Source organism: Kitasatospora sp. NPDC127121 (assembly GCF_042677305.1).
In the GTDB taxonomy this organism is placed as follows: Bacteria; Actinomycetota; Actinomycetes; order Streptomycetales; family Streptomycetaceae; genus Kitasatospora.
Genome location: NZ_JBHXTQ010000050.1, coordinates 1 through 55,296, shown reverse-complemented (window position 1 = coordinate 55,296; position 55,296 = coordinate 1). Strand labels below are relative to the sequence as shown.

55 protein-coding genes, 3 pseudogenes and 1 riboswitch (1 of these 59 only partly in view) are annotated in these 55,296 nt (G+C 73.3%); of the genes and pseudogenes, 14 read left to right on the top strand and 44 right to left on the bottom strand.

The features are described from left to right. Together ACFVHI_RS23780 and ACFVHI_RS23775 are read right to left on the bottom strand one after the other, a co-directional pair. Positions 1-476: the 5' portion of an alpha/beta fold hydrolase gene (locus ACFVHI_RS23780; RefSeq protein ID WP_063346740.1), read on the bottom strand. It extends 334 nt beyond the left edge of the window; the window shows 476 of its 810 coding nt (coding positions 1-476); its start codon is at positions 474-476; its stop codon lies off the left edge, out of view. Positions 477-645: 169 nt separating this feature from the next. Continuing rightward, positions 646-2,160: a PQQ-binding-like beta-propeller repeat protein gene (locus ACFVHI_RS23775; RefSeq protein ID WP_380342426.1), complete on the bottom strand. Its 1,515-nt coding sequence runs from the start codon at positions 2,158-2,160 to the stop codon at positions 646-648. Between the two features lie 171 nt (positions 2,161-2,331). Here ACFVHI_RS23775 and ACFVHI_RS23770 point away from each other — a divergent pair, with 171 nt between their 5' ends. The 4 genes from ACFVHI_RS23770 (at position 2,332) to ACFVHI_RS23755 (ending at position 5,793) form a co-directional block, all read left to right on the top strand. Continuing rightward, positions 2,332-3,789: a protein kinase gene (locus ACFVHI_RS23770; RefSeq protein WP_380342423.1), complete on the top strand. Its 1,458-nt coding sequence runs from the start codon at positions 2,332-2,334 to the stop codon at positions 3,787-3,789. Positions 3,790-3,980: 191 nt separating this feature from the next. After that, positions 3,981-4,682, top strand: coding sequence for an alpha/beta hydrolase (locus ACFVHI_RS23765; protein ID WP_380342419.1), 702 nt, complete (start codon positions 3,981-3,983; stop codon positions 4,680-4,682). A gap of 109 nt (positions 4,683-4,791) precedes the next feature. Beyond that, positions 4,792-5,145, top strand: coding sequence for a DUF6204 family protein (locus ACFVHI_RS23760; protein WP_380342416.1), 354 nt, complete (start codon positions 4,792-4,794; stop codon positions 5,143-5,145). A 72-nt stretch (positions 5,146-5,217) separates the two neighbouring features. Next, positions 5,218-5,793, top strand: a complete 576-nt coding sequence (locus ACFVHI_RS23755; protein ID WP_380342413.1) for a MarR family transcriptional regulator — start codon at positions 5,218-5,220, stop codon at positions 5,791-5,793. Between the two features lie 39 nt (positions 5,794-5,832). On the opposite strand, the pseudogene ACFVHI_RS23750 reads toward ACFVHI_RS23755, so the two are convergent. After that, a pseudogene (locus ACFVHI_RS23750) lies at positions 5,833-5,919 on the bottom strand (GNAT family N-acetyltransferase); the annotation flags it as partial. A gap of 71 nt (positions 5,920-5,990) precedes the next feature. Between ACFVHI_RS23750 and ACFVHI_RS23745 the strand changes: the two are divergent. Genes ACFVHI_RS23745 through ACFVHI_RS23735 form a run of 3 tightly spaced genes read left to right on the top strand, consistent with a single transcriptional unit; the run spans position 5,991 to position 7,787 of the window. Then, positions 5,991-6,323: a sulfurtransferase TusA family protein gene (locus tag ACFVHI_RS23745; protein ID WP_380342410.1), complete on the top strand. Its 333-nt coding sequence runs from the start codon at positions 5,991-5,993 to the stop codon at positions 6,321-6,323. Between the two features lie 58 nt (positions 6,324-6,381). Next, on the top strand, positions 6,382-7,311 hold the full coding sequence (locus ACFVHI_RS23740) for a polysaccharide deacetylase family protein (RefSeq protein ID WP_380342407.1): 930 nt from the start codon (positions 6,382-6,384) through the stop codon (positions 7,309-7,311). A 5-nt stretch (positions 7,312-7,316) separates the two neighbouring features. Further along, the gene (locus tag ACFVHI_RS23735; protein ID WP_063346747.1) at positions 7,317-7,787 is read left to right on the top strand and encodes a hypothetical protein; all 471 of its coding nucleotides are present in this window, start codon (positions 7,317-7,319) and stop codon (positions 7,785-7,787) included. 55 nt (positions 7,788-7,842) lie between these two features. On the opposite strand, the gene ACFVHI_RS23730 is transcribed toward ACFVHI_RS23735, so the two are convergent. The 3 genes from ACFVHI_RS23730 to def form a co-directional block, all read right to left on the bottom strand. Continuing rightward, a complete protein-coding gene (locus tag ACFVHI_RS23730; protein ID WP_363372709.1) occupies positions 7,843-9,276 on the bottom strand; it encodes a transcription antitermination factor NusB in 1,434 nt (477 codons plus the stop codon). A gap of 89 nt (positions 9,277-9,365) precedes the next feature. Beyond that, positions 9,366-10,310: a methionyl-tRNA formyltransferase gene (gene fmt, locus ACFVHI_RS23725; RefSeq protein WP_063346749.1), complete on the bottom strand. Its 945-nt coding sequence runs from the start codon at positions 10,308-10,310 to the stop codon at positions 9,366-9,368. Positions 10,311-10,380: 70 nt separating this feature from the next. Further along, a complete protein-coding gene (gene def / locus ACFVHI_RS23720; protein WP_380342403.1) occupies positions 10,381-10,926 on the bottom strand; it encodes a peptide deformylase in 546 nt (181 codons plus the stop codon). Positions 10,927-11,249: 323 nt separating this feature from the next. Between def and ACFVHI_RS23715 the strand changes: the two are divergent. Beyond that, positions 11,250-11,714: pseudogene (locus tag ACFVHI_RS23715) on the top strand (hypothetical protein); the annotation flags it as partial. Between the two features lie 253 nt (positions 11,715-11,967). On the opposite strand, the gene ACFVHI_RS23710 reads toward ACFVHI_RS23715, so the two are convergent. The 14 genes from ACFVHI_RS23710 to pyrR form a co-directional block, all read right to left on the bottom strand. After that, complete coding sequence (locus ACFVHI_RS23710; protein ID WP_380342400.1) at positions 11,968-14,064, bottom strand: primosomal protein N'; 2,097 nt, start codon at positions 14,062-14,064, stop codon at positions 11,968-11,970. Positions 14,065-14,158: 94 nt separating this feature from the next. Continuing rightward, positions 14,159-15,367, bottom strand: coding sequence for a methionine adenosyltransferase (gene metK / locus ACFVHI_RS23705; RefSeq protein WP_063346752.1), 1,209 nt, complete (start codon positions 15,365-15,367; stop codon positions 14,159-14,161). 150 nt (positions 15,368-15,517) lie between these two features. Further along, positions 15,518-16,765, bottom strand: coding sequence for a bifunctional phosphopantothenoylcysteine decarboxylase/phosphopantothenate--cysteine ligase CoaBC (gene coaBC, locus ACFVHI_RS23700; protein WP_380342397.1), 1,248 nt, complete (start codon positions 16,763-16,765; stop codon positions 15,518-15,520). Positions 16,766-16,919: 154 nt separating this feature from the next. Beyond that, on the bottom strand, positions 16,920-17,186 hold the full coding sequence (gene rpoZ, locus ACFVHI_RS23695) for a DNA-directed RNA polymerase subunit omega (protein ID WP_030240625.1): 267 nt from the start codon (positions 17,184-17,186) through the stop codon (positions 16,920-16,922). A gap of 37 nt (positions 17,187-17,223) precedes the next feature. Beyond that, positions 17,224-17,781: a guanylate kinase gene (gene gmk / locus ACFVHI_RS23690; protein ID WP_063346754.1), complete on the bottom strand. Its 558-nt coding sequence runs from the start codon at positions 17,779-17,781 to the stop codon at positions 17,224-17,226. A gap of 48 nt (positions 17,782-17,829) precedes the next feature. After that, entirely contained in the window at positions 17,830-18,156 is a 327-nt protein-coding gene (mihF, locus tag ACFVHI_RS23685) for an integration host factor, actinobacterial type (protein ID WP_063346755.1), read from the bottom strand. A 417-nt stretch (positions 18,157-18,573) separates the two neighbouring features. Then, positions 18,574-19,407, bottom strand: coding sequence for an orotidine-5'-phosphate decarboxylase (pyrF, locus tag ACFVHI_RS23680; protein WP_350877835.1), 834 nt, complete (start codon positions 19,405-19,407; stop codon positions 18,574-18,576). Between the two features lie 100 nt (positions 19,408-19,507). Further along, the gene (locus ACFVHI_RS23675) at positions 19,508-20,623 is read right to left on the bottom strand and encodes a quinone-dependent dihydroorotate dehydrogenase (RefSeq protein WP_380342392.1); all 1,116 of its coding nucleotides are present in this window, start codon (positions 20,621-20,623) and stop codon (positions 19,508-19,510) included. Between the two features lie 106 nt (positions 20,624-20,729). Beyond that, positions 20,730-24,038, bottom strand: coding sequence for a carbamoyl-phosphate synthase large subunit (gene carB, locus ACFVHI_RS23670; RefSeq protein WP_380342389.1), 3,309 nt, complete (start codon positions 24,036-24,038; stop codon positions 20,730-20,732). Then, positions 24,031-25,221 carry a glutamine-hydrolyzing carbamoyl-phosphate synthase small subunit gene (carA, locus tag ACFVHI_RS23665; RefSeq protein ID WP_063346759.1) on the bottom strand — a complete coding sequence of 397 codons (1,191 nt, stop codon included), beginning with the start codon at positions 25,219-25,221 and terminating at the stop codon, positions 24,031-24,033. The genes carB and carA overlap by 8 nt, the downstream gene beginning before the upstream one ends. Continuing rightward, positions 25,218-25,784 (bottom strand): hypothetical protein, encoded by a 567-nt coding sequence (locus ACFVHI_RS23660; protein ID WP_363372725.1) that lies wholly within the window; start codon positions 25,782-25,784, stop codon positions 25,218-25,220. Before ACFVHI_RS23660 ends, carA begins: the two co-directional genes overlap by 4 nt. Next, on the bottom strand, positions 25,781-27,085 hold the full coding sequence (locus ACFVHI_RS23655; RefSeq protein WP_380342385.1) for a dihydroorotase: 1,305 nt from the start codon (positions 27,083-27,085) through the stop codon (positions 25,781-25,783). The genes ACFVHI_RS23660 and ACFVHI_RS23655 overlap by 4 nt, the downstream gene beginning before the upstream one ends. Further along, the gene (locus ACFVHI_RS23650; RefSeq protein ID WP_063346762.1) at positions 27,082-28,056 is read right to left on the bottom strand and encodes an aspartate carbamoyltransferase catalytic subunit; all 975 of its coding nucleotides are present in this window, start codon (positions 28,054-28,056) and stop codon (positions 27,082-27,084) included. Before ACFVHI_RS23650 ends, ACFVHI_RS23655 begins: the two co-directional genes overlap by 4 nt. A 5-nt stretch (positions 28,057-28,061) precedes the next feature. Then, complete coding sequence (gene pyrR / locus ACFVHI_RS23645) at positions 28,062-28,709, bottom strand: bifunctional pyr operon transcriptional regulator/uracil phosphoribosyltransferase PyrR (RefSeq protein ID WP_063346763.1); 648 nt, start codon at positions 28,707-28,709, stop codon at positions 28,062-28,064. A 330-nt stretch (positions 28,710-29,039) separates the two neighbouring features. On the opposite strand from pyrR, the gene ACFVHI_RS23640 reads away from it, so the two are divergent. Then, on the top strand, positions 29,040-29,543 hold the full coding sequence (locus ACFVHI_RS23640; protein ID WP_031072501.1) for a transcriptional regulator: 504 nt from the start codon (positions 29,040-29,042) through the stop codon (positions 29,541-29,543). Positions 29,544-29,667: 124 nt separating this feature from the next. On the opposite strand, the gene ACFVHI_RS23635 is transcribed toward ACFVHI_RS23640, so the two are convergent. The 10 genes from ACFVHI_RS23635 to rpmB form a co-directional block, all read right to left on the bottom strand. Continuing rightward, positions 29,668-30,609 carry a hypothetical protein gene (locus ACFVHI_RS23635; RefSeq protein ID WP_380342382.1) on the bottom strand — a complete coding sequence of 314 codons (942 nt, stop codon included), beginning with the start codon at positions 30,607-30,609 and terminating at the stop codon, positions 29,668-29,670. Positions 30,610-30,738: 129 nt separating this feature from the next. After that, on the bottom strand, positions 30,739-31,566 hold the full coding sequence (locus ACFVHI_RS23630; RefSeq protein ID WP_063346765.1) for a thioesterase family protein: 828 nt from the start codon (positions 31,564-31,566) through the stop codon (positions 30,739-30,741). 173 nt (positions 31,567-31,739) lie between these two features. After that, positions 31,740-32,177, bottom strand: coding sequence for a transcription antitermination factor NusB (nusB, locus tag ACFVHI_RS23625; RefSeq protein ID WP_063346766.1), 438 nt, complete (start codon positions 32,175-32,177; stop codon positions 31,740-31,742). Between the two features lie 4 nt (positions 32,178-32,181). Further along, entirely contained in the window at positions 32,182-32,745 is a 564-nt protein-coding gene (efp, locus tag ACFVHI_RS23620) for an elongation factor P (RefSeq protein ID WP_063346767.1), read from the bottom strand. A 79-nt stretch (positions 32,746-32,824) separates the two neighbouring features. Beyond that, a complete protein-coding gene (locus ACFVHI_RS23615; RefSeq protein ID WP_063346768.1) occupies positions 32,825-33,931 on the bottom strand; it encodes a Xaa-Pro peptidase family protein in 1,107 nt (368 codons plus the stop codon). A 90-nt stretch (positions 33,932-34,021) separates the two neighbouring features. Further along, positions 34,022-34,195 carry a 50S ribosomal protein L32 gene (gene rpmF / locus ACFVHI_RS23610; RefSeq protein ID WP_063346769.1) on the bottom strand — a complete coding sequence of 58 codons (174 nt, stop codon included), beginning with the start codon at positions 34,193-34,195 and terminating at the stop codon, positions 34,022-34,024. A 48-nt stretch (positions 34,196-34,243) separates the two neighbouring features. Further along, positions 34,244-34,480: a 30S ribosomal protein S18 gene (rpsR, locus tag ACFVHI_RS23605; RefSeq protein WP_063346770.1), complete on the bottom strand. Its 237-nt coding sequence runs from the start codon at positions 34,478-34,480 to the stop codon at positions 34,244-34,246. A 12-nt stretch (positions 34,481-34,492) separates the two neighbouring features. After that, entirely contained in the window at positions 34,493-35,659 is a 1,167-nt protein-coding gene (locus tag ACFVHI_RS23600; RefSeq protein ID WP_380342376.1) for a CobW family GTP-binding protein, read from the bottom strand. A 5-nt stretch (positions 35,660-35,664) separates the two neighbouring features. Beyond that, the gene (rpsN, locus tag ACFVHI_RS23595) at positions 35,665-35,970 is read right to left on the bottom strand and encodes a 30S ribosomal protein S14 (protein WP_380342373.1); all 306 of its coding nucleotides are present in this window, start codon (positions 35,968-35,970) and stop codon (positions 35,665-35,667) included. Next, positions 35,970-36,206, bottom strand: coding sequence for a 50S ribosomal protein L28 (gene rpmB / locus ACFVHI_RS23590; RefSeq protein ID WP_380342370.1), 237 nt, complete (start codon positions 36,204-36,206; stop codon positions 35,970-35,972). The genes rpsN and rpmB overlap by 1 nt, the downstream gene beginning before the upstream one ends. Positions 36,207-36,363: 157 nt before the next feature. On the opposite strand from rpmB, the gene rpmG reads away from it, so the two are divergent. Continuing rightward, complete coding sequence (gene rpmG, locus ACFVHI_RS23585) at positions 36,364-36,528, top strand: 50S ribosomal protein L33 (protein ID WP_380342442.1); 165 nt, start codon at positions 36,364-36,366, stop codon at positions 36,526-36,528. Positions 36,529-36,684: 156 nt separating this feature from the next. On the opposite strand, the pseudogene ACFVHI_RS23580 reads toward rpmG, so the two are convergent. Beyond that, positions 36,685-37,788, bottom strand: a pseudogene (locus tag ACFVHI_RS23580) (HoxN/HupN/NixA family nickel/cobalt transporter); the annotation flags it as partial. A gap of 29 nt (positions 37,789-37,817) precedes the next feature. After that, a riboswitch (cobalamin riboswitch) is annotated at positions 37,818-38,032 on the bottom strand. Between the two features lie 81 nt (positions 38,033-38,113). On the opposite strand from ACFVHI_RS23580, the gene ACFVHI_RS23575 reads away from it, so the two are divergent. Continuing rightward, complete coding sequence (locus tag ACFVHI_RS23575; RefSeq protein ID WP_063346776.1) at positions 38,114-38,497, top strand: metalloregulator ArsR/SmtB family transcription factor; 384 nt, start codon at positions 38,114-38,116, stop codon at positions 38,495-38,497. A gap of 53 nt (positions 38,498-38,550) precedes the next feature. Here ACFVHI_RS23575 and ACFVHI_RS23570 read toward each other — a convergent pair whose 3' ends face one another. From ACFVHI_RS23570 to mltG (ACFVHI_RS23535), 8 genes are all read right to left on the bottom strand, one after another. Continuing rightward, entirely contained in the window at positions 38,551-39,360 is an 810-nt protein-coding gene (locus ACFVHI_RS23570) for an Fpg/Nei family DNA glycosylase (protein ID WP_063346777.1), read from the bottom strand. An 80-nt stretch (positions 39,361-39,440) separates the two neighbouring features. Continuing rightward, a complete protein-coding gene (locus tag ACFVHI_RS23565) occupies positions 39,441-40,337 on the bottom strand; it encodes an AAA family ATPase (RefSeq protein WP_380342366.1) in 897 nt (298 codons plus the stop codon). A gap of 79 nt (positions 40,338-40,416) precedes the next feature. Further along, positions 40,417-40,845 carry a type II 3-dehydroquinate dehydratase gene (aroQ, locus tag ACFVHI_RS23560; protein ID WP_063350970.1) on the bottom strand — a complete coding sequence of 143 codons (429 nt, stop codon included), beginning with the start codon at positions 40,843-40,845 and terminating at the stop codon, positions 40,417-40,419. Between the two features lie 8 nt (positions 40,846-40,853). Then, positions 40,854-41,945, bottom strand: coding sequence for a 3-dehydroquinate synthase (gene aroB / locus ACFVHI_RS23555; protein WP_063346779.1), 1,092 nt, complete (start codon positions 41,943-41,945; stop codon positions 40,854-40,856). Beyond that, the gene (locus tag ACFVHI_RS23550; RefSeq protein ID WP_063346780.1) at positions 41,938-42,459 is read right to left on the bottom strand and encodes a shikimate kinase; all 522 of its coding nucleotides are present in this window, start codon (positions 42,457-42,459) and stop codon (positions 41,938-41,940) included. The genes aroB and ACFVHI_RS23550 overlap by 8 nt, the downstream gene beginning before the upstream one ends. Next, positions 42,456-43,640 carry a chorismate synthase gene (gene aroC, locus ACFVHI_RS23545; protein ID WP_107452826.1) on the bottom strand — a complete coding sequence of 395 codons (1,185 nt, stop codon included), beginning with the start codon at positions 43,638-43,640 and terminating at the stop codon, positions 42,456-42,458. The genes ACFVHI_RS23550 and aroC overlap by 4 nt, the downstream gene beginning before the upstream one ends. A gap of 209 nt (positions 43,641-43,849) precedes the next feature. Next, positions 43,850-44,680, bottom strand: coding sequence for a shikimate dehydrogenase (locus tag ACFVHI_RS23540; RefSeq protein ID WP_363372750.1), 831 nt, complete (start codon positions 44,678-44,680; stop codon positions 43,850-43,852). Between the two features lie 34 nt (positions 44,681-44,714). Further along, positions 44,715-46,421, bottom strand: coding sequence for an endolytic transglycosylase MltG (mltG, locus tag ACFVHI_RS23535; protein ID WP_380342360.1), 1,707 nt, complete (start codon positions 46,419-46,421; stop codon positions 44,715-44,717). Between mltG (ACFVHI_RS23535) and ACFVHI_RS23530 the strand changes: the two genes are divergently transcribed. Then, the gene (locus tag ACFVHI_RS23530) at positions 46,365-46,748 is read left to right on the top strand and encodes a hypothetical protein (RefSeq protein WP_380342357.1); all 384 of its coding nucleotides are present in this window, start codon (positions 46,365-46,367) and stop codon (positions 46,746-46,748) included. The two genes, mltG (ACFVHI_RS23535) and ACFVHI_RS23530, sit on opposite strands and share 57 nt — an antisense overlap. A 160-nt stretch (positions 46,749-46,908) precedes the next feature. Here ACFVHI_RS23530 and mltG (ACFVHI_RS23525) read toward each other — a convergent pair whose 3' ends face one another. The 5 genes from mltG (ACFVHI_RS23525) to ACFVHI_RS23505 form a co-directional block, all read right to left on the bottom strand. After that, entirely contained in the window at positions 46,909-48,171 is a 1,263-nt protein-coding gene (gene mltG / locus ACFVHI_RS23525) for an endolytic transglycosylase MltG (RefSeq protein ID WP_063346785.1), read from the bottom strand. 94 nt (positions 48,172-48,265) lie between these two features. Further along, positions 48,266-48,754 carry a Holliday junction resolvase RuvX gene (gene ruvX, locus ACFVHI_RS23520; RefSeq protein WP_063346786.1) on the bottom strand — a complete coding sequence of 163 codons (489 nt, stop codon included), beginning with the start codon at positions 48,752-48,754 and terminating at the stop codon, positions 48,266-48,268. Next, positions 48,754-51,423, bottom strand: coding sequence for an alanine--tRNA ligase (alaS, locus tag ACFVHI_RS23515; RefSeq protein ID WP_363372758.1), 2,670 nt, complete (start codon positions 51,421-51,423; stop codon positions 48,754-48,756). Before alaS ends, ruvX begins: the two co-directional genes overlap by 1 nt. Further along, positions 51,423-51,866: a DUF6167 family protein gene (locus ACFVHI_RS23510; protein WP_063346788.1), complete on the bottom strand. Its 444-nt coding sequence runs from the start codon at positions 51,864-51,866 to the stop codon at positions 51,423-51,425. The genes alaS and ACFVHI_RS23510 overlap by 1 nt, the downstream gene beginning before the upstream one ends. Positions 51,867-51,870: 4 nt before the next feature. Beyond that, a complete protein-coding gene (locus tag ACFVHI_RS23505; RefSeq protein ID WP_380342351.1) occupies positions 51,871-52,350 on the bottom strand; it encodes a DUF948 domain-containing protein in 480 nt (159 codons plus the stop codon). A gap of 252 nt (positions 52,351-52,602) precedes the next feature. Here ACFVHI_RS23505 and ACFVHI_RS23500 point away from each other — a divergent pair, with 252 nt between their 5' ends. Both ACFVHI_RS23500 and ACFVHI_RS23495 read left to right on the top strand, forming a co-directional pair. Beyond that, entirely contained in the window at positions 52,603-54,831 is a 2,229-nt protein-coding gene (locus ACFVHI_RS23500; protein ID WP_380342348.1) for an ATP-binding protein, read from the top strand. A 56-nt stretch (positions 54,832-54,887) separates the two neighbouring features. Continuing rightward, complete coding sequence (locus ACFVHI_RS23495) at positions 54,888-55,208, top strand: tetratricopeptide repeat protein (RefSeq protein ID WP_380342439.1); 321 nt, start codon at positions 54,888-54,890, stop codon at positions 55,206-55,208. Positions 55,209-55,296: the final 88 nt, after the last annotated feature.

Here is a 55,296-nt window from a genome sequence, read left to right as displayed (position 1 = left end):
AGCTCCGCCGCCGCGGCCGACTCGGCCTGCTCCAGCAGCTCCCGGACGGCGGTGATCCGGTCGGCGAGCGCGGTGGCGACCGGCCGCAGCTCGGGGTCGGCGAGCAGGATGCCGGCGCCGGGCGGCTCGTGCACGGCGATCCCCCGCAGCAGGTCGGGCCGGGCGGCGGCGAGCCGCAGCGTGATCAGCGAACCGTACGAGTTCCCGCAGACGAACGCCGGCGCGAGTCCGAGCCCGTCGATCAGCCCGGCCAGGTCGGCCGCGTCCTCGTAGACCGAACCCTGGGTGAGCGGGTCCTCACTGCGGCTGTGGCCCCGCCGGTCGTAGGCGACGACGGTGGTCGACTCGGCCAGGCCCGGCATCACGCGCGCCCAGCTGTCGGCGTCGCTCCACGAGCCGTGCACCAGGACGACGCCGGGCCCCTCACCACGGGCCTCGTAGTGCAGCGACACCCCGTTCACCCTGATCTCGGCCATCATGAGCCTCCCGATCTCGGCGGTGCTCCCCCACCAGCCTGACACAGCCGCTCGGGGCGGCACCCCCGGGCCGAGTCCGTCACCGAGCGTGACGAACAGCGGGCGGCCAAGGGCTCCGAACGGGCTCGGCTCAGGCCCCCGGCGGACTCGGCTCAGACCCCGGACCGGCTCAGCCCATGCCCCGGGCCGGCGGCTCGTCCCGCGTGCCGTCCTCCGCCACCACCGTGAACCGGCCGGGCCCGGAGACCGACAGGTCCACCGGGTGGACGGACTTCGAGTCGTTGACGTCCAGTTCACTGCTCTTCCGCCCGGTCGCGGCGTCGACCCGGGTCAGCTTGTCCCGGGTCAGCGCCCACACCGACGCGCCGTCCACCAGCAGCCCCGTCACCTGGTCGTCCAGCCCGGACGTCCAGCGCTTCCCGCCGTCGGCGAGCGAGTAGGCGACCAGGCGCCCGGTGGCGATGCGGCTGGGGTTCTTCCCCCCGCTGATCCGGACGTCGTCCGGCTTCTCGCCGGGGACGATCAGCTGGTCGCCGACGACCACCCCGCCGAACAGCGGACGGGCGGCGAACGCGTCGTACGCGTGGGCACCGCCCAGCATGACGTCGAGGTCGTACTCGTCCCCCGCGACCGGGATCGACGCCCGCTGCCGCCCCGCCCCGTCGAAGCTGAGGACGGCGTGCGTCCCGCGCTCGCCCTGCGCGTCGACCCAGACCGCGAGGGGCTCGGTGGAGACCACCGCGACGTCCTTCAGCCCGCCCGTGACCGGCAGGGCGACCCGGGTCCGCTCCTGCCCGTCCGCCGGGGCCAGCGACCGCAGCACCGGCGCGGCGTCGCCGCACTGCGCGACCGTCACCACCTCCGCCGCCCCGCCCGCCACCTGCAACGGCGCGCAGCCGGCGTCCGCGTCGCCGCGCCAGGAAGCGCGCCCGTCGGCCAGGTGCACCGCGCGCCAGCCGGTCCGCTCCTGGAGGACGGCCTCGTCCCCGGCGACGGCGAGCAGATCGGGCGCCGCCGTGTCCCCGACGCGGCCGGGCGCGTCCGCCGCGGCGGTCCAGGCGGCCGTGCCGTTGGCGAGGTTGAGCGCCGTCACCGCCGCGCACGGCCGGTCGTGCGGGGAGTGGCCGAGCAGTCCGAGGCCGTGGCCCGTCCCGCGGCTCATGGCGCAGACGGAGTCCTCGCCCGGCGGCGTCCACCGCCACGCGACCTGCCCGGTGGCGCCGCGGTAGGCCACCACCTGGTCGGGCCGGACCCGCACCACCACGTCCCCGCTGGTCCAGCTGCCGACGGCGCGGATCGACGACGGCCGGTCCAGCGGCGCCTCCCAGGCGTCGTTGAGGCCGGTCCCGGCGAAGGAGACGAACACGGCGAGCCCGAACAGGATCCCGACGGCGACCGCGGGGAAGCCGCGCCGGGGGTGGAGCAGCGCCCACAGCAGGCCGGCCCCGCAGGGCATCAGGCCGAGGATGCTGACGATGCCCATGAAGTCGAGGCTCTCGCCGCCGTACCCCTGGGACGGCCCGATCAGCACGGCCAGGCCCATGCTCGCGAACATGGCCCCCAGCACCCCGCCGGAGACCACCATCCAGGCCTCCTTGTCCATCGCGAACCCGCCCCTGGCGAGGCGGACGGACCTGCGGGCCCACCCGGCCCCGGCGGCACTGTCCACGGGCCCCTCGGCCATGTCGGTCACTCCCCCGTCAAGCGCCGCCCACCGCATGAGCGACGATCATCGGATGATCGCAGAGCCTCGCTGGATCCTGAACAAAGACAACGGAAAACTCCCGGCCCCACCGACGGACGGTAGGTTGGCCCGGGGGCCGGGGCGCGGCACCGGGGCGCGAAAGGGGCGGGGATGCAGCCGGGCGACGTACTCGACGGGCGGTACGAGCTGGTCGAGCAGATCGGCGAGGGCGCCTTCGGCGCGGTCTGGAAGGCCCGCGACGCGCGGATCCAACGGCTCGTCGCCGTCAAGGTGATGCTCCCCGGCAGCAACAACACCCCCAAGGACGCGGCCCGGTTCGTCCGCGAGGTGGCCACCGCCGGCGCGCTCAACCACCCGTCCATCGTCACCGTGCACGACTTCGGCCAACACGACGAGGCCGGCCGGCCGTTCTACTTCCTGGTCATGGAACTGCTCGACGGCGCCCCGCTCAGCCGCCACCTCGGCGACGGGCCGCTGCCCCTGCGCCAGGCCCTCACCTGGGCCGTCCAGATCTCCCAGGCCCTCGCCACCGCCCACCGGGCCGGCGTCGTCCACCGGGACGTCAAACCGGCCAACGTGATGATCCAGTCCTCCGGCGAGGTCAAGGTCGTCGACTTCGGCATCGCCCGGGTCGGCACCGCCAACGACGGCATCACCAGCACCAACGTCATCGTCGGCACCCCCGCCTACATGGCCCCCGAACGCTTCGACAGCCGCGGCCTCGACGCCCGCTCCGACCTCTACGCCTTCGGCTGCCTCCTGTACGAACTCCTCACCGGCCGCACGCCGTTCCGCGGCACCCTCTACGAACTCATCCGCCAGCACGGCGAGGTCCACCCCGCCGCCCCCGGCACCCTGCGGCCCGGCCTGCCCGCCGACGTCGACAACCTCGTCCTCGAACTGCTCGCCAAGGACCCCGACCGGCGGCCGCCGCACGCCGACCAGGTCGCCCAACGCCTGCTCCACCTCGCCGAGCAGGCCGAACAGCCCCCGGCCGGCTACCACGCCACCGTCCGGGACGTCCCCGCCGCCGAGGAGGACCCGTACGTCCTCGCCCGCCGACGGGAGGCGGACGCGCTGTTCCAGCACACCCGCGACCAGGCCGCCCAGGTCGCGCTGCAGTTCGAGACCAGCATCGCCCAGCGGCGCCGCCGGCTCGACCAGGACCTCGCCGACCAGCGGGCCCACGCCGAGGCCCGGGCGCAACAGATCGTCACCGACGCCCAGCAACGCGGCGAGGAGCTCGAACGGGAGGCCGCCGCCCGGGCGGCCGCCAGCCTCAAGCAGCTCACCGAGGCCGAACAGCGCACCGACCTGCTGCGCCGGCAGACCGACAAACTGCGCAACGACGCCGAGAGCCTGCGCCGCACGGTCGACAACGCCCGCCGCCAGGCCTCCGACTTCCTCGCCGACGCGGCCGCCAAGGCCGGCCTCGGCCCGGCCACCGAACCCCGCCGCTCGATCGCCCCGCCGGCCGGCACGCAAACCGGCTCCCAGAGCGGCGCGCAAACCGGCTCGCAGCGCCGGAAGCTCCCGAGCATGCAGGACCTGCTCTCCGGCCGGAGCCGCTCCACCGGCGGCGGAGACCAGCCGGGCCGCCCCTCCTGACCTCACCCCGACGCCCCGCCCCGACGCCCCGCCCCAACGCCTCGTACCCGGAGGCGAGTCGGCCCGCCAGGCCAAGTCCACGCGGGCCCCGCCCCCGCGCCACCGGCTGGGCCCTGCGGCCCCTGCTCACGCACCGCGACCCGACCGCGGAACCGTAGAATCCGCAGGTAGACACCAGGGAAGGATTTCGCGTGTTCCAGGCGCAGCGGCCGCGCACCGCACAACTGACCCCACGACTCGGCGACGACGGGACGGGGCGGGTCGAAGCCGTCGCCCTGCTGCTGCCCGGCGGGTTCCTGCGCAGCCGGCGTGGACCGCTGAAGGTCGCCGAACTGGGCCTGCGCCGCCTCACCGCCGAACTCGCCGACCGCGGCCGCCCGCACGGCCTCGCCGTCCACCTGCTGCGCTACCGCTACAGCGGCTGGAACGGCGCCGACGCCGACACCGCCGTCGACACCCGCTGGGCCCTCGACGAACTCGCCCGCCGCTACGGCGACGTACCCGTCGTCCTCATCGGCAACTCCCTCGGCGGGCGCGCCGCCTTCTGGTGCGCCGGGCACCCGAACGTCGTCGGCGTCGCCGGCATCGCGCCCTGGCTGCCCAGCGGCGACCCCGTCGACCACCTCGCCGGCTGGCGCGTCCTGATCGTCCACGGCACCGGCGACCACAGCGCCGCCAACGCCAACCAGTCCCTCGAATACGCCCTGCGGGCCCGCCCGGTCGTCCCCGACCTCGCCCGCTACGAAGCCCCCGGCGCCAACCACTACCTCATCCGGCAGACCGCCGACATCAGCGCCCTCACCACGGACTTCACCCTCGACACCCTCAAGGCCGAACCGGCCCCCCTCGCCTCCGGCACCGTCTGCACCCGCCTGCCCACCCGGCGCGCCTAGGCGAAACCCCGGAACCCGCGGTCGACCAGCGGGACCCGGCCACCGGGATCCGACCAGCGGCACGAAATCGGGTTGGCGGTCGACCGCCCGCCTTGCCTATGGTCGGGGGATGACCACTCGAACCTTCCGCATCATGGTGCGCGGCGTCTTCGACGGCCTGAGCGCCGAGCAGCACGCCGAACTCCTCGCCCGCGCGCCCGAACACGACGTGCTGCGCGCGGCCTTCACCCGCGAGGGACACCTCAGCTACGACCTCGGCGCGCGGGCCGCCTTCACCTTCCGCTTCCTCGACTCGGGCGAGGCGGAGGAGGACATCCTGGCGGCCGCCGAGCGGGCCGAGCGGGCGGCGCGGGCCTGGCTGGCCGAGCGCGGCTACGGCTACAAGAACCTGCGCTCCCAGGCCGAGGACCTCTCTCAGGCACCGCTCGGCAAGCGGCAGCGCCGCGCCGCCAACGCCGGCTAGCCCCCTCCCCCCTCCCGCTACCTCCTTGACGGCTCGCCGCACCGGTATGCTTGAGTAGTCAAGGAGGTAGCAATGACAGACTCGCACGCCAACCCGCACACGAACCCACCGGCCAACCCGCACACGAACCCACCGGCCGACCCGCAGGCCAACCCTCAGGCCGACCCACACCCGGGCACCCGGCCCGACCCGCTGGACACCGCCCTGCGGCTGGTCCGCGCCCAGGCCGCCGTGGCCAAGCGCTTCGACGCGGGCCTCAGCCGCCTGCACGGCGTGAGCCTGTCCGACTTCACCCTGCTGCTCCACCTCGGCCACGCCCCCGGCGGCCGGATGCGCCGGGTCGACCTCGCCGAGGCCCTCGGCGTCACCGCCTCGGGCGTCACCCGCGGACTGGCACCGCTGGAGCGGATCGGCCTGGTGAGCCGGGAGGCGGCGGCCCGCGACGCCCGGGTCGCCTACGCGGCCCTGACGCCGACCGGCCGCGAACGGCTCGCCGAGATGCTGTACACGGCCCGGAAGGTCGCGGCCGAGCTCTTCGCCGCCGACCAGTGGAGCCCCGACGACCTCGACCGCCTCGCCGTCCTGCTCACCCGCCTCGGCGGTACCGCCCCCGACCAGCGGCCGGGGGCGGCCACAGCCCGCGACTAACGGACTGTTCAACCGTCGGGCTGTCCGACTACGAAACTGCTAGATCCCGAACGGCGCCGCGTACCGCACCGTCCCGGACGGCAACGGGTGCCGCTCCGGGTCCAGGGCGAGAGCCATCAGCGCCTCGCCCCGGCCCGGCGCCTAGGCTGAGCCCTGCACCCCGGCACCGCCGCACCACCGCGAAGGGCAGCAACCCCATGACCCACACCCCCGGGCAGCAGCCCGGCCAGGAACCCGCCCCCGACCTGACCGTCGACGGCACCGGCCTGCTCTGCGTCCAACTGCTGCTGCGCCTGCGCGCCCGGATCGCCGACCTGCCGGCCGGCGCGGTGGTGCACATCCACACCACCGACCCCGCCGCCCCCCTCGACCTGCCCGCCTGGTGCCACCTGACCGGCCACGACTACCTCGGCCCCGTCCCGCACCCGGCCACCGACCGCGAGGTGTACGCCCTGCGCCTCACCGCCGCAGCCCGCCCGACCCGCGCCGACCGCCCCTGGCACCCCGCGCCGGACCCGGCCACCGGCTGACCACCCCCAGCCCGAAATCCCCACGCGCCCACCCCCACCGCCGGTGAACACTGCCCCCATGACCGCAGAAACCCTGGCGAACGCCCTGATCGGCCACCCTCCCGACGCCCGCCTCCTGCTGCTCAACTGCGATGACTTCGGCCTGGACGAGGACGTCAACCTCGCCGTGGTCGACTCCGTCCTGCGCGGGATCGCCGCCTCCTGCAGCCTGATGCCCCCGTGCCACGCCGCCCCGCACGCGCTCCGACTCCTGCGGCGGCACCCGGAGATCCCCTTCGGCGTCCACCTCACCCTGGTGTGCGAGTCGCCGGCCCGCCGCTGGGGCCCGCTGGCCGCCCGCGACCACGTCCCCTCCCTGCTGGACGAGACCGGCGAGCTGTACGCGCCCACGCCCGCCGGGCGCACCGCCCTGCTCGCCCGAGCCCGACTCGACCACGTCGAGCGGGAGTTCCGCGCCCAGATCGACGCGGTCGCGGCGGCCGGGCTCGCCCCCACCCACCTCGACTTCCACTGCCTGGCCGACGGCGGCCGCACGGACATCCTCGAACTCACCCTCGCCCTGGGCGCCGAGTACGGCCTCGCGGTGCGGATCTGGCTGCCACCCGCGCTCGCCCGGATGCGCGAGCGCGGCCTGCCGGTCGTCGACCACGGCTTCCTGGACAGCTTTGCCGTCCCCCTGGACGACAAGCCCGCCCGCTACGCGCGGCTGCTGGCCGCGCTGCGGCCGGGCCTGACCGAGTGGGCCGTCCATCCGAGCCTGGCCGGGCCGGCGTCCCGTCGTTCGGACGACGGCTGGCGCGTCCGCCGCTCCGACTACGAGTTCCTCACCTCCCCCGAGGCCTGCGGGCTGCTCGCCGAGCACGACGTCACCGTGCTCGACTACCGGCCGCTCCAACGAGTGTGGCGGCAGGCCCCGCCCGGCTCCCTTCGGCGGTCCGGTGTGCCACGATGGGGAGAGCCGAACGGCCAAGCCTCACAAGGAGGTTGACCACCATGGATCCGATCCTCAGCTGCCACTGGCACGACCAGGACGGCGAGTGGGCACTGTCCGTCAGCCGCAACGGCGGCGGCTGGGAGCTGCTCGCCGCCGCGCCCCGCTGGTCCGAGTCGCTCCCGTTCGCCGGGCCGGAGGACGTCCGCCGGCTCGCCCAGGCGCTGCTGGACCTGCCGTCCGATCCGGAGCCGTACGAGTTCGAATGGCAGCTCTCCCGGACGGAGTTCGAGCGCACCGAGAACGAGCGCACCCACTTCGCGACGCTCGCCGTCGGGCTGGACCCCACCGACGGCCACCGCCCCTACCTCGCCTACCAGTCGTACTACCACCGGGGGCAGGCGAGCGGGCTCGGCCTGGAGGTGATCTGCGAGGACCCCCCGGTCGACCGCCTCCGCGCCCAGGCCCACGCCCTCCTCACCGACCTCCCCGGCCCCCCGCCCGCCCGGCCGCAGCCCCCCTCACCCGGCTGAGCGCACCGCCCTCCCCAGTCCCCCCACCGGGTCACGGGATCACGGGATCAGCGGATCACGCCGTCCGCCGCAGCAGCGCCAGGTACATCGCGTCCGTCCCGTGCAGGTGCGGCCAGAGCTGCACGTCCGGCCCGTCCCCGAGCGCGGGGACGCCGGGCAGCAGCGGGCGCGCGTCGATCCACTCGACCCGGCCGCCCTCGGCCCGCAGCACGTCGTCCACGACGGCCCGGGTCTCCGCGAGGTGCGGCGAGCAGGTCGCGTACCCGACGACCCCGCCGACCCGGGTGGCGTCGATAGCCGAGCGCAGCAGGTCCCGCTGGAGCGGGCCGAAGGCCGCGACGTCGGCGGGGCGGCGGCGCCAGCGCGCCTCGGGGCGGCGGCGCAGGGCGCCCAGGCCGGAGCACGGCACGTCGACCAGCACCCGGTCGAAGCCGCCGGAGCGCCAGGCCGGGCGGGTGCCGTCCGCGGTGATCACCGTGTACGGGCCGGGGTTGCCCTCCAGCGCCCGGGCGACCAGCCGCGCGCGGTGCGGCTGCTTCTCGCTCGCGACCAGCCCGGCGCCGCGTTCGGCGGCCAGCGCCGCGAGCAGCGCGGCCTTGCCGCCGGGGCCGGCGCAGCCGTCCAGCCAGAGCCGGTCCGGTCCGTCCAGCGGGGCGTTGGCCAGGGCGAGGGCGACCAGCTGGCTGCCTTCGTCCTGGACGCCCGCCCGGTTGTCCCGGACGGCCTCCAGCGAGCCCGGGTCGCCGCCTTCGGCGAGCCGCAGCGCGAACGGGGACCAGCGGCCGGGCTCGGCCTCGGGCAGCGCGTCGGCGAGTTCGCCGACGTCGACCCGGCCGGGGCGGGCGACGAGGGTCACCTCGGGCCGCTCGTTGTCGGCGCGCAGCAGGTCCTCCAGGGCGCTGCGCCCGGAGGCGTCGGGCTGCCAGCGGCCGAGCGAGTCCCAGAGCGCGGAGACGACCCAGCGCGGGTGCGAGTGGACGACGGCGAGGTGGTCCTCGGCGTCCTTCTCGTACGGCGGGGCGACCTTCTCGATCCAGGCGTCCAGGTCGTGGGCGCTGATCCGGCGCAGGACGGCGTTGACGAACTTGGCCTTGCCGTCGCCGAGCACCACCCGGGCCAGCTCGACGGTGGCCGAGACCGCCGCGTGGCTGGGGATGCGGGTGGTGAGCAGCTGGTGGGCGCCGAGCGAGAGCACGTCCAGGACCGGCGGGTCGACCTTGCTGAGCGGCCGGTCGATGCAGGCGGCGATGATCGCGTCGTAGGTGCCCTGCAAGCGCAGGGTGCCGTAGACGAGTTCGGTGGCGAGGGCGGCGTCGCGCCGGTCCATGCCCTTCTGCTCGGCTTCGCGGAGCAGCGACGGCAGGATCAGGTTGGCGTACGCGTCGCGCTCGTCGACGGCGCGCAGCGCGCGGAACGCGACGATCCGGGCCGGGTCCTTCTTCGGGCGGCGGTGCGGGCGGGGGGCGCGCTGGGCGCTGGGGGTGGTCACAGGGTGCCTCAAGGTGCTGCGGTGGTTATCGGTGGCTATCAGACGATTATCAGTGGTTATCAGACGAACAGTAACGCTAAACCTGAGCCTCAGCCCTCGGAGCCGAAGCGCTCCCCGGACTCCAGCCGCGCCCCGCGCGCCCAGTCCGCCGCCCGCATCTCCTTCTTCCCCTGCGGGCGGACCTCCCCGAGTTCGACCTCGTGGCTGCCCGTCCCGACCCGCACGCTGTTCTTGCCGACCACGGCCAGCTCCCCGGGCGCCAGGGCGGACGAGTCGGTCAGCAGCTTCACCGGCCCGGTGATCTTCAGCCGCTCGCCGCGGAACTCCGTCCAGGCGCCGGGCGCCGGGGCGCAGCCGCGCACCACGCGGTCGATCCGCAGGGCGGGGTGGCTCCACTCGATGCGCGCGTCCTCGACGGTGATCTTCGGGGCGAGCGTGACGCCCTCGGCCGGCTGCGGGAGGGCGTGCAGGGAGCCGTCCTCGATGCCGTCCATGGTGGCGGTGAGCAGTCGCGCGCCGGACACCGAGAGGCGGGTGAGCAGTTCGCCGCTGGTGTCGGTCGGGCGGATCTCCTCGGTGATCACGCCGTAGACCGGACCGGAGTCCAGGCCCTGCTCGATCAGGAAGGTGGCCGCGCCGGTGACCTCGTCGCCGGCCAGCACCGCGTGCTGGACGGGGGCCGCGCCGCGCCAGGCGGGCAGCAGCGAGAAGTGCAGGTTGACCCAGCCGTGCTTGGGGATCTCCAGCGTGCCGGGGCGCAGCAGCGCGCCGTAGGCGACCACCGGGCAGCAGTCGGGGGCGAGTTCGGTGAGCCGGGCGACGAACTCCGGGTCGCTGGGCTTCGCCGGCTTGAGGACCTCGATCCCGGCCTCCTCGGCGCGCTGGGCGACGGGGCTGGCGACCAGCTTGCGCCCTCGCCCGGCGGGGGCGTCGGGGCGGGTGACCACCGCGACGACCTCGTGCCGGTCGGAGGCGAGCAGGGCGTCCAGGGCGGGAACGGCGACCTCGGGGGTGCCGGCGAAGACGAGACGCATCAAGTGCCTTTCTGCAAGAAGACGTTGGAGATCAGAGGGTTCAGCGTCAGAGGGTTCGGCGCCAGAGGGTTCAGCGCGCGGCGCCGAACGTGCTGTGCGGGGAGACCTTGACGACCAGCGCGGGCGCGCCGCCCCAGTCGGTGTCGCGGATCGCCTTCAGCGCGGCCTTGCGCTGCTCGCGGTCGAGCCGGTCGATGAAGATGATGCCGTCGAGGTGGTCGGTCTCGTGCTGGATGCAACGGGCGAGCAGCTGGGTGCCCTCCAGGGTGACCGGATCGCCGTACATGGTGAAGCCCTTGGCGACCACACCGTAGGCGCGCTTGGTGTCGTAGCGCAGGCCGGGCAGCGAGAGGCAGCCCTCGGGGCCGTCCTGCTCCTCCTCGGTCAGCGACAGGTCCGGGTTGATCAGGTGCCCGGTGACACCGTCCACGTGGTAGGTGAACACCCGCAGGGAGACGCCGAGTTGGGGCGCGGCGAGGCCTGCACCAGGGGCGTTGAGCATGGTTTCGGTGAGGTCGCCGACCAGGGTGCGCAGTTCCTTGTCGAACGTGGTCACCGGCTGGGCGGTGGCCCGCAGGACGGGGTCTCCGAAGAGCCGGATCGGCTGGATCGCCATGGGGTACGGGCTCCTGTCCGTCGAGGGTGCGGGGTTGCGGGCAACTACGGGTTCCCGGCAAGTCTATGCAACGCACCCGGCCCGCCGCCCATGCCCTCACACCGCCCCTCGCGCGGCCCCTCGCCGCCCCTCGCACCACCCTTCGCGCGGCCCCGAACGCCCCTCCCCCACCCCGGCACCGGCTTCTGGCATATCCCGAGTCTGCCCGGCGGCGTTACCCCGGCCCCCGCTTCGGCGTTGGTCAAGTGAGATTGACCGGGGCCGGGCGCACGGGACACCGCGCCCCGGCCGAGCTGAACCGTACGGAAGGTGGCACGTAGGCCATGGCCGAGCAGATCAACCACGACGCCCGGGCGCGGGCAAGCCTGCACCTGCTGGTGCGGGACATCGAGCGGGTGAGGCGGCAGGTCGACGCGCTGCGGACGCTCACCGCCCAGTTGGGCAACGTCTACCGTCCGCGCCGGCCCAGCACGTCGGCCGGCTTCGTGGTGTACGGACGGGCGCCCGCGCCGACCGTGCGCCTGGCGCAGGAGCTGAGGGAGAGCGTGGAGACCCTGGTCGCGGCGGCGGTCGAGTTCGACCGGGCGCTGGGCTTCTCCTGGGACTCGGTGGGCTCGGCCCTCGGGGTCACCAAGCAGGCCGTGCACCGCCGGTACGGGATGCGCCGCCCGACCAGCGAACTCCTCGCCGCCAGCGGTGCCGTCCCGGGCCAGGGCCGCCCGGACCGCTCGGAGGAGCTGCCCGCCGTACCGTCCGGCGGCCTGGCGGCGACCGTCCCGGCGGCCCGCCAGGGCGGCCTGGACCGCAGCAGCCTCGACCGCAACGCCCTGGAGCGCAACACCCTCGACCGCAGCAACCTCGACCGCACCGCACCGGAGCGCGGCAACCTCGACCGCCCCCCGGTCGACCGCACCACCCCCGAGCGCACCCCGATCGACCGCACCCCGGTCGACCGCACCGGCATCCCGCTGCGCGGCTGACGCCGCCGCCCGACCAGCGCCATCCGGGGCGGGGTGGCCACTCACCCCGCCCCCGCCGGCCTCACCCGATGTCGGTCGGATCCACCCGCACCCGTACCACCTCCGGCGTCCGCAGCGCGATCCGCGCGATCTGCGCCGCCTTGAGGGCCGCCGCCAGCGCCGCCCCCTGCCCGGGCGGCACCCGCAGCAGCGCGCGCTCCTGTTCCTCCCCGCGCAGGGCCGGGGCCGGTACCGGCCCGAGCACGTCCGCCTCCGAGGGCAGCCGGATCAGCCCCAGCAGGTCGGCCACGGCCGCCGGGCTGCCGCTGACCGACGCCATCCGCGACACCGGCGGGAAGTGCAGCTGCGCCCGCTCGTCGCGTTCCAGCCCGGCGTGGCCCAGCGGGTCCCAGCGGACCAGGGCCTGCACCGGCCGCGCCGACGGCTCGGCGACCACGACCACCGAGCCGCCCTCCTCGGCGGACCGGACCAGCGCGGCGGCCGCCAGCCAGAGCCGCAGCGTCTCCTCCCCGGCCCGCAGGTCGGGCCGGCCGAGCAGCGCCCAGCCGTCCAGCAGCAGCGCGGCCCCGTACCCGGTGCCACCGTCCACCACCGGCTCCGCGCCGGGCGTGGAGATCACCAGCGACGGCTCGTCCGGGACGGTGGCCAGCACCGCGTCCCGTCCGGAGGTGCGCACTGGGATCCGCGGGAACGCCTTGCCCAGTTCCTCCGCCGTGCGCCGGGCGCCGACCACCTGGGCGCGCAGCCGGAACGAGCCGCACTCGGGGCAGTGCCAGTCCGTCTCCGCCTCCCCGCACCAGCCGCAGTTCAGCGCGGCGTCGGCCGCAGGCGCCTCCAGCGGGCCCTCGCACCGCCGGCACCGGGCGGGGGTGCGGCAGCGCGCGCAGGACAGCCGGGGCACGTAGCCGCGCCGGGGCACCTGGATGAGCACCGGGTGCCCGGCGGCCAGTGACTCCCGGGCGGCCTCCCAGGCCACCGAGGGCAGCCGGGCGGACTGGGCGGCGCTGTCGCGGTGCTGGTCCTGGTCGGTGACGGTCCGCACCCGCGGCGCGATCCGGCGCACGGTCTCCCGGTCGGCGGTCAGCGGGCGGGCCCACCCGGTGCTGACCAGCTGCGCGCCCTCCACCGTGACGGCGTGGCCGCCGAGCAGCACGGCCGCGCCCTCTTCGGCGGCGCGCAGCAGCGCGACCTCGCGCACGTGCGGGTGCGGGGCGCGCGGGTCGCTGTGGCTGTTGTCGCCGTCGGACCAGACGACGACCAGCCCGAGGTCGCGCACCGGCGCGAACATGGTGGCGCGGGTGCCGATCACGGCGTGCACCGAGCCGCGGCTCACCGCCAGCCAGCGCCGGTAGCGCTCGCGCGGGCCGAGGTCGGCCTCCAGGGCCACGTGCCGGCCCGCGCCGAGCAGTTCGGTGAGCGCCTGGTCGACCCGGGCCACCGACCGCCCCTCGGGCAGCACGACGAGCGCGCCGCGCCCGCCCGCCAGCGTGGCGGCGACGGCGCGCGCGATCTCGTACGGCCAGCCGGGGCCGGGCAGCGCCGCCCAGACGGCGCGCGGCGCGCCGCCGTCGGCCAGCGCGGCGAGGAAGTCGGGCCCGGCCGGGTAGCGCTGCCAGCCCCCGGGGGCGGGGGCCGGGGGGCGCGGGAGCGCCGGCGGCGAGGGCTCGGCCTCGGCCTTGGCGTGCCGGGGCGGGACGGCCAGTTGGAGGACGTCGGCGAGGGTGCCGGCGTAGCGGTCGGCGACGGTCCGGCAGAGCCGGAGCAGTTGGGGGGTGAGCACGGGCTCGGGTGAGAGCACCTGGGCGAGCGGGGCGAGCGGGCCGGGGAAGTCGCTCTTCTCCAGCCGGGCGACGATGAATCCGTCGTGCAGTTCCCCGCCCTCGCGCTGGCCCTTCACCACGCGCGCGCCGAAGCGCACCCGCACCCGGGCGCCCGGGCGGGCCTCCTCGGCCATCGCGGCCGGCACCTCGTAGTCGAAGAACTTGTCGATGGTGAGCACGCCCTTGTCCACCACGACCCGGGCCACCGGCAGGTGCTCGGCCCGCTTGGCGCCGCGCCACGTCCGGGGCTTGGCCCGCTTGACCGTCTCCCGGATGAACGCCAGCTGCTCCGGCTCGGCCCCGTTCTCCGTGTTCTCCGTCTCCCCTGTGCTGCTCATCGCTCCCAGTACTACATGTGCACCCCTCCAGACCGCACTCACGCGGCGCCCACCCCGCCCGGGGGTAGGCGCCGCTTCCGGACGATCAGGCCGTTCAGTCCTTCACGGCCGCCTTCAGCTGCTCCACGCGGTCGGTGCGCTCCCAGGTGAAGTCGGGCAGCTCACGGCCGAAGTGGCCGTACGCCGCGGTCTGGGAGTAGATCGGGCGCAGCAGGTCCAGGTCGCGGATGATCGCGGCCGGGCGCAGGTCGAAGACGTCGGTGACGGCCTTCTGGATGGACAGCACCGGCACGGTCTCGGTGCCGAAGGTCTCGACGAACAGGCCCACGGGCTCGGCCTTGCCGATCGCGTACGCGACCTGCACCTCGGCGCGGCGGGCGAGGCCGGCGGCGACGATGTTCTTCGCCACCCAGCGCATCGCGTACGCGGCCGAGCGGTCGACCTTGGACGGGTCCTTGCCGGAGAAGGCGCCGCCACCGTGGCGGGCCATGCCGCCGTAGGTGTCGATGATGATCTTGCGGCCGGTGAGGCCGGCGTCGCCCATCGGGCCGCCGATCTCGAAGCGGCCGGTCGGGTTCACCAGCAGGCGGTAGCCCTCGGTGACCAGCTTGATGCCCTGGTCGGCGAGTGCCTTCAGCTCGGGCTCGACCACGAACTCGCGGATGTCCGGGGTGAGCAGCGACTCCAGGTCGATGTCACTGGCGTGCTGGGTGGAGACCACCACGGTGTCGAGGCGGACGGCCTTGTCGCCGTCGTACTCGATGGTGACCTGGGTCTTGCCGTCGGGGCGCAGGTACGGGATGGTCCCGTTCTTGCGGACCTCGGTCAGGCGGCGCGAGAGGCGGTGCGCGATGGTGATCGGCAGCGGCATCAGCTCGGGCGTCTCGTCGGACGCGTAGCCGAACATCAGGCCCTGGTCGCCGGCGCCCTGCTTGTCCAGGTCGTCCTCGTCGCCCTCGACCCGAGCCTCGTACGCGGTGTCGACGCCCTGAGCGATGTCGGGCGACTGCGCGCCGATGGACACCGACACGCCGCAGGAGGCGCCGTCGAAGCCCTTCTTGGAGCTGTCGTAGCCGATCTCCAGGATCTTGTCCCGGACGAGCTGGGCGATCGGCGCGTACGCCTTGGTGGTCACCTCGCCGGCCACGTGCACCTGGCCGGTGGTGATGAGCGTCTCCACGGCGACCCGGGAGGTCGGGTCCTCTCGCAGGAGAGCGTCAAGGATGGTGTCGCTGATCTGGTCAGCGATCTTGTCGGGGTGTCCCTCGGTGACGGACTCCGAGGTGAACAGGCGGCGAGACACAGCGCTCCCTGGGGTTGCAGCGGCTGCTGACTGAAGGCCCCCGGCGAACCGAGGACATCCGGAAAGACTTGATTCCTGGAGTCTAACGGGATGCCTCCGCCGAACGTCACCCGCTTCCGGAAATCTCGACCGATCTCCAGCAGGGCTTGATCAGTCGCCGACCGTTTCCAGCCGCTTGACGACCAGGTCCCAGACCACGTCCGCCAACGCCTCCTTCGGACCCACCGGAACGGCCGTCTCACTGCCGTCCGAGCCCAGCACCACGGCCTCGTTGACGTCCGTCCCGAAGGCCTTGCCGTTGCCCACCTCGTTGACGACCAGCAGGTCGCAGCCCTTGCGGGCGAGCTTGGCGCGGCCGTTGGCGAGCACGTCGTCGGTCTCCGCCGCGAAACCCACCACGAGTTGGCCCGAACGGGCGCGGTGCGCCGCCAGCTCGGCCAGGACGTCGGGGTTGCGGACGAGGGCGACCGGCGCCGGCTCGACGCCCTCGACCTTCTTGATCTTGCCGCTGGCGTACTCGGCGGGCCGGAAGTCCGCCACGGCCGCGGCCATGACCACGGCGTCGGCCGACGCCGCCGCCTTCAGCGCCGCCTCGCGCAGCTCCAGCGCGGTCGAGACGTGCACCACGTCGACGCCGGCCGGGTCGGCGAGCTCCGCGTTGGCCGAGACCAACGTCACGCGCGCCCCACGGGCCGCGGCCGTCACGGCCAGCGCGTAGCCCTGCTTGCCGGAGGAGCGGTTGCCCAGGAACCGCACCGGGTCCAGCGGCTCGCGGGTGCCGCCGGCCGAGACCACCACGTGCCGGCCCGCCAGGTCGGTCGGGGCGGCCCCGCCCCGGCGCAGCACGGCCCGGCAGGCGTCGAAGATCGCGGACGGCTCGGGCAGCCGCCCCTTGCCGGTGTCCTTGCCGGTGAGCCGCCCGACGGCCGGCTCCAGCACGATCACGCCGCGGCGGCGCAGCGTGGCGACGTTGTCCCGGGTGGCGGGGTGCTCCCACATCTCGGTGTGCATGGCGGGCGCCACGACGACCGGACAGCGAGCGGTGAGCAGGGTGTTGGTGAGCAGGTCGTCGGCGAGGCCGTGGGCGGCCTTGGCGATCAGGTCGGCGGTGGCGGGGGCGACCACGACCAGGTCGGCCTGCTGGCCGATCCGCACGTGCGGCACCTCGTGCACGCGCTCCCAGGTCTCGGTGGCGGCCGGGCGGCCGGAGAGCGCGGCCCAGGTGGCCTCGCCGACGAAGTGCAGCGCGGCCTCGGTGGGCACCACGGTGACCTGGTGGCCGGACTCGGTGAACCGGCGGAGCAGCTCGCACACCTTGTAGGCGGCGATGCCGCCGCTGACGCCGAGGGCGACGCGCGGCGCGTCCGCCGACCCGCTCCGGTCCGAAGTCGCGCTCATACTCCCGCTCTCCTCCACTCCTGGGACGTGCACACCCTACGGCCCCTCATCCGCCGCGCGCACCGTGGTCGATCCCACAGCCCCCGGGAATGCCGAAGGGCCCGGCGGAAACGATTCCGCCGGGCCCTTCCACAAGAAACTTCGGAGCACCGCCTCAGGCGGCTTCGATCGCCTCGGCGGTCAGCATGCCCGCGTTGATCTCGCGCAGCGCGATCGACAGCGGCTTCTCGTGCACGTGGGTGTCGACCAGCGGGCCGACGTACTCGAGCAGGCCCTCACCGAGCTGGGAGTAGTACGCGTTGATCTGACGCGCGCGCTTGGCGGCGTAGATCACGAGGCTGTACTTGGAGTCGGTGGCCTCAAGCAGCTCGTCGATCGGCGGGTTGATGATGCCCTCGGGCGCGGTCATGGAAGAGGACACGCGAAAACCTTCCGAAAGGGTGGAAAAGACAGACAGGTCAGGCTACACCGAGCAAGGCTAGCAGTTCGCCCGCTACCTGCTCGACGGAGGTGTTGACAAGGGTCGTGTCGAACTCGGTCTCGGCCGCGAGCTCGACCTTGGCCGCCTCCAGCCGCTTCGCGATCACGTCCTGCGACTCCGTGCCCCGACCGGTCAGCCGTCGGACCAGCTCGTCCCAGCTCGGCGGGGCCAGGAAGACCAGCTGCGCCTCGGGCATCGACTCGCGCACCTGGCGGGCGCCCTGGAGGTCGATCTCCAGCAGGACGGGCTCGCCGCGCTCCAGCTTCTCCAGCACCGCCGAGCGCGGGGTGCCGTAGCGGTTGCCGGCGAAGACGGCCCACTCCAGCAGCTCGCCGTTGGCGATCAGCTTGTCGAACTCGTCGTTGTCGACGAAGTGGTACTGGACCCCGTTCTGCTCGCCCGGCCTCGGGTGCCGGGTCGTCGCCGACACCGAGAGCCAGACCTCGGGGTGCTGCTTCCTCATATGAGCGACGACCGTGCTCTTGCCGACCCCCGAAGGGCCGGAGAGCACGGTCAGCCGCGGACGCTCACTCATGCACCGATTATCCCGGATCGCGGACGGTCCCGGGACCACGGGGCACGGTCAGGCGGCACCGCCGCCGAACTCCCGCTCCAGGGAGGCGATCTGGTTCGTACCGAGGCCGCGGACGCGCCGGCTCTCGCTGATGCCGAGGCGTTCCATGATCTGCTTGGCACGGACCTTGCCGACGCCGGGAAGGGACTCCAGCAGTGCGGAGACCTTCATCTTGCCGATGACGTCGTTCTCGGCCTTTCCGGCCTTGATCACCTCGTGCAGGGAGGCGCCGGAGTGCTTGAGCCGGTTCTTGACCTCGGCGCGCTCCCGGCGAGCCTCGGCGGCCTTGGCGAGCGCGGCGGTGCGCTGTTCAGGGGTAAGGGGCGGAAGAGCCACGCCGTTCACCTCAGGGTGTGGAAGGAAGGGATTGAGCTATGACTGGTTTGGATCCCAGGACACCGTCCGCAAGGGGAACCACAGGGCCCTTGACCTGCGGGAGCTACGGGTTTCGCGGCTCGCCGATGACCTATCGCCGGACACTACCCGGATTGCGGCGCCACGTCAGGAAAAGAACACGAAAAGTCCTGGTCAGCCAAGGCCGACCAGGACTTTCCAGGGCAAAATGACCGCGATTGCGAAACTTTGACACCGCCAATGTGACGGCGCTCACGTCAACTTCGGTGGGGTCCGGGGACCCTCGCCGGGCTGCGCACACTGCGCAGGGTCATCGCCCCGCTACGCCGCTCGCGCCCGCGATCGCCGCTACTTCACCACGTCCGCTACTTCACCACGTCCGCTACTTCACCGCGTCCGCTACTTCACCGCGTCCGCGTACTCGCCGACGAACCGCTCGGCCGCCGAGCGCAGGGCCGCCACCGACGGCCCGTGCTTGAGCACGTCCCGGCTGACGCTCGGCACCACGTTGATCACCGCGGCGCCGAACACCCGCGGCAGGTCGGCCATCGTCGCGCCCTGGGCGCCGATCCCGGGGGCCAGCAGCGGGCCGTTGATGGCCAGTTCCACGCCCGCGTCGGCGAGCGTCGCGCCGACGACCGCGCCGAAGGAGCCCAGCGGGGCGGCGTCGCCGTTCTCCGCCGCCAGTTGCCGCAGCACCGAGGCCGCGACCGACTCGCCGTCCGCGCCGACCGCCCGCTGCACCTCGTGGCCCTCCGGGTTGGAGGTGAGCGCCAGCGCGAACACGCCGCAGCCCTGCGCGCGGGCCAGGTCGAGGGCCGGGCGCAGCGAGCCGAAGCCCAGGTACGGGCTGACCGTGACGGCGTCCGAGAACAGCGGGCTGCCGGGCGACAGGAAGGCCTCCGCGTAGGCGGCCATGGTGGAGCCGATGTCGCCGCGCTTGGCGTCCATCAGGACCAGCGCACCGGCCGCCCTGGCCTCCTCGACGGACTTCTCCAGCACCGCGACGCCCTTGCTGCCGAAGCGCTCGAAGAAGGCGGCCTGCGGCTTGAGCACGGCCACCCGGTCGGCCAGCGCCTCGACGACGGTGCGGCTGAAGGTCTCCAGGCCGGCGAGGTCGTCGCCGAGCCCCCAGGCGGCGAGCAGGGAGGCGTGCGGGTCGATGCCGACGCAGAGCTGGCCGCGGGTGTCGAGGGCCTGGCGCAGCCGGGCGCCGAACGGGGCGAGGGTCATGTCGTCCTTCCGGAAGGTCGTGGGGAGGCCGCACGGAGGCCGTGCGCGGGTCCTACACGGCTCGCACGGGGCGTCGTACGGAGCCGTGGCGTACGGAGGTTCAGGAGGAGGCCTTGGCGCCGTCGACGGCGCTGCCGACGGCGGCGGCCAGGTCGCGGAAGCCCGCGGCCCGGATCCGGGCGGAGAGGCCCCGGTGGATCCGGCGGCACCAGAACGGGCCCTCGTAGATGAAGGCGCTGTAGCCCTGGACGAGGTCCGCGCCGTGGACGATCCGCTGCCAGACGTCATCGGCGGTCTCGACGCCGCCGACCGAGACCAGCGTCAGCCGGCCCCCGGTCCGGGCGCGCAGGCGCTGGAGCACCTCCAGGGCGCGGGCCTTGAGCGGGGCGCCGGACAGGCCGCCCATGCCGATCTCCTCGACCCGGGCGGCGTCGGTGCGCAGGCCTTCGCGGCCGATCGTGGTGTTGGTGGCGATGATGCCGTCCAGGCCCAGTTCCAGGGCGAGGTCGGCGACCGCGTCGACGTCCTCGTCGGCCAGGTCGGGGGCGATCTTGACCAGCAGCGGGACGTGGTGCGCGGTGGTGCGGTCGGCGGCCTCGCGGACGGCGGCGAGCAGCGGGCGCAGGTGGTCCACGGCCTGGAGGTTGCGCAGCCCGGGGGTGTTCGGCGAACTGACGTTGACGACCAGGTAGTCGGCGTACTTGGCCAGCCGCTCGGTGGACTTGACGTAGTCGGCGACGGCGTCGGCCTCCTCGACCACCTTGGTCTTGCCGATGTTGACGCCGATCACCGGGGTGGAGCTGGTGTGCGGGCGGGCGGCGAGGCGCGCGGCGACCCGGGCCGAGCCCTGGTTGTTGAAGCCCATCCGGTTGATCAGCGCGCGGTCCTCGACCAGGCGGAACAGCCGGGGCGTCGGGTTGCCCGGCTGGGGCTCGCCGGTGATGGTGCCGATCTCGACGTAGTCGAAGCCGAGCATCGCCAGGCCGTCGATGCCGACGCCGTTCTTGTCGAAGCCGGCCGCCAGGCCGAACGGGCCCGGCAGGTCGAGGCCGAGGGCGGTGGTGTGCAGCGCCCGGTCGCGCGGGGAGAGCACCAGCCGCGCCAGCGTGCGCAGGCCGGGCACCGAGGAGGCGAGCCGGATCCAGAAGAAGGCGAGGTGGTGGGCCTTCTCGGGGTCCATCTTCTTGAAGACGAGGTCGAACAGCAGCTTGTACAAAAACCCAACTCCCGGATCAGGGCCCGGATCTGAGCGTGAGCACCCGGATCAGGGCATGGAAGTGGGGGGCACCCGGCTGGCCTCGGTGCCCCCCACTGCGGTGGTGCTACTTGCGGCCGGCGTTGATCAGCGCGGCGTGCTCCTGGAGCGACATCACCCCGACCTCGTCGCGCAGCAGCGCGTCCATGCCCTGGACGGCCGCGCCCATCGCCTGGACCGTGGTCAGGCAGGGCACGCCGCGGGACACGGCGGCGGTGCGGATCTCGTAGCCGTCGAGGCGCCCGCCGGTGCCGTACGGCGTGTTGATGATGAGGTCGACCTCACCGTCGTGGATCAGCTGGACGATGGTCCGCTCGCCGTTGGGGCCCTCGCCCTCGCTGTGCTTGCGCACCAGCGTGGACGGGATGCCGCCGCGGTGCAGCACCTCGGCGGTGCCGGCGGTGGCGAGCACCTCGAAGCCGAGGCCGACCAGCGCGCGGGCCGGGAAGACCAGGTTGCGCTTGTCGCGGTTGGCGACCGAGACGAAGACCTTGCCCTTGGTCGGCAGCGCGCCGTAGGCGCCGGCCTGGGCCTTGGCGTAGGCCGTGCCGAAGACCTTGTCGATGCCCATGACCTCGCCGGTCGACCGCATCTCCGGGCCGAGCACGGTGTCCACGCCGCGGCCGTGGATGTCGCGGAAGCGGCTCCACGGCATCACGGCCTCCTTGACCGCGATCGGCGCGTCGGCCGGCAGCGTGCCGCCGTCGCCCTCGGCCGGGAGCAGGCCCTCGGCGCGCAGTTCGGCGATGGTGGCGCCGAGCGAGATCCGGGCGGCGGCCTTGGCCAGCGGCACGGCGGTCGCCTTGGAGGTGAACGGCACGGTGCGGGAGGCGCGCGGGTTGGCCTCCAGCACGTACAGGATGTCCCCGGCCAGCGCGAACTGGATGTTGATCAGGCCGCGGACGCCGACGCCGCGCGCGATGGCCTCGGTGGAGGTGCGCAGGCGCTTGATGTCGTAGCCGCCGAGGGTGATCGGGGGCAGCGCGCAGGCGGAGTCGCCGGAGTGGATGCCGGCCTCCTCGATGTGCTCCATGACGCCGCCGAGGTAGAGCTCGGTGCCGTCGTACAGCGCGTCGACGTCGATCTCCACCGCGTCGTCGAGGAAGCGGTCGATGAGCACCGGGTGCTCGGAGATCAGGCCGGCGTGGCGCTCCAGGTAGGAGGCGAGCGAGGCCTCGTCGTAGACGATCTCCATGCCGCGGCCGCCGAGCACGTACGACGGGCGGGCGAGCACCGGGTAGCCGATCTCGTCGGCGATGGCCTTGGCCTCGGCGAAGGAGAAGGCGGTGCCGTGCTTGGGGGCGGGCAGGCCGGCGTCGCGCAGCACGCGGCCGAAGGCGCCGCGCTCCTCGGCGAGGTCGATCGCCTCGGGCTGGGTGCCGACGATCGGCACGCCGTTGTCCTTGAGCGCCTGGGCCAGGCCGAGCGGGGTCTGGCCGCCGAGCTGGACGATCACGCCGGCCAGCGGGCCGGCCTGCTGCTCGGCGTGGACGATCTCCAGCACGTCCTCCAGGGTGAGCGGCTCGAAGTAGAGCCGGTCGGAGGTGTCGTAGTCGGTGGAGACGGTCTCCGGGTTGCAGTTGACCATCACGGTCTCGTACCCGGCGTCGGCCAGCGCGAAGGAGGCGTGCACGCAGGAGTAGTCGAACTCGATGCCCTGGCCGATGCGGTTCGGGCCGGAGCCGAGGATGATCACGGCCGGCTTGGTGCGCGGGGCGACCTCGTTCTCCTCGTCGTAGGACGAGTAGAAGTACGGGGTCTTGGCGGCGAACTCGGCGGCGCAGGTGTCGACGGTCTTGAACACCGGGCGGATGCCGAGCGCGTGCCGGACCTCGCGGACGACGTCCGGCTTCAGGCCGCGGATCTCGCCGATCTGCTGGTCGGAGAAGCCGTGCCGCTTGGCGTGGCGCAGCAGCTCGGGGGTGAGCTTCGCGGCCTCGGTCAGCTCGGCGGCGATCTCGTCGAGCAGGAAGAGCTGGTCGACGAACCACGGGTCGATCTTGGTGGCCTCGAACACCTCCTCCGGGGTGGCGCCGGCCCGGATGGCCTGCATCACGGTGTTGATCCGGCCGTCGGTCGGCACGACCGCCTTGGCCAGCAGCTCGGCCTTGTCGCCGACCGGGCCGGTCCAGGAGAACTGGGAGCCCTTCTTCTCCAGCGAGCGCAGCGCCTTCTGCAGCGCCTCGGGGAAGTTGCGGCCCATGGCCATGGCCTCGCCGACCGACTTCATGGTGGTGGTCAGCGTGGCGTCGGCGCTCGGGAACTTCTCGAACGCGAACCGGGGGACCTTCACCACGACGTAGTCGAGGGCCGGCTCGAAGGAGGCCGGGGTCTGCTCGGTGATGTCGTTGGGGATCTCGTCGAGCGTGTAGCCGACGGCCAGCTTGGCGGCGATCTTGGCGATCGGGAAGCCGGTCGCCTTCGAGGCCAGCGCGGAGGAGCGCGACACCCGCGGGTTCATCTCGATGACGATGACCCGGCCGCTGTCGGGGTTGACGGCGAACTGGATGTTGCAGCCGCCGGTGTCGACGCCGACCTCGCGGATCACGGCGATGCCGATGTCGCGCAGGATCTGGTACTCACGGTCGGTGAGGGTCATCGCCGGGGCGACGGTGATCGAGTCACCGGTGTGCACGCCCATCGGGTCGAAGTTCTCGATGGAGCAGACGACCACGACGTTGTCGTTCTTGTCGCGCATCAGCTCCAGCTCGTACTCCTTCCAGCCGAGGATGGACTCCTCCAGGAGCACCTCGGTGGTCGGCGAGAGGGCCAGGCCCTGGCCGGCGATGCGGCGCAGGTCCTCCTCGTCGTGGGCGAAGCCGGAGCCGGCGCCGCCCATGGTAAAGGAGGGGCGCACGACGACGGGGTAGCCGCCGAGCGTGTCGACGCCGGCCAGCACGTCGTCCATCGAGTGGCAGATGACCGAGCGGGCCGACTCGCCGTAGCCGATCTTGGCGTTGACCGCCTCGACGACGCCCTTGAACAGCTGGCGGTCCTCGCCCTTGTTGATCGCCACCACGTCGGCGCCGATCAGCTCGACGCCGTACTTCTCCAGCGTGCCGGCCGAGTGCAGGGAGATCGCGGTGTTGAGCGCGGTCTGCCCGCCGAGGGTCGGCAGCAGCGCGTCGGGGCGCTCCTTGGCGATGATCCGCTCGACGAACTCCGGGGTGATCGGCTCGACGTAGGTGGCGTCGGCGATCTCCGGGTCGGTCATGATCGTGGCCGGGTTGGAGTTGACCAGCACGACCCGCAGGCCCTCGGCCTTGAGGACGCGGCAGGCCTGCGTGCCCGAGTAGTCGAACTCGGCGGCCTGGCCGATCACGATCGGGCCGGACCCGATCACCAGGACGGACTTGATGTCAGTGCGCTTAGGCACGCTGGCCCTCCATGAGCTTCGCGCTGTGCTTGTCGTCGCCGCGCATGAGCTCGACGAACCGGTCGAAGAGGTAGGCCGCGTCGTGCGGGCCGGCCGCCGCTTCGGGGTGGTACTGCACGCTGAAGGCGGGGACGTCGAGCGCCTGGAGGCCCTCGACCACGTCGTCGTTGAGGCAGACGTGGGAGACCTCGACCCGCCCGAAGGGGGTGTCGCTCACCCGGTCCAGCGGTGCGTTCACGGCGAAGCCGTGGTTGTGCGCGGTCACCTCGACCTTGCCGGTGGTGCGGTCCTGCACCGGCTGGTTGATGCCGCGGTGGCCGTACTTGAGCTTGTAGGTGCCGAAGCCCAGTGCGCGGCCGAGGATCTGGTTGCCGAAGCAGATCCCGAAGAACGGGGTCCCGCGCTCCAGCACGCCCTGCGCGACGGCGACCTGGTGGTCGGCGGTGGCCGGGTCGCCCGGGCCGTTGGAGAAGAACACGCCGTCCGGCTGGACCGCGTAGAGGTCCTCCAGGGTGGAGTTGGCCGGCAGCACGTGCACCTCGATGCCGCGCTCGGCCATCCGCTGCGGGGTCATCCCCTTGATGCCGAGGTCCAGCGCGGCGACGGTGAACTTCTTCTCACCGATCGCGGGCACGACGTACGCCTCGGTGGTCGCCACCTCGGCGCACAGGTCGGCGCCCTTCATCTCGGGCGACTGCTGCACCCGGGCGAGCAGCTCGGCCTGGTCGGTCAGCGCCTCGCCGGAGAAGATGCCGCAGCGCATCGCGCCGCGCTCGCGCAGGTGGCGGGTGAGCGCCCGGGTGTCGATGCCGCTGATGCCGACGACGCCCTGGCGGACGAGCTCCTCGTCCAGCGAGCGGGTGGAGCGCCAGTTGGACGCCACCCGGGCGGGGTCGCGCACGACGTACCCGGCGACCCAGATCCGCTTGGACTCGTCGTCCTCGTCGTTCCAGCCGGTGTTGCCGATCTGCGGGGCGGTCATCACGACCACCTGGCGGTGGTACGACGGGTCGGTGAGGGTCTCCTGGTAGCCGGACATGCCGGTGTTGAAGACGGCCTCGCCGAAGGTCTCGCCGGTCGCGCCGTAGGCCTCGCCGCGGAAGGTCCGGCCGTCCTCCAGGACGAGCACGGCGGGGGTGCGCTCCCGCCGTCGGCGCTGCGTGGTGGGGGCAGGTGCGGTCATTGAGCGGCCTCTTCCGTCTTCGTCTTCGTACGTGTTGCGAGTTGGGCGATCGCCTCGACCCAGGCGGCGTGCTCGTCGGGGTGGTCGGCCCGGAAGCCCGAGTCCAGCTCGGTGCCCTCGTGCGTCCAGCTGACGACGAGCAGCCCGGCCGGAACGACCTTGCCGGCGATCCCGGAGTCCGTGCGGGCCCCGGTCAGGTGCCCGGCCGGGATCCAGAGGTCGACGTCACCGGGGCGCCGCACCAGCAGGCCGTCCTCGCCGAGGGTGAGGTCGGCGCGGCTGCGGGTGCCCAGGCCGTGCGCGACGACCCGGTCGAGCCAGTTCCCGGCGGTGGTGGAGCCGTGGTACCGCCCGCTGGTCTCCAGGATGGTCCGGCCGGCGCCGGCCGGCACGGCGGGCAGCGGCGGGATGCCGGACTGGAGGGTGCGCCGCCAGTTCCAGCCCTGCCGCATCAGCCAGTAGACGAGCCCGATGACGATCAGCAGGCCGACGGCCCAGCCGATGTACCCGGGCCAGTTGGTGACCTTGGCCTGCTCCTGGGCGAGCGCGGCCGGGCCGGTCACGCCGCCCCGCCCTGCTCGGCCAGCTCGCCGGCCAGCACGGTGGCGCGCCCGCGCAGGAAGGTGGCGTGCACCCGTCCGGGCAGGTCAAGGCCCTTGTAGGGAGTGTTGCGGCTGCGGGTGGCGAAGCTGTCCGGGTTCACGGCACCACGGTACGCGGGATCGAACAGCACCAGGTTGGCCGGCTCACCGACCGAGACGGGACGGCCCTGTCCGGCGAGACGGCCGATCCGGGCCGGACGGTGCGACATGCGGTCGGCGACGCCCTCCCAGTTCAGCAGGCCGGTGTCCACCATGGTCTGCTGCACGACCGACAGCGCGGTCTCCAGGCCGACCATGCCCATCGCGGCGACGGCCCACTCGCAGTCCTTGTCCTCGTCCGGGTGCGGCGCGTGGTCGGTGGCGACGGCGTCGATGGTGCCGTCCGCGAGCGCCTTGCGCAGCGCCTGGACGTCCTCGGCGGTGCGCAGCGGCGGGTTGACCTTGTAGACCGGGTCGTAGGAGCGGACCAGCTCGTCGGTGAGCAGCAGGTGGTGCGGGGTGACCTCGGCGGTGACGTCCCAGCCCTTGGCCTTGGCCCAGCGGATGATCTCGACCGAGCCGGCGGTGGAGACGTGGCAGACGTGCAGCCGGGAGCCGACGTGCGCGGCGAGCAGCACGTCCCGCGCGATGATCGACTCCTCGGCGACGGCCGGCCAGCCGCCGAGCCCGAGCTCGCCGGAGACCTGGCCCTCGTTCATCTGGGCGCCCTCGGTGAGCCGCGGCTCCTGGGCGTGCTGGGCGACGACGCCGTCGAAGGCCTTGACGTACTCCAGGGCGCGGCGCATCAGCACCGCGTCGTCCACGCACTTGCCGTCGTCGGAGAAGACCCGCACGTTCGCGGCGGACTCGTGCATCGCGCCCAGCTCGGCGAGCTTGTTGCCCTCCAGGCCGACGGTGACGGCGCCGACCGGCTGCACGTCGCAGTAGCCGGCCTCCTGGCCGAGCCGCCAGACCTGCTCGACCACGCCGGCGGTGTCGGCCACCGGGGTGGTGTTGGCCATCGCGTGCACGGCGGTGAAGCCGCCCATCGCGGCGGCCCGGGTGCCGGTGAGCACGGTCTCGGCGTCCTCGCGGCCGGGCTCGCGCAGGTGGGTGTGCAGGTCGACGAGACCGGGCAGCACGATCAGGCCGCCGGCGTCGATCTCGATGTCCGCCTCGACCGCCAGGCCGGTGCCGATCGCCTTGATCACACCGTCGGCGAGGTGGAGGTCCTGCGGGGCACCGCCGAGGATCTGGGCGTTGCGGATCAGGTAGGTGGTCACTGAGCGGTCTCCACGGAGTCGGTGCGGGCGTCGTTGAGGGTGGCTCCCCCGAGCAGCAGGTACAGGACGGCCATCCGGACCGACACGCCGTTGGCGACCTGCTCGACCACGGTGCAGCGCGGCGAGTCGGCGACCTCGGCGGTGATCTCCATGCCGCGCACCATCGGGCCGGGGTGCATCACGATGGCGTGCTCGGGCAGCTGGGACATCCGGGTGCCGTTCAGGCCGTAGCGGCGGCTGTACTCGCGCTCGGTCGGGAAGAACGCGGCGTTCATCCGCTCGCGCTGCACCCGCAGCATCATCACCGCGTCCGTCTTGGGGAGCACGCGGTCCAGGTCGTAGCTGACCTCGCAGGGCCAGTTCTGAATGCCGATCGGCAGCAGCGTCGGCGGGGCGACGAAGGTGACCTGGGCACCGAGGGTGGTCAGCAGGTGCACGTTGGACCGGGCGACCCGGCTGTGCAGGATGTCGCCGACGATGGTCACCCGGCGCCCGGCGAGGTCGTTGCCCAGCCCGGCGTTGAGGTGGCGGCGCATGGTGAAGGCGTCGAGCAGCGCCTGGGTGGGGTGCTCGTGGGTGCCGTCACCGGCGTTGATCACGCTGCCGTGCAGCCAGTCGGACTGGGCGAGGCGGGCCGGCGCGCCCGAGGCGTGGTGCCGGACGACGACCGCGTCGGCGCCCATCGCCTGGAGGGTGAGCGCGGTGTCCTTGAGGCTCTCGCCCTTGGAGACCGAGGAGCCCTTGGCGGAGAAGTTGATGACGTCGGCGGAGAGCCGCTTCTCGGCGACCTCGAAGGAGGTCTTGGTGCGGGTCGAGTCCTCGAAGAAGAGGTTGACGACGGTCCGGCCGCGCAGCGTGGGCAGCTTCTTGACGGCCCGTCCGGAGAGCTGGGCCAGCTCCTCGGCGGTGTCCAGGATCAGCAGCGCGTCGTCGCGGGTGAGGTCGGCGGCGGAGACGAGGTGGCGCTTCACGCGGGCTACTCCGGGAGGTGCGGTTCGGACGGCTGGGAGGCCAGGGCCTGCGAACCCTGTTCATCGCGCGCGGAGCGCGACGCATCGGTGTAGGCGCGGTCGCCGACCAGCACGGCGTCCACGCCGTCGCTGTCGGACAGGCGCACCTGCACGGCCTCGCGCAGCGAGGTGGGGAGGTTCTTGCCCACGTAGTCGGCCCGGATCGGCAGCTCGCGGTGGCCGCGGTCGACCAGCACGGCGAGCTGGACGGCGCGCGGGCGGCCGATGTCGTTCAGCGCGTCGAGCGCGGCCCGGATGGTGCGGCCGGAGAAGAGCACGTCGTCGACGAGGATGACGAGCTTGCCGTCGATGCCGCCGGACGGGATCTCGGTGTGCTCCAGGGCGCGGGCGGGCTTGAGCCGCAGGTCGTCCCGGTACATGGTGATGTCCAGGGCACCCAGCGGGATCTCGCGCCCGGTGATCTGGGCCAGCCGGCCGTGCAGGCGGCGGGCGAGGTGGACGCCCCTGGTGTGGATGCCGAGCAGCACGACGTCCTCGGCGCCCTTGGCGCGCTCGACGATCTCGTGCGCTATCCGGGTGACGACCCGGGCGATGTCCGTGCCGTCCAGCACCTGGTGCGGCGGTCGCGGCGTCGAATCTTGGTGTGTGGTCATGCCGAAGCGGACCTCCTTCCCCGCCTCACTGGACGGGCCTTAAAGGATGTCTGGGACTGCCCCCGCCGACCTGGCGCGGGCTTCGAGCCATCCTAGCAGCGGGCCGGGAGGCAACCGGACACGCACCATTCCGCTTCGCCGGGTTCACGCCCCGGACGCGCCGCGGATGCGGGCCATTCGCACGACTGCCCCATTCGGCTTGACGCAGCTACCTTACTCTACGTAACCTCACAGTGAGTTACGAGACGGACGTCGAACCCACCGGTAACGGCGTCGACCATCGTCCGTGACCCACCACTGAACGCGAAGCAATCTCGTCCGGGGAGATCAATGTCCAGCGACTACGCGAAGCAACTCGGGGGCAAGCTCCGAGCGATCCGCACTCAGCAGGGTCTCTCCCTGCACGGTGTCGAGGAGAAGTCCCAGGGGCGCTGGAAGGCAGTCGTCGTCGGCTCGTACGAGCGCGGCGACCGTGCGGTCACCGTGCAGCGGCTGGCCGAGCTGGCGGAGTTCTACGGCGTCCCGGTGCAGGAGCTGCTGCCCGGCGGCACCCCCGGCGGCGCGGCCGAGCCGCCGCCGCGCCTGGTGCTCGACCTGGAGAGACTGACCCAGGTCCCGTCCGAGAAGGCCGGCCCGCTGCAGCGCTACGCGGCGACGATCCAGAGCCAGCGCGGCGACTACAACGGCAAGGTGCTGTCGATCCGCCAGGACGACCTGCGCACCCTGGCGGTCATCTACGACCAGTCGCCGTCGATCCTCACCGAGCAGCTGATCTCCTGGGGCGTGCTGAACCCCGACGCGCGCCGTGCGGTGCGCGAGGAGGAGGCGAGCTGACGCTCGCCGCACCGGCTCCCGTCGGCTCGGTCCGCGGTCCGGGCCACGCCCCGGGTCTTGCAGAAACGTCACGGCGCGGCACCCCGCATCCCGGGGGCCGCGCCGTCGCGCGTCCACGGCCGGCTCAGCAGACCGTCCCCAGGCTGTAGCCGGGCTGCGCCGCCACGCCGTCCAGCCGCACCGGCCCGGCAGCCGGCGCCCAGTCCTGCCCGCCGCTCGACCAGGCCCAGGAGGCCGGCAGGAAGTGCTCGTCAGCGGCTGCGCCGCGGGCGCCGCCCGCCGCCACCGAGCCCTGCGAGCCGTGCAGCACCGCCACCCCCGGCAGCTCCAGCGCCAATCCGGCGCACAGCACCGCGCAGACCAGCTCCAGGTCCTCGTCGTTGATCCGGACCACGCCGTCCTCCCACTGCAGCACCCGGGCCGCCGCGGTCAGCCGCCCGCCCGGCGCGTCCACCCGCAGCCGCAGCTCGTACACCCCGGCGCCCGCGCCGACCAGCATCCGGCGGAACACCTCGGCGCCGCGCTGACGGGCGGCGCGCACCCAGCGGGCGTGCTCCTCGTCGACCTCGCCCGCGGCCCCGGACAGGCCGCCGTCCAGCAGCAGGTCGGCGTGGCAGAGCGTCAGCCCGCTCTCCCGGGCCCGGACCAGGCGCGGCACGAAGTCCCCGGCCAGCTCCTCGCCCTGATAGGCCAGCAGCTGGGTCTGCAACGGCGGATTGACCAGGTAGCGGTCGCGGGCGAGCGGTTCGGCCGGGTCCAGCCCGTGCAGCACGCAGAACTCCGCGAAGTCCTGCGGGTGGAACATCCGGGCCCGCACGGTGTCGAAGCGCTCCAGAGCGTCGGCCAGCAGCTCGGCGGTCTCGGCCAGGTAGTGCTCGTGGTCGGCGGCGTTCGACAGCCCCCAGGCGCGGGCCCGGGCGAAGTCGGCCGCGCTGGTCAGGATCCCGATGACGAACGCCTGCTCGGCCCCCTCGACCCGCCGCCGCTGGTGCGGCGCCCGCACCGTGGGTCGCGGGCCGCCGGCGGTGCAGTCGGAGTTGCGGCGGGCGCGGCCACTGTGGCTCATCGATGGCTCCTGGCGTCGGCGGGTGACGGTCAGCGGCCGGCTCGCCGCTGACCGTCTATCTCCCCATCCGCGCGCGCCGCACACGTACGGCGTGTCACAGGAATGTAACCGACGGTAAGACGATGTGATTCACGCCTTCCGCGGCACCCGGGCCAGCTGGCGGGACTGCGCGACCAGGCGGCCGGACTCGTCCCAGACCTCGGCATCCTCCTCGAAGTACCCGCCGGCCACGTTGCGGGTGGCGTGGGTGACCCGCAGCCAGCCCGGGACCGGCCTGGCCCGCAGGTGGACGGTCAGTTCGACGGTCGGGGCCCAGCCGGGCATGCCCAGGTCGAAGGTCACCGGCGGCAGCGCGTCGGCGACCAGCAGGAGCAGCAACGGGTCGGGGTCGCGGCCGTCGGCGAGCCGGAACCAGCCCTGGATCCGCCCGTTGCCGGACGGCTGCCCGAGCGCCCAGCCGATGGTGGCCGGGTCCAGCCGCAGGTCGAAGCGCTCCAGCAGTTCGGCCTGGGCGATCAGCTCCCGGGGCGCGTGCTCGACGCCGATGCACTGGTCCGGCGGCGGCAGCTGCGGCGGCTGGGCGCTGGTGCGCACCTCGCCGTCGGCGGTGGAGAGGTCGCCGTGGCTGGCGACCACCCGCAGCCGCTCCACGCCGTCCTGACTGAGCGAGGCGGTGCCGGTGGAGAGCCCGCGGCCGGTGCGCAGCACCTCGGTGCGGACGGTGGCCGGGCCGGGCGTGGAGGCGGACAGGTAGTAACCACTGATCGACACCGGGTCGGGGTGGTCGCCGTGCTCCAGCGACAGCGCGTGTCCGGCGACGGCGAGCAGCAGCCCGCCGTTGACCCCGCCGCCGATCTGCCAGCCGGCACCGAGTTCGGCCTCGTAGCGGCCGGGCTCGTCAGGGTGCCGGGTCAGGGCGATGCCCTGGTCGAACTCGCTGCGGGTCGCGGTGGTCATGGGGGGTGGCCTGCCCTTCACTGCGGTTTCCGAACGCCAAGTTACTGGCGAGTAGGGCACCACCTTACGCCGCCCGGGTGAAACGCGCGACGGCCGCCGGACCCGGAATCCGGGTCCAGCGGCCGTTCTGCGGGTTTCACCGCCACCGGTGGTCGGGGCCTAGGGCGCACGACCTACCGGCGGATGCTCGGCTTCAGCTCCAGGAAGCGGGCGAGCAGACCGTTGACGAAGGCCGGGGAGTCGTCCGTGGAGAACTCCTTGGCGATCTCCACGGCCTCGTCCAGGACGACCGCGTCCGGGACGCCGTCCTCCCAGATCAGCTCGTAGGCGCCGAGCCGCAGGACGTTGCGGTCCACGATCGGCATCCGGTCGAGGGTCCAGCCCACCGCGTACTGCGAGATCAGGTCGTCGATCCGGCGAGCGTGCTGGACGTACCCCTCGATCAACTCCATGGTGTACTCGCCGACCTGCGGGGTGCCCTCGTCGGGCTTCGGCTCGCGGGCGCGGGCCACCCAGTCCGCGAGGACCCGCTGCGGGTCGACCCCGCGGTGGTCGGCCTCGAAGAGGATCTGGAAGGCCCGGGTACGGGCCTTGCTACGTGCGGCCGACACGGACTTACTTCACCCGGCCGAGGTAGCCGCCGTCGCGGGTGTCGACCTTGATCTTCTCGCCGGTGACGATGAAGAGCGGCACGGCGATCTCGGCGCCGGTCTCCAGCGTGGCCGGCTTGGAGCCGCCGGTGGAGCGGTCGCCCTGGACGCCCGGCTCGGTGTGGGAGATCAGCAGCTCGACGGAGGCCGGGAGCTCGATGTACAGGGGGGCACCCTCGTACATGGCGACCAGGGCCTCGAAGCCCTCCAGCAGGTACTTGGAGGCGTCGCCGACGACGGCCGGCTCGACCACGATCTGGTCGTAGGTGTCCGTGTCCATGAACACGAAGTTCTCGCCGTCCTTGTACGAGAACTGCATGCCGCGCTTGTCGACGTTGGCGGTCTCGACCTTGGTGCCGGCGTTGAAGGTCTTGTCGACGACCTTGCCGGTCAGGACCTCCTTGAGCTTCGTGCGCACGAAGGCCGGGCCCTTGCCGGGCTTGACGTGCTGGAACTCGACGACGGACCAGAGCTTGCCGCCCTCCAGCTTGAGGACCATGCCGTTCTTGAGATCGTTCGTGGAAGCCACGGGCGCACTTACTCCTGGATATAGCTGTCAAGGAACCAAGGCTTGCGTCCTGCCGCCGACGGCCGACGGGCGGCCGCGGTCACAGGGCGAGGAGCTCCTTGGTGGTGATGGTGAGCAGCTCGGGCCCGCCCTCCTCTGGGGGGCGCACCACGAGCGTGTCCTCGATCCGGACACCGCCCTTGCCCGGGAGGTGGACCCCTGGGCCGACGGTGACCGGCACGCGGCTGTCCAGTTTACCCATGTCCGACGGACCGAGGCGCGGCGCCTCCCGGATCTCCAGCCCGATGCCGTGCCCCACCGGGTGCGGGGAGGTCTCGGTGTGGCCGGCCGCCTCCAGGATCTGCCGCGCGGCCCGGTCGGGCACGTACTGCTCCACGCCCGGTCCGAGCGCCTCCCGGCCGGCCCGCTGGGCCCGGAACACCAGCCGGTGCAGCTCCACCTGCCAGGGCGCGGGGGCGGCGCCGATCACGAAGGTCCGGGCGGTGGAGACGCCGTAACCCCGGTACTGGGCGCCCATCACCACGGTGAGGAAGTCGCCCTCCTCCACCCGGCGGTCGGTCGGCTGGTGGGCGGGCCGGCCGGAGTGGCTGCCGGTGCCGACGGACACCGGGTAGGCCGCCCGGTCCGCGCCGTGGTCGATCATCCTGCGTTCCAGCTCCATCGCCAGGTGCCGTTCGGTGCGGCCGACCAGGATCGACTCCAGCAGTTCGCCGAGCGCCTGGTCGGCGATCTCGGCGGCGATCCGCAGGTCGGCGATCTCGTGCTCGTCCTTGACCACCCGCAGCCGCTCGACCACCTGCGCCAGGTCGGCCAGCCGGGCCCCCTCCGCCAGGCTCGCCACCGCGCGGTGGCGGCTGACGGTCAGGTCGTGCTCCTCCACCGCGAGGTCCGCCACGCCCAGTCGCGCGGCGGCGGCGGCCGCCGCCAGGGCGGTGTCCGCCGCGGCCGCCACCGGCACCTGGGTGACGTCCGGCGCGATCAGGTGCTCCCCGGTGTCGTCCGGCGGCAGATCGTCCGGCACTGCCAGCAGCACCCGCTCCCGGGTCAGCAGCAGCGTCGCCCCGCAGGGCGCGCAGCCCGTCAGATACCGCACGTTCGCCGCCCGGGTGATCAGCGCCGCATCGGCCCCGGCCGCACTGCAGTGCTCCCTCACCCGCTCCCGCCGACCCGCGTACGCATCAGACATGCGTCGAGCCTACGAACCCCCACCCCGATCCGCCCGCCGAGCACCCCCGACAGGGCTCGCTCCCGCCCCCGCACGCCCCCTTCGTGGTCGCTACGCCCCCTCCGGATCGATCAGGCCGCGGCGGTAGGCGGGGACCAGGTTCTGGGGGACGAGCAGTTCGCGGCCGTTGAGGGTGATCGGGACGAGCTTCGGGGCCTTGCCCTTCCACTGGGCCCGGCGGTGCCGGGTGTTGCTGCGGGACGTCTTGCGCTTGGGGACGGCCATCGGGGGCTCCTTGTCGGGTGATAGTGGCGGTGGTGACGGTGGTGACGGCTACCGGGTGGTGCCGGCGGCGTACGGGAGGAGGGCCATCTCGCGGGCGTTCTTGACGGCCCTGGCCACGGCGCGCTGCTGCTGGACGGTGAGCCGGGTGACGCGGCGGCTCCGGATCTTGCCGCGGTCGGAGACGAAGCGCCGCAGCAGGTCGGTGTCCTTGTAGTCGATGTACTCGATGCCGGCCGCGAACAGCGGGTTCGGCCGGTCCTTGGGCGGGTTCGGTCGCTTACGCACAGTGACGGCTCCTCAGTGAACGGGGTCGAGCAGGTCCCGGAAGGCGTCCGGCAGGGCCTTCCAGCCGGGTTCGCCGGCGGCGAGTTCGGCGTCGGTGAGCAGACAGGAGTCGAGCAGCCCGGTGACACCGTCGACGTCCAGGCCCTCGGCGGTGAAGCTGAGCTGCTGCACCCGGTCGCCGTGCAGCGGGTGCCAGTCGAGGGCGGCGGCGGCCCGGCGGGCTGGCGGGTACAGCTCCCAGGCGGCGTCGGGCAGGGAGGTGAGCCAGGGCCCGCACTCCTCGACGGCGAGGTTGGCCCCGGCGGCGTCCCAGGCGAGCATCAGGTCGGGCCGGTTGGCCAGCCAGAAGCGGCCGCGGCTGCGCTGGGCGGCGGGGACGAGCAGCTCCAGCGCCCGGTGCAGCCGCTCGGGGTGCAGCGGGCGGCGGCGCTCCCAGACCAGCGTGGTGACGCCGGCCTCGTCGCTCTCCTGCGGGAGCAGCGCGATCGCCGGGTTGACCCGGTCGCGGGCGGCGGCGACGTCGAAGCCGCCGAGGGCGGCCCGGGTGAGCGCGCCGGTGCCGAGCCGGACGACCCGGGCGGTGGGGTGGAGCTGGCGGAGCAGCGCGAGCCCGGGCGTGTGCGCCGTCGCGCGCGGGACGGCGAGGGTGGTGGCGTACTCGACCTGGTGGGCGAGCGCCTCCGCGCGGGTCCGCTGGTCCTGGCGGGCGGTGTGCTCGCCGTGGTCCACCAGGTCGTCGGAGACGGAGAGTTCGCCGATCAGCCGGTCCGGGTCGACGGCCGTGACCACGCCCGCGAGTTCGACGGCGTCCTCCAGATGGCGGCCGTCCGCCTCTCCCCCGGCGATCACCTCGACGGCCGGGTGCGGGTCGCTGCCGCCCCACAGTTCGACGATCGCGAGTCCGTACCGGCCTTCGTCGGCGATCCGCAGCAGTCGCGGCAGCAGGTCTTCGCGCAGGGCGCAGCAGGGGCAGTCGTTCACCAGTGGGACGTCGGCGGCGTCGAACCCGCCTCCCGCGTCGCGCAGTTCACGGTGGACGACACCCTGCGAGGCCTCCCGCAGGTCATGGTGGAGGACCACTGCGTCCACCGCGGCCGCGGCCAACTCCCGGACGGCGGCGCGGCGTTCGGCGGCATGCAGTCCTGCGACGACCACCACGGGCAGCTTGATCCCGTCCACGCCGCTCACCAGCTGGCCTTGCGGACGCCGGGCAGGTGGCCGGCGTGGGCGTGGACGCGGAGGTTGACCCGGGAGAGGCCGAAGGCCCGCAGGTAGCCGCGGGGGCGGCCGTCGACGGCGTCGCGGTTGCGGATCCGGGTGGCGCTGGCGTCGCGGGGCTGGCGGGCGAGTTCGGCCTGGGCGGCGGCGCGTTCGGCGGGGGCGGTGCCGGGGTGGGCGATGATCCGCTTGAGCTCGGCGCGGCGCTCGGCGTACCGGGCCACGACGGCGCGGCGCTGCTCGTTCCTGGCGATCTTGCTCTGCTTGGCCATCAGACCTTCCCCCCTCGGGCGCGGATGCGGGCGACGGCGGCCTCGATGCCGATCGTGTCGATGGTGCGGATGCCCTTGGCGCTGAGGGTGAGCCGGACGTACCGGCCCTCGCCGGGCAGCCAGTAGCGCTTGTGCTGGATGTTGGGGTCGAAGCGGCGGCGGGTGCGGCGGTGCGAGTGCGAGATCGCGTTGCCGAATCCGGGCTTGCGGCCGGTGAGTTGGCAGCGGGCGGACATGGGTGCTCCCTGACGTCCGGGAATGGGCAGGACGGAGCTCACGTTACACCAGATGAAAATGACTTCCATTTCGGTGTACGGTTTCGCCCCGGCCCCGAACGCCCCGCCAACCCGCCAACCCGCCAACCCGCCAACCCGCCAACCCGGGAGGACACCCATGGCCCGTAGTGAACTGCGCCCCGTCATCAAGCTCCGCTCCACCGCCGGCACCGGCTACACGTACGTGACCCGCAAGAACCGCCGCAACGACCCGGACCGGATGGTCCTGCGCAAGTACGACCCGATCGCGCGCCGGCACGTCGACTTCCGCGAAGAGCGCTGAACCCCGCCCGCCCGAACTGAACCCCGCACCGACGAAACGCCGACCGGCAGCGACCCGTACCGCCCCGCAGCGACGAAACGGCGCCTCCCCCGGGATCCCGGGGGAGGCGCCGTCGCGGGTGGCAGCCGGCGCCGCGCGCCGCCCGCCCAACACGGCGGCCGCCCAGCACATATCCACCCCCGCCCCCGTACAGTTGGCGGTCGCCGCGGCCCAGACCACCACGAACAGCCCGGCGATCGCGTAGCCGACGTTGTCCAGCGAGATGCCCGCGATCCAGCCGGTGACCGGGTCGGTCAGATCGAGCTTCTCGTGCAGCACGCCGACCAGCTCGATGGTGCCGATGACGAAGGCCACCGCGATCGACAGCCCGGTGATCGTCAGGTTGTAGTAGACCTTCCGGACCGGGTTGGCGAAGGCCCACTGGTACGCGAAGTTCATGAACGTCCCGTCCAGGGTGTCGAACAGGCTCATCCCGGCCGCGAACAGCAGCGGCAGGCAGACGATCGCGTACCAGGGCAGCCCGGCCGCCGCGCCCGACCCGGCCATCACCATCAGGGTGACCTCGGTCGCGGTGTCGAAGCCCAGCCCCAGCACCATGCCCACCGGGAACATCTGCCCGGGCCGGGTGATCGAGCGGGTCGCCCGGTTCAGCACCCGGGCCATGAAGCCGCGCGAGTTGAGGTGCTCCTCCAGCTGCGCCTCGTCGTACGACCCGGCCCGCATCGCCCGGAACACCTTGAGGATGCCGAGCAGCGCGGCCAGGTTGAGCGCGCCGATCAGGTAGAGGAACGCGCCGGAGGCCGTCGTGCCGACCATCCCGAGCCACTTGTGGGTGGTCGAGTCGTCGTCCATCAGCGTGCTGGCCAGCTGCGCGCCGCCCGCCACCAGGGCGGCCATCAGCACCACCATCGAGGAGTGCCCGAGGGCGAACCAGAAGCCGACCGAGACCGGCCGCTTGCCGTCCGCCATCAGTTTGCGGGTGGTGTTGTCGATCACCGCGATGTGGTCGGCGTCGAAGGCGTGCCGCATGCCGAGGGTGTACGCGGTGATCCCCAGGCCCACGCCGAAGACCTGGGTGCCGACCGCGTAGTTGTGGGGCGCGACCAGGAAGATGAGCGTCCCGAACGCCACCACGTGCATGGCCAGGATCACCCCCATCAGCCCGGCCGTGCGAACGGTGTCCTCGCGCTTCCAGCGGAACGTGGGCAGCACGGACGGTGTCGCCGGCGCCTCGGCGGCGGCGGTTTCGGGCAGGGTCATTCGGGTCACGCTCCAGCACCTCGTGGAAACACTTCGTGAGATGCCGTGGCCGGTCTCCTGGCTTACGGGGGTCCCGTACCCGCCTTCCCAGGTGCGCGAGGCTCCCAGTGGCGTCGTGGGTACGGACGTCTCTCCATCGTCGACGATCACGATGGCCCGATCACAGTGGCGAGGGCCGCTCCGGACTGGGACCCCTGAGGATCCGTCACCGGTCTTCCCGAGCACCACGGCGGGGAACACCGTAGGGGCCAGGACCCACCCTTGCAAGGCTGCGCACCTGCGCAGGTGTCCAGGATCACAGGCCCCCTCCTGCAACAATGTGCGCATGCATCTCGTACCGGCCGACCGCGCGGGCCACCGCACCATCGACGGACACCGGGTCTGCGAGGCCATCGCCGCGATCGGCGACCCCGCGCACGTCCGCACCTGGGCCGAGCGGTTCTCCCTGCTCGCCGACCCCGGGCGGCTCGCCCTCCTGCTCGCCCTCCACCGGGCCGGCCCGCTCGCCGTCTCCGACCTCGCCGTCGCCACCGGCATGCGCGACCCCGCCGTGTCCCAGGCCCTGCGACTGCTCCGCACCGCGGGCGTGGTCACCGGGGACAAGGACGGGCGGGTCGTGCGCTACCGGCTCGTGGACGAGGCCATGCGCCCCCTCCTCGACGCGTGCGCCGCCGCCGAACACCACGAGCCCACCGCGGCCGTCGGCTGACCGGCCCCCCGGAGGACACGCCGGGGGGCCGGCCGGAGCAACCGCGGACCCGGTCAGGCCGCCTGGCAGGTGGGGCACCAGAAGAGGTTGCGCGCGGCGTGCTGCTCCGCCCGGACGTCGGTGCCGCAGACCAGGCAGGGCATCGCGGCCCGCCGGTAGACGTACACCTCGCCGCCGTGGTCGTCGACGCGCGGCGGGCGGCCCATCGCCTCGGGGGTGTGCTCGGGCCGGACGGTGTCGATCCGGCCCGCGCCGACGCCCTCGTGCATCAGGGCGACCAGGTCGGCCCAGATCGCGTCCCACTCGCCCCGGGTGAGGTCGCGGCCGGCGCGGTGCGGGTTGATCCCGTGGCGGAACAGCACCTCGGCCCGGTAGACGTTGCCCACCCCGGCCAGCACCTTCTGGTCCATCAGCAGCGCGGCGACGGTCGTACGGCTCGCCGATATCCGGCGCCAGGCGGCCTGCGGATCGGCGTCGGCGCGCAGCGGGTCGGGGCCCAGCCGGGCGGCGACGGCGGCCTTCTCCGCGCCGGTGACCAGCGCGCAGGTGTTGGGGCCGCGCAGGTCGGCGTAGCCGTCGTCGTTGGCCAGCCGCAGCCGGACCAGGCCGACCGGCTCGGGCGCGGGCCCGGTGCCGAAGGCGAAGCCGCCGTAGAGGCCGAGGTGGACGTGCACCCAGCCGCCCTCCTCGAAGCCGAGGAACAGGTGCTTGCCGACGGCTTCGGCCGCGGTGAGCAGCTGCCCGTCGATGGCCTTGGCCTCGTCGGCGAACCGGCCCTGCGGGCTGGACACCTCGACCGGGCGGCCGCCGAAGGCCTTCCGGTTCTCGGCGGCGAGGCGGTGGATGATGTGGCCTTCCGGCACGGGCGTCAGCTCCCCCGGGGTGGTTCGACAGGACCCGCACATCATCGCAGTCGGCACCGACAGCGCCGGATCGTCGCAGGTCAGCGGACCGGCATGCCCATCAGCCGGGCCAGGATGACGCGGTCCAGCTCGGCGGCGGTGCCGGCCACGTCCAGGTACGAGTTGTCGATGATCGGCAGCCCGGAGTTGTACCAGCCGGCCATCCGGCCGTGGATCCGCGCCACCTCCTCGTCACCGAGCCGCCGGGTACCGCCGCGCCGGGCGTTGCGGTGCAGCACGGAGTCCAGGCTGGGCAGCAGCACGACCGGGATCATGCCGGGGCCGATGTGCCGCTTCCAGCCGCCGAGGCCGATGGCCGGGCGGTCCGGGAAGACGGCGTCGTCGATGATGCAGGAGATGCCGTTGGCGAGGTAGTTGCGGCAGGCGAAGCCGCAGGTGCGGCGGGCCAGCCGGTACTGCGCCTCGGAGGCGTTGTTCCAGCCGGACTGCGGGTTGGCGAAGCCGGACTGCACCCACTCGCGGACGTCGTCCAGGCTGATGTGCGCGGTCGGGCTGGGCCGGCGCTCGGCCCAGTACCGGGCGACGGTGGTCTTGCCCGCCCCGGCCGGGCCGATCAGCAGGACGGCGATCGGACTGGCGGGCGCGTGCCGCTGCGGCGGGTGGGCGGGGAGTTGCACGGGCGCGCCGGAGGGCAGCACGAAGTGCCCGGTGGCCCCGACGGGGACCGGCGCACTGGGCGCGGGCGCGGGTGCGGCCGGAGCGGGCGCGGAGACAGGAGCCGGAGCGGGCGGCACGGGAGCAGGCGGCACCGGAACGAGCGGCACCGGAGCGGCCGGAGCCGGCGGCGCAGCGGCGGGAACAGGGGCCGGAACGGGCGGCACCGGCGGCGGCGCGGCGGCCCCCGACGGCTGCGGCCCCGGCGGAGCGGCGGGACGCGGCGGGACGTGCCCACCCCCGGCGTACTGCGTCACGGTCACCTCCCGACACCTCTCAGCGGGGAGACTACACGGCGGCCCGGCGGCGGGCACAGTCCGCCGCCGGGCCGCTGACCAGGCGTCAGCGCGTGGTGAGTTGCTCGGCCAGGGCGCGCAGGGCCAGCTCGTAGGAGCCGAGCCCGAATCCCGCGATGGTGCCGGAGGCCACCGCGGCGATCACCGAGGTGTGCCGGAAGGTCTCCCGGGCGTACGGGTTGGAGATGTGCACCTCGATCAGCGGCGCGGTGCGCTGCGAGGCGGCGTCCCGCATCGCGTACGAGTAGTGCGTGAACGCGCCCGGGTTGATCACCACGGGCACCTTGCCGTCGGCCGCCTCGTGCAGCCACTCCACCATCTGCTGCTCGGAGTTGGTCTCGTGCACCTCGACCTCGAAGCCGAACTCCTTGCCGAGCGCGGTGCAGCGCTCGACCAGCCCGGCGTAGGAGGTGGCGCCGTAGACGTCCGGCTCGCGGCTGCCGAGCCGTCCGAGGTTGGGGCCGTTGAGCACCATGACCCTGGTCACGCCGAGACCTCCGCGTAGGCGGCGACCAGCAGGGACGGGTCGGGGCCCTCCAGGACGGAGGTCTTGCCGAGGCCGTCCAGGACGATGAAGCGGATCAGGTCGCCGCGCGACTTCTTGTCGATCTTCATGGCGTCCAGCAGCTTCGGCCAGGCGTCCGCCTGGTAGCGCAGCGGCAGCCCGACGGAGGCCAGCACGGTGCGGTGCCGGTCGGCCGTCTCGTCGTCCAACCGGCCTGCCAGGCGGCCGAGTTCGGCGGCGAAGACCATGCCGATGGAGATCGCGGCGCCGTGCCGCCACTTGTAGCGCTCGTTGCGCTCGATGGCGTGGCCGAGGGTGTGGCCGTAGTTGAGGATCTCGCGCCGGCCGGACTCCTTGAGGTCCCCGGAGACCACGTCGGCCTTGACCTGGATGGCGCGGCGGATCAGCTCGACGGTGTGCCGGCCGTCCGGGGTCTTGGCGCCCTCCGGGTCGGCCTCGATCAGGTCGAGGATGGCCGGGTCGGCGATGAAGCCGCACTTGATGACCTCGGCGAGGCCGGAGACGTAGTCGTGCTTGGGCACGGTCGCCAGGGTGTCGAGGTCGGCCAGCACGCCCACCGGCGGGTGGAAGGCGCCGACCATGTTCTTGCCCTCGGCGATGTTGATGCCGGTCTTGCCGCCGACGGCCGCGTCGACCATGCCGAGCAACGTGGTGGGCATGGAGATCCAGCGGACGCCGCGCAGCCAGGTGGCGGCGACGAAGCCGGCCAGGTCGGTGGTGGCGCCGCCGCCGAGGCCGACGACGACGTCGCTGCGGGTGAAGCCGGTCTGCCCGAGCACCGACCAGCAGTACGCGGCGACCTCGGCGCTCTTGGCGTCCTCGGCGTTGGGCACCTGCAGCGCGATCGCCTCGTAGCCCTCGCCGAGCAGGTCCTCGCGGATGGCGTCGGCGGTGGCGGCCAGCGCCTCGGGGTGGATGATCGCGACCCGCTTGGCGCGGGTGCCGATCAGCGGCGCCAGCTCGCCGAGCAGCTGGTGCCCGATCAGCACGTCGTACGGGTCGTGGCCGGCGCTGCCGCCGACGTGAATCCTGACGATGGGGTCAGTCATGGGGGGTCTTCAGCTCCAGTGCTTCCAGTACGGCGTCCGCGACCTGCTCGGGGGTGCGGCCGGCGGTGTCGACGACGGCGGTGGCCACCTCCAGGTAGAGGGGCCGGCGGGCCTCCATCAGCTCGCGCCAGCGGGCCCGCGGGTTGATGGCCAGCAGCGGGCGCGGGGCGTCCAGGCCGACCCGCTTGACCGCGTCCGCCAGCGGGACCTCCAGGAAGACGACCGGCAGCTCGCGCAGCAGGGCGCGGGTGGCCTCGGCCATCACCGCGCCGCCGCCGAGCGCCAGGACGCCGTCGTGCTCCGTGGCGCCCGTGCGCACGGCCCGGACCTCCAGCTCGCGGAAGTGCGGCTCGCCCTCGTCGATGAAGATCTCCGGGATGGGCTTGCCGGCCAACGCCTCGATGTCGGCGTCGGTGTCCCGGAAGCCGACGCCCAGGCGCTCGGCCAGGGCCCGCCCGACGGTGGACTTGCCACTGCCGGGCGGGCCGACCAGCACAACGACCGGAACGGTCATCGGATGATCAGGTTGTCGAGGTAGCCCTGCACGTTGCGGCGGGTCTCGGAGACGTGGTCACCGCCGAACTTCTCGCTCACCGCGTCGGCCAGCACCAGCGCGACCATCGCCTCGGCGACGATCCCGGCGGCCGGCACGGCGCAGACGTCCGAGCGCTGGTGGTGCGCCTTGGCCGGCTCGCCGGTGCGCACGTCCAGGGTCTGCAGCGCCCGCGGCACGGTGGCGATCGGCTTCATGGCGGCACGCACCCGCAGCACCTCGCCGGTGGTCAGGCCGCCCTCGGTGCCGCCGGAGCGGCCGGAGGTGCGCTTGACGCCCTCGGGGGTCGGGACGATCTCGTCGTGCGCCTGCGAGCCGGGCACCCGGGCCAGCTCGAAGCCGTCGCCGACCTCGACGCCCTTGATCGCCTGGATGCCCATCAGCGCGGCGGCCAGCCGGGCGTCCAGCCGGCGGTCCCAGTGCACGTGCGAGCCCAGACCCACCGGCACGCCGTACGCGAGCACCTCGACCACGCCGCCGAGGGTGTCGCCGTCCTTGTGGGCCTGGTCGATCTCGGCGACCATCGCCTTCGACGCGTCGGCGTCCAGGCAGCGGACCGGGTCGGCGTCCAGCCGCGCCTCGTCCGAGGGCAGCGGCAGCACACCGGCCGGGGCCTTGGCGGCGGCCAGCTCGACCACGTGGCTGACGATCTCGATCCCGCAGGTCGCCTTCAGGTACGCGCGGGCGACGGCACCGAGCGCGACCCGGGCGGCCGTCTCACGGGCGCTGGCGCGCTCCAGGATCGGACGGGCCTCGTCGATCGAGTACTTCTGCATGCCGGCCAGGTCGGCGTGGCCGGGGCGGGGGCGGGTGAGCGCCTCGTTGCGGGCCAGACCGGCCAGCACCTCGGGGTCGACCGGGTCGGCCGACATGACCTGCTCCCACTTCGGCCACTCGGTGTTGCCGACCATGACCGCCACCGGGCTGCCCATGGTCTCGCCGTGCCGGACGCCGCCGAGGAACGTCACCTCGTCCTGCTCGAACTTCATCCGTGCGCCGCGACCGTAACCGAGCCGGCGGCGCGCCAGCGCGTCGGCCACCACCGCGGTGGTGACCGGTACACCGGCGGGCAGGCCCTCCAGCGTCGCGACGAGTGCGGGGCCGTGCGACTCCCCCGCCGTCAGCCAGCGCAACGTACCCAACGGAGCTCCTTCATCAGCGGACCGGCCACGGCACCTGCCGGGGCCCGCCCGGGCGTGCCTTTTCCCCTGAATCCTTTCACGTCCCGGCGGCACCCGGAGGCCCAGTCCGCGTGACGGACGGTGGTCGGTCAGTCGGCGGGACGGTGGTCGGCACGATTCCGGCCAGCCGGCCGGACGGTGGCCGGCGCGATCCGGCCACCGGCGCGGGCTCAGCGCCCGGCGAGGGCCTTCTCGCCCGCCTCGCGCATCGCCGCCAGCGGCCCCGGCGCCCGCCCGGTGAAGGCCTCGCTCTGCAGCACCGCCTGGTGCACCAGCAGGTCCAGCCCGCCCAGGACGGTCGCCCCGCGCGCGGCGCAGGCGGCGGCCAGCGCCGTCGGCCACGGGTGGTACAGCACGTCGAACAGCGCCCCCGGCGCGGCGGGCAGCGCCCCGGCGAAGGCGTCGGTCGCACCGACCGGCGTGGTCGAGACGGTCAGCGGCCGAGCCAGCGCCTGCGCGCCGAGCTCCCAGTCGGCGGTGCGCACGGCGACGCCCAGCCGCTCGCCCAGCTCGGCCATCTCCCGGGCCCGCTCCGCGCTGCGCACGTAGACGGTCACCTCGCCGGTGCAGACCTGGGCCAGCGCCGCCAGCGCCGAGGAGGCGGTGGCCCCGGCACCCAGCACGGCCGCGGCCGGCACCTCGGTGATGCCGCGCTCGCGCAGCGCGTTCACCAGCCCGGGGACGTCGGTGTTGTCCCCGGTACGCCGCCCGTCGGCGGTGAACACCACGGTGTTCACCGCGTCCACCGCGCGGGCCGTCGCGCTGACCTCGTCCAGCAGCGGGATGATCGCCCGCTTCAGCGGCATGGTCAGCGACAGCCCGGCCCACTCGGCCTCGTCCAGCCCGGCGAGGAAGCCGGGCAGGCCGGCCTCGTCGACCTCGAAGCGGTCGTAGCGCCAGCCGTCCAGCCCGAGCGCCGCGAAGGCGGCCCGGTGCAGGTCCGGCGAGAGCGAGTGGGCGATCGGCGAGCCGAGGACGGCGGCCCGGTGCTTGCTGGTCAACGCTGCTCCTCCGTGAACGGCGGTGCGGTGGCGGCTACTTGGTGGTGCAGTGGAGACCGACCTTGTCGAAGCCCTGGCCCGCCGCCCGGCAGTACGCCTCGACGTTGGCGGCGTGCTCCTTGTCCGTGTCGGCGAAGAGGGTGTTGGACGGGGACATCGCGATGAAGTACAGCCACTTGCCGTCCGCCGGGTTGAGCACCGCCTTGAGCGCGTCGTCGCCGGGGTTGGAGATCGGCGTCGGCGGCAGGCCCGGGTTGATGTAGGTGTTGTACTTGTTGGACCCGTCGTTGATGTCCTTCTTGTCCAGGTCCTTGCGGCCCAGCGAGTACTGCAGCGTGGTGTCCATGCCGAGCGTGTGGCGCACGGCATCGCTCGCCAGCCGGTTCTGGATGGTCCTGGCCATCTTGGCGAAGTCGTCGACCTTGTTGCCCTCGCGCTGCAGGATGCTCGCCTCGATGACCACCTCGTACGCGTTCTTGAGGCCGACCTTGGACGCGTCGGCGTCCAGGGTCGCGTACTTGTCGGTGGCGTTCTTCACCATCTGCTTGAGCAGGTCCTCGGGCTTCATGCCGTCGGCGATGTTGTACCGGGTCGGCCAGAGGAAGCCCTCGACGTTGCCGTTCGCGTACGCCGGCAGGCCGAGACTGCCGACCTGGGCCTTGGCGACACCCGCCGTGGTGCCCTGCGGCAGCTTCAGCTTCCCGTCGATCAGGGTGTAGATGTCGGCGGCGGTCTTGCCCTCGGGGATGACCAGCGCCGCACCGCCGGCCCCGTTGAGCAGTTCGCTCAGCGCGGTGGCAGCCGGCAGCTCCTTCTTCAGCGAGTAGAAGCCCGGCTGGACGTTCTTGCACTTCGGCTCGGCGTCGCAGGCCTTGCTGAAGGCGTCGACGCTCTTGACCACGCCGGCGCTCTTCAGCGCCAGGCCGATCTGACCGCCGACCGCACCCGACTTGACCTCGACCTGGACGGGGCTGCCGCCCTCGCCCGTGAAGTCCGGCGGCGGGCCGAAGTGGTCCTGGTAGAAGCCGTAACCCCACCAGCCGGCCCCGCCCAGGGCGCCGACCAGCACCAGCGCGACCAGCAGGCAGGCCCCGCCGTTGCGGCGGCCGGACTTCTTGCCCTTCTCCTTGCGCTTCTTCTGCGCGTCGCGGGAGGAGTCCTCCTCGCCGAGGAAGCCCTCCTGTTCGGCGTGGCCGTCCTCGTCGCGGTACTCGGCGTCCTCGTGGTGGCCGTCCTCGTGACGGCCGTCCTCGTGACGGCCGTCCTCCTGGAAGCCGTCCGGGTGGCCGTCCCACTCGTCGGTCTCGGGCGCGTGCCCGCCGACCGGATCGGCGCCAGCCTCCAGCGCGGCGGCCTCGGCCTCCCAGTCGATGCCGTCCGGGCCGGGGCCGCTGACGGGCGCGGCCGGCTCGGGCTCCGGCGCCGCGCGACGCCGCCGCCCGGGCTGCGCGCCCTGCTGCGGGATGCCCGGCTGCTGCTGCGCACCGGGTTGCTGAGGCTGCTGAGGCTGCTGAGGCTGCTGGGGTTGGTGGGGCTGCTGGGCCTGCTGCGGGGACATCCCCTGCTGCTGCGCCATGCCCGGTTGCTGCTGACCGTCCGGGAACCCCTGCTGCTGGTACCCCTGCTGGGGCAGCTGCTGCTGGTAGCCCTGCGGCGCCATCTGCTGCTGCTGTTGCTGTTGCTGTTGCTGCTGGTACCCCTGCTGCGGCATCTGCTGCTGCTGGTAGCCCTGCTGCTGCATCTGCTGCTGGGGCACCTGCTGCTGCGGGTACTGCTGCTGCCCGCCCGGGAACCCCTGCTGCTGATACCCCTGCGGGTACCCCTGCTGCGGCATCTGCTGCATCTGCTGCTGCGGATACCCCTGCTGCTGCACGTCTCCGTACGGCTGCTGGACCGGCTCGCCCTGCTGCTGGGGATACTGCTGGACCGGCTCGCCCTGCTGGGGATACTGCTGCCACTGGCCGTCCTGCTGGCCGGGGACCGGCTGCTGGCCGCCGTACCCGGGGTCACCGGGGTGCCACGGCTCAGAGCCCTGGGGGCCGTAGCCCCGACCCAGATCGGTCATTGATCCCCTTAACCGACGAAGACGGCCGGAGGATCGGACCGGCCGTCCGGGACGCGGTCCCGGCTGATTCTCGAACCGGCGTGCTAGCGCAGCGCCTGGGAGGAGACGTTACCGTACCGCACACGTGCCCCCGGCAGGGCGGACGTGCCGTCAGTGTCCGACCTCACCAGCCCGCGCTCGGCTCGGGCTCCGGCGCCGCCGGCCCGGAGTCGGGGGCCGACCCACCGGCCGAAGCCGACGACGAGGCCGAGGCGCCGGGCTTCGCCGACGCCCGGTTCGCGTTGAACTCGGCGACGTTGCGCTGCTGCACGTCGAAGCTGTCGGTGAAGCGGGTGTCCCCCGGTTTCACGGTGACGAAGTAGAGCCAGTCCCCCTGCGCCGGGTCCAGCGCCGCCGTGATCGCCTGCCGCCCCGGGTTGGAGATCGGCGTGGGCGGCAGCCCCGGGTGCAGGTAGGTGTTGTACGGGGAGTCCAGCCGGGTGTCGGTGACGGTGGTGTTCAGGGTCGACCGGCCGAGCGCGTAGTTGATCGTGGAGTCGAGCTGCAGCGGCATGCCCTTGGCCAGCCGGTTGTAGATGACCCGCGCCACCTTGCCCATGTCCTCGTTGTTGTCGGCCTCGCCCTGGACCATGCTGGCCACGGTGACCAGCCCGTACAGGCTCTGGCCGAGGTTCTGCGCGACGACGTTCGCGTCGTCCCGGCTGAACTCCTTGCCGGCCCGCTCCACCATCTGTTTCAGCAGGTCGATCGCGGTGGTCCCGTCGGTGACGCTGTACGTCGCGGGGAAGAGGTAGCCCTCGGGGCTGCCCTTGGCGAAGTCCGGCAGGCCCAGTTCGGCGCCCTGTTCCTGGGCGGTGCGCTGGGTGGTGCCCTCCGGCAGACGCAGCTTGCGGTCGATGGCCACGTAGATCTGGTAGCCGCGCCAGCCCTCGGGGATGGTCAGGCCGTTGGCGTTGGCCGGGTCGATCAGCACGGTCAGCGCGGCCACGGCCGACATCCGCTGCTTCAGGGTGTAGGTGCCGGGCTGGATCCGCCCGGCGGCCGCGGCGCTGCCCTTGGCCGCCCGGGTGAAGGCGAGCGAGCTGGCCACCACCCCGTTGCGGACCAGGGCGGACGCGATCTGGGACAGGCCCGCGCCCTCCGGCACCGAGACCTGGACGCTGCCGGTGCCCTGCCCGTCGTAGTCGGCGGCGGCCGGGGGTTTGCGCTGTCCCTGGAGCCAGGTGTACCCGGCGAGGCCCGCCCCGCCGAACACCGCGACCAGGGCGAGCGCGGTGAGCGCGCAGGCCAGTCCGTTACGCCGTCGGTGCGGATCGGGCGCATCGGAGCGCATGCGGGGCGCGCCCGGGGGCCGGCCCTCCGGTTCCAGCACCGGCGCACCCAGGTGCCCGGGCGTGAGCCCCGGGTGGAAGTCCTGGTCGGTCATGGCTCGCGTCCCCTCGGCAGTGCCGAAACGTTCGAAAGGGGTCCGTGCGGACGCGTCCGCACGGACCCCTCGACGGGACGTTAGATCAGGCCGGTCAGCCGACCGCCTCGACGCTCTCACCGGGCGGGTTCCCGCTCACCCGTTCGGACTCAAGGGCGGTCTGCAGGATCACCACCGCGGCGGCCTGGTCGACCACCGAGCGGCCCTTCTTCGCCTTGACGCCCGAGGCGCGCAGCCCGTGGGTGGCGGTGACGGTCGACATCCGCTCGTCGACCAGCCGGACCGGCACCGGGTACAGCCGGTTGGCCAGCCGCGTCGCGTACGCGCGGACCTTCTCCGCCGCCGGGCCCTCCTTGCCGCTCAGCGAGCGGGGCAGCCCGACGATCACCTCCACCGCGTCGTACTCCTCGACGATGGCGGCGATCCTGGCCTGCGACTTCACCCCGGCCGGAACGGTCTCCACGGGCGTGGCGAGCACCCCGTCGGGGTCGCAGGACGCGACCCCGATCCGGGCGTCACCGACGTCGACGGCGATCCGCCGCCCCCGCCGGAAGGGCCGCTCCACCTGAGGCTCCTCGACCATCAGCTGGCGCGCTCCGCGACCAGGCCGCGCACCGCGGCAACGGCCTCGCCGACCGCGGCCGGGTTGGAGCCGCCGCCCTGGGCGACGTCGTCCTTGCCGCCACCGCCGCCGCCGAGGGTCTTGGCGGCGACCCGGACCAGCTCGCCGGCCTTGATGCCGCGGCCGCGGGCGTCCTCGTTGGTGGCGATCACGGTCAGCGGACGGCCGCCCGCCACGGTGAAGGCGGCGACCACGGCCGGGCGCGAGCCGAGGCGGCCGCGCACGTCCAGCACCAGCTTGCGCAGCTCGTCCGCGCCCACGCCGTCGGCGACCTGCGCGGCGACCACCGAGATGCCCTGCACGTCCTCGGCCGAGTCGGCCAGACCCGCCGCGGCGGCCAGCACCTTCTCGGCGCGGAAGCGCTCGATCTCCTTCTCGGCGTCCTTGAGCTTGGCGAGCATGCCCGAGATCTTCTCCGGCAGCTCCTCCGGGCGCCCCTTGACCAGCTCGGTCAGCTGGGACACCACGGTGTGCTCGCGGGCCAGGAACTTGTACGCGTCGACGCCGACCAGCGCCTCGACGCGGCGCACGCCGGAGCCGATCGAGGACTCGCCGAGCAGCTTCACCAGGCCCAGCTGGGCGGTGTTGCCGACGTGCGTGCCACCGCACAGCTCCTTGGAGAAGTCACCGATGGTGACGACCCGGACCTCGTCGCCGTACTTCTCGCCGAACATCGCGATGGCACCGGCCTTGCGGGCCTGATCCATCGTCATGACCTCGGCGGTGACGTCGAGTTCGCGACCCAGCACGTCGTTGATCTTCTGCTCGACGTCGACCAGCACGGTGCCCGGGACGGCGGCGGGCGAGCCGAAGTCGAAGCGGAAGCGGCCGGGGGCGTTCTCGGAGCCGGCCTGGGCGGCCGTCGGGCCGAGCGCGTCGCGCAGCGCCTGGTGGGTCAGGTGGGTGGCCGAGTGGGCGCGGGCGATCGCCCGGCGGCGCTCGGTGTCGATCGTGGCGTACGCCGAGGCGCCGAGCACGACCTCGCCGAACAGCACCCCACCGGAGTGCACGATGACACCCGGGACGGGCTGCTGCACGTCGCGGATCTCCACCACCGCGCCGGACTCCAGCCGGATCCTGCCGTGGTCGGCGAGCTGGCCGCCGCCCTCGGCGTAGAACGGGGTGCGGTCGAGGATGATCTCGACCTCGTCGCCCTCGGAGGCGGCCGGCGACGGAACGCCGTCCACCAGCAGGCCGACGACGCTGGCCTCGCCCTCGGTGAGGTTGTAGCCGGTGAAGACGCTCGCGCCGGACTTGTCGGCGACCTCGCGGTACGCGGCGACGTCGGCGTGGCCCATCTTCTTGGCCTTGGCGTCCGCCTTGGCGCGGTTGCGCTGCTCCTGCATCAGGCGGCGGAAGCCGGCCTCGTCCACCTGGAGGCCCTGCTCCTCGGCCATCTCCAGGGTGAGGTCGATCGGGAAGCCGTAGGTGTCGTGCAGCTTGAAGGCCTGGTCCCCGGAGAGGACCGCGCCGCCGGCCTGCTTGGTCTCGGTGACCGCGGCGTCCAGCAGGCTGGTGCCGGCCTTGAGGGTCTGCAGGAAGGCCGCCTCCTCGCCGACGACGACCGTCTCGATGCGCTTGCGGTCGCTCTCCAGCTCCGGGTACTGCGGAGCCATCGCCTTGATGGCGATGTCGGTGAGGTCCTTGGCCACCACGCCGGTGGCGCCCAGCAGGCGCATGTTGCGGATGGCGCGGCGCAGGATGCGGCGCAGCACGTAGCCGCGGCCCTCGTTGCCGGGGGTGACGCCGTCGCCGATCAGCATCAGCGCGGTGCGGATGTGGTCGGTGACCACGCGCAGCGAGACGTCCGACTTGTGGTCGGCGCCGTAGGTGTGGCCGGTGAGCTCGGCGGCGCGGTCGAGGATCATCCGGCTGGTGTCGATCTCGAAGAGGTTGTCGACGCCCTGGAGGATGGCGGCGAGGCGCTCCAGGCCGAGGCCGGTGTCGATGTTCTTGCTCGGCAGGTCGCCGAGGATCTCGAAGCCGTCCTTGCCGTCGCCGTGGCCGCGCTCGTACTGCATGAAGACCAGGTTCCAGATCTCCAGGTAGCGCTCGCCGTTGACGGCCGGGCCGCCCTCCTCGCCGTACGCGGGGCCGCGGTCGTAGTTGATCTCCGAGCACGGGCCGCAGGGGCCGGGGACGCCCATCGACCAGAAGTTGTCCTTCATGCCGAGGCGCTGGATGCGCTCGGACGGGACGCCGATGACGTCACGCCAGATCAGCTCGGCCTCGTCGTCGTCCTGGTAGACGGTGATCCAGAGCTTCTCCTTCTCCAGGCCGTAGCCACCGTCCGCGACGGAGCTGGTGAGCAGCTCCCACGCGAACTTGATGGCGCCTTCCTTGAAGTAGTCGCCGAAGGAGAAGTTGCCGCACATCTGGAAGAAGGAGCCGTGCCGGGTGGTCTTCCCGACCTCCTCGATGTCCAGGGTGCGCACGCACTTCTGGACGCTGGTGGCGCGCGAGAACTGCGGCTTGACCTCGCCCAGGAAGTAGGGCTTGAACGGCACCATGCCGGCGTTGACCAGCAGCAGGGTGGGGTCGTCGGCGACCAGGGACGCCGACGGAACGACGGTGTGGCCGCGCTCCTCGAAGAAGCGCAGCCAGCGGCGGCGGATCTCAGCCGACTCCATTATTGGTCCTTCCGGTTCGGGGTGCCGCCCCGCTGCGGCAGGGCGCGGCGGGGCGTTTCTTCAATGGCTCGGGTGGTGGTGCGGGCCCCACGGGACACGGGGCGGGGGCCTGACGGGGGCAGGGCGGCGGCCGGGCTGCCGGGCGCCGCCGAGATAGCTCGGTACTGCGGCTCGCCGCGCAGGACCCGTCCGGTGCTCCGGGGTTCGACGACGGCGGTGCCGTGCAGTCCGAGGTCGTCCTTCAGCTGCTCCTCGCGCTCGGCCATGCCGGCCCGCACGTCCTGGGCGAACTGCTTGGCCAGGTCGCCCAGGTGCAGCGCACCGCGCGTGGCGGTGCCGGAGAGGCTGTCCGGGGTGAGCCGGTGCACGGCCTCGTTGGCCTTGTTCATGGCCCACACGGTCGCACCGGCGCCGACCGCCATCCAGAAGACGCGTCGCACCATGCCGTCAGCCCCTCACCGCGCGCCGGACCCGGGAGAGCAGGCCGTTCCTGGGCGCGGTCGCGGCGCGCACCTCGGCCCGGATCAGCCGGGCCAGCTCCTCGCGCTCGCCGCTCTGCGCCGGCACGGACGGCTGGCCGCCCTGCTGCTTGGCGACGGCCTTGCGGACGCCGTAGCTGAAGGCCGCGACCTTCACCAGCGGCCCGCCCAGGGTGGCGGCGACGGTGGAGGAGAGCGCGTTGGCGTTGGCGGCGGCGTCCTGCACGTTGGCGGTGATCTCGTCCACCCGCTCCAGCTGCTGGTTGGCACTGCGCACGGCGGCGCCCGCGTCGCTCAGCAGCGGGACGGCCTGCTCGGTGACGGCGGAGACGAGGACGGTGGCCTCCTTCAGCACGCGCGAGAGGCGGACCAGCACCACGGCGAGCAGGGTGACCAGGACCGCCCAGAACACGGCGACGAGCAACCCGGCCAGCTCTCCCACGGACACCTTTGCGCGCTCCCTCGCCTTGCTGTTCTCCAAACGGAACCCTATCGCGCCCACGCCCGGTTTCCGGACCGGGTTATCGCCGGGCCCCGGGGTCCACCGCCGCGTCGGCCCTCGGCCGAACCGGTCGGATGTGCGAACCGCGCGCGTAACCTACCGGCCGGTCACCTCGTTCTGCCAGGCGGGCCGTCGCCCGTACGGCCCGACGAACGTCCGGGCCCCGACGGTCCGGGCCAGGAACACGGGGAGCAACGCTTGGCCGGCGACTGGAGAGCACAGCCCGGGGAACCTGCGGCGTGGCCGCGCGAGCCGCAGCCCGGCCGGCTGCCGGCCGAGGTGACGGGCTTCGTCGGGCGGCAGCGGGAGCTGGCCGAGCTGGCGGGCCTGCTGGCCGGCGCCCGGCTGGTGACGGTGACCGGGCCGGGCGGGGTGGGCAAGAGCCGGCTGGCCCTGCGCGCCGCCGCCCGGGCGGCCGGCGCCTTCCCGGACGGCACCTGGCTGGTCGAGGTGGCCCCGGTGCAGGACCCGCTGCGGCTCGGGCGCGCGGCGCTGGAGGCGCTGCGGCTGACCGATGACACCGCCCGCCCGCCGCTGGACGTGCTCACCGAGCGGCTGTCCGGCCGGCGCACGCTGCTGGTGCTGGACGGCTGCGAGCACCTGGTGCAGGCCTGCGCCGACCTGGCGGACGCGCTGCTGCGGGCGCTGCCCGGCCTCCGGGTGCTGACCACCAGCCGCGCCGCGCTGCGGGCCTCGGGCGAGCACCTGCTCACCCTGGCCCCGCTGCCGGTCGACCCGCGGCCGAGCGGTCCGAGCGGTCCGGGCGGGCTGCCGGACGCGGTGCGGCTGTTCGCCGAGCGGGCCCGGGCGGTACTGCCCTCCTTCGCGCTGACCGAGGCCAACGCCGAGGCGGTGGGCCTGCTCTGCCGCCGTCTGGACGGCATCCCGCTGGCGGTGGAGCTGGCGGCCGGGCGGCTGCGCGCGCTGTCGGTGGAGCAGATCACCGCCCGGCTGGACGACCGGTTCCGGCTGCTCACCGGCGGCTCCCGGACGGCCCTGCCGCGGCACCGGGCGCTGCGCACCACGATCGGTTGGAGCCATGAGCTCTGCACCGTGCAGGAACGTTTACTCTGGGCCCGCCTCTCGGTCTTCGCCGGCAGTTTCGACCTGGAGGCCGCCGAGTACGTCTGCGCCGGTGACGGCCTGGAGGCCGAGGACGTGCTCGACCTGCTCGACGAACTGGTCGGCAAGTCCGTGGTGCTGCGCGAGGACAGCGCCTTCGGCGTCCGCTTCCGACTGCTGGACACCCTGCGCGACTACGGCGGCCAGTGGCTGCGGGCCGCCGGCGAGGAGCCGCGGCTGCTGCGCCGCCACCGCGACTGGTACCTGGGCGTGGCCACCTGGGGCGAGGTCGAGTGGTTCGGCCCCCGGCAGGCCGAGACCGCCGAACGCACCGAACTCGCCCACCCCAACCTCCGCGCGGCGCTGGAGTTCTGCCTCGCCGAGCCCGGAGAGGAGCAGATCGCCCTGCTGCTGGCGGGCACCCTGTGGTTCTACTGGGTCGGCTGCGGCCACCTCGGCGAGGGGCGGCACTGGCTGGACCGCGCGCTCGCCCTGGACCGCGAGCCGACCGAGGCCCGCGCCAAGGCCCTCTGGGCGACCGGCCACCTGGCCACCCTGCAAGGCGACCTGGAAGCGGCCCGCCCGGCCCTGGAGGAGTGCCGCCGCCAGGCCCTGGACACCGGCGACGACCGGGCGCTCGCCTACGCCGTCCACCGGCAGGCCAGCGCGGCCCTGGTCGGCGACGAGCCGGAGCGCGCCGCCGAGCTGTTCGAGGAGGCGCTCTGGCACTACCGGACCATCGGCGAGCTCAACAGCAACGTCGTGCTGGCCATGGTCGAGCTGGGCCTCGCGTACCTGTTCCAGGGGGATCCGGAGAGCGGCGAGCTCTGGTTCGGCCAGGCCCGCGAGCTGTGCGAGGAGCACGGCGAGCAGTGGGCGTACGCGTACGTGCTGTACGCGATGGCGTACGCGCACTGGCTGGACGGCGCCGTCCGGGCGGCCCGCGCCCTGGCCCGGGAGGGCCTGCGGCTGAACCACCTGTTCCACGACCTGCTCGGCATCGCGCTGGCGATCGACCTGCTGGCGCTGCTGGAGACCGAGCCGGGCGGCCCGGGCGCGCCGGGCGACCTGGGCGAGGCCCGGGTGCTGCAGGGCGCCGCGCACCGGATCTGGCACACGGTCGGCCTGCCCTTCCTGGGCTCGCGGTCCTTCTTCGGCCCGCACCAGGAGTGCGCGGAGCGGGCCCGGGCGGGGCTGACCGCGCAGGAGTACGAGCGGTGCTACCAGGCCGGGGCCCGGCTCGACCTGGACGCGGCGGTCTCCCGGGCGCTGGGCGCCAGCGGGTCGACGGGCGGCCCGGAGCCCGGGTCCGGGCCCTGCTCGGTGCCGTCCGCACCGGCGCCCGCACCGGCCAGGAATAGCTGAAACTTGCCGATTGCTTGAGGAGGCAAGGAACCACCCGGAAGGAGCCCCCCGTGGCCGTGACCACCGCCGCCGACGAGTACCGCCTCGCGACGTTCCACTTCGAGTCCAAGGCCTACGCCGACGCCGCCCGCATGCTGGAGGGCGTGCTCGCCGAGGAGCCGGCCAACCTCTCGGTCCGGCTGCTGCTGGCCCGCAGCTACTACCACTCCGCCCAACTCGGGTGCGCCGAGGCCGAGTTGCTCCGGATCCTGGACACCGACCCGGCCGAGGACTACGCCCGGCTGATGCTCGGCCGCACCCTGGAGCGCCAGGGCCGCGCCGAGGAGGCCCGCCCGCACCTGCGGCTGGCCGCGGCGATGACCGGCGAGAACCGCTAGGGGCTCTCTTTCGGATCACGCCGGGCGCGCGGCGTGATCCGAAAGAGATCGCCTAGGTCCTGTACGCCCGGCACACGCAGCCAACACC

Coding starts and splice junctions, on each gene's coding strand:
- ACFVHI_RS23775 (WP_380342426.1), bottom strand. CDS start 2,160: ATGGCCGAGGGGCCCGTGGACAGTGCCGCCGGGGCCGGGTGGGCCCGC.
- ACFVHI_RS23770 (WP_380342423.1), top strand. CDS start 2,332: ATGCAGCCGGGCGACGTACTCGACGGGCGGTACGAGCTGGTCGAGCAG.
- ACFVHI_RS23760 (WP_380342416.1), top strand. CDS start 4,792: ATGACCACTCGAACCTTCCGCATCATGGTGCGCGGCGTCTTCGACGGC.
- ACFVHI_RS23755 (WP_380342413.1), top strand. CDS start 5,218: ATGACAGACTCGCACGCCAACCCGCACACGAACCCACCGGCCAACCCG.
- ACFVHI_RS23745 (WP_380342410.1), top strand. CDS start 5,991: ATGACCCACACCCCCGGGCAGCAGCCCGGCCAGGAACCCGCCCCCGAC.
- ACFVHI_RS23740 (WP_380342407.1), top strand. CDS start 6,382: ATGACCGCAGAAACCCTGGCGAACGCCCTGATCGGCCACCCTCCCGAC.
- ACFVHI_RS23735 (WP_063346747.1), top strand. CDS start 7,317: ATGGATCCGATCCTCAGCTGCCACTGGCACGACCAGGACGGCGAGTGG.
- fmt (WP_063346749.1), bottom strand. CDS start 10,310: ATGCGTCTCGTCTTCGCCGGCACCCCCGAGGTCGCCGTTCCCGCCCTG.
- def (WP_380342403.1), bottom strand. CDS start 10,926: ATGGCGATCCAGCCGATCCGGCTCTTCGGAGACCCCGTCCTGCGGGCC.
- ACFVHI_RS23710 (WP_380342400.1), bottom strand. CDS start 14,064: ATGAGCAGCACAGGGGAGACGGAGAACACGGAGAACGGGGCCGAGCCG.
- coaBC (WP_380342397.1), bottom strand. CDS start 16,765: ATGAGCGCGACTTCGGACCGGAGCGGGTCGGCGGACGCGCCGCGCGTC.
- gmk (WP_063346754.1), bottom strand. CDS start 17,781: ATGAGTGAGCGTCCGCGGCTGACCGTGCTCTCCGGCCCTTCGGGGGTC.
- pyrF (WP_350877835.1), bottom strand. CDS start 19,407: ATGACCCTCGCCCCGTTCGGCGCCCGGCTGCGCCAGGCCCTCGACACC.
- carA (WP_063346759.1), bottom strand. CDS start 25,221: ATGACCGCACCTGCCCCCACCACGCAGCGCCGACGGCGGGAGCGCACC.
- pyrR (WP_063346763.1), bottom strand. CDS start 28,709: ATGACCACACACCAAGATTCGACGCCGCGACCGCCGCACCAGGTGCTG.
- ACFVHI_RS23640 (WP_031072501.1), top strand. CDS start 29,040: ATGTCCAGCGACTACGCGAAGCAACTCGGGGGCAAGCTCCGAGCGATC.
- ACFVHI_RS23635 (WP_380342382.1), bottom strand. CDS start 30,609: ATGAGCCACAGTGGCCGCGCCCGCCGCAACTCCGACTGCACCGCCGGC.
- ACFVHI_RS23630 (WP_063346765.1), bottom strand. CDS start 31,566: ATGACCACCGCGACCCGCAGCGAGTTCGACCAGGGCATCGCCCTGACC.
- ACFVHI_RS23615 (WP_063346768.1), bottom strand. CDS start 33,931: ATGTCTGATGCGTACGCGGGTCGGCGGGAGCGGGTGAGGGAGCACTGC.
- rpmF (WP_063346769.1), bottom strand. CDS start 34,195: ATGGCCGTCCCCAAGCGCAAGACGTCCCGCAGCAACACCCGGCACCGC.
- rpsN (WP_380342373.1), bottom strand. CDS start 35,970: ATGGCCAAGCAGAGCAAGATCGCCAGGAACGAGCAGCGCCGCGCCGTC.
- rpmB (WP_380342370.1), bottom strand. CDS start 36,206: ATGTCCGCCCGCTGCCAACTCACCGGCCGCAAGCCCGGATTCGGCAAC.
- rpmG (WP_380342442.1), top strand. CDS start 36,364: ATGGCCCGTAGTGAACTGCGCCCCGTCATCAAGCTCCGCTCCACCGCC.
- ACFVHI_RS23575 (WP_063346776.1), top strand. CDS start 38,114: ATGCATCTCGTACCGGCCGACCGCGCGGGCCACCGCACCATCGACGGA.
- aroQ (WP_063350970.1), bottom strand. CDS start 40,845: ATGGTGCTCAACGGCCCCAACCTCGGACGGCTCGGCAGCCGCGAGCCG.
- aroB (WP_063346779.1), bottom strand. CDS start 41,945: ATGACTGACCCCATCGTCAGGATTCACGTCGGCGGCAGCGCCGGCCAC.
- ACFVHI_RS23550 (WP_063346780.1), bottom strand. CDS start 42,459: ATGACCGTTCCGGTCGTTGTGCTGGTCGGCCCGCCCGGCAGTGGCAAG.
- mltG (WP_380342360.1), bottom strand. CDS start 46,421: ATGCAGCAGCAGGGCTACCAGCAGCAGCAGATGCCGCAGCAGGGGTAC.
- mltG (WP_063346785.1), bottom strand. CDS start 48,171: ATGACCGACCAGGACTTCCACCCGGGGCTCACGCCCGGGCACCTGGGT.
- ruvX (WP_063346786.1), bottom strand. CDS start 48,754: ATGGTCGAGGAGCCTCAGGTGGAGCGGCCCTTCCGGCGGGGGCGGCGG.
- alaS (WP_363372758.1), bottom strand. CDS start 51,423: ATGGAGTCGGCTGAGATCCGCCGCCGCTGGCTGCGCTTCTTCGAGGAG.
- ACFVHI_RS23510 (WP_063346788.1), bottom strand. CDS start 51,866: ATGGTGCGACGCGTCTTCTGGATGGCGGTCGGCGCCGGTGCGACCGTG.